This window comes from Luedemannella helvata, assembly GCF_039528415.1.
GTDB lineage: Bacteria > Actinomycetota > Actinomycetes > Mycobacteriales > Micromonosporaceae > Luedemannella > Luedemannella helvata.
In genome coordinates this window covers 169,855-227,078 of record NZ_BAAALS010000004.1, presented here as the reverse complement: position 1 = coordinate 227,078, position 57,224 = coordinate 169,855, and the positions used below count along the sequence as shown (strand labels likewise).

Annotated in this window: 53 protein-coding genes (2 of these 53 only partly in view); 25 read left to right on the top strand and 28 right to left on the bottom strand. The window is 72.3% G+C overall.

What is annotated here, in order from left to right; translation table 11 throughout:
- Positions 1-1,118: the 3' portion of a beta-galactosidase gene (locus tag ABD191_RS05995; protein WP_344077709.1), read on the top strand. The gene continues 913 nt to the left of window position 1, outside the view; only the last 1,118 of its 2,031 coding nucleotides appear in the window; its start codon lies off the left edge, out of view; it ends in the stop codon at positions 1,116-1,118.
- A 53-nt stretch (positions 1,119-1,171) separates the two neighbouring features.
- On the opposite strand, the gene ABD191_RS05990 is transcribed toward ABD191_RS05995, so the two are convergent.
- The 3 genes from ABD191_RS05990 to ABD191_RS05980 form a co-directional block, all read right to left on the bottom strand.
- Positions 1,172-2,776, bottom strand: coding sequence for a glycoside hydrolase family 53 protein (locus ABD191_RS05990; protein ID WP_344077707.1), 1,605 nt, complete (start codon positions 2,774-2,776; stop codon positions 1,172-1,174).
- Between the two features lie 181 nt (positions 2,777-2,957).
- Positions 2,958-3,566, bottom strand: a complete 609-nt coding sequence (locus ABD191_RS05985) for a TetR/AcrR family transcriptional regulator (protein WP_344077705.1) — start codon at positions 3,564-3,566, stop codon at positions 2,958-2,960.
- A 137-nt stretch (positions 3,567-3,703) separates the two neighbouring features.
- A complete protein-coding gene (locus ABD191_RS05980) occupies positions 3,704-4,624 on the bottom strand; it encodes a proteasome assembly chaperone family protein (protein WP_344077703.1) in 921 nt (306 codons plus the stop codon).
- 117 nt (positions 4,625-4,741) lie between these two features.
- Between ABD191_RS05980 and ABD191_RS05975 the strand changes: the two genes are divergently transcribed.
- From ABD191_RS05975 to ABD191_RS05960, 4 genes are all read left to right on the top strand, one after another.
- The gene (locus ABD191_RS05975; protein WP_344077701.1) at positions 4,742-6,232 is read left to right on the top strand and encodes an MFS transporter; all 1,491 of its coding nucleotides are present in this window, start codon (positions 4,742-4,744) and stop codon (positions 6,230-6,232) included.
- A gap of 75 nt (positions 6,233-6,307) precedes the next feature.
- Positions 6,308-6,676 (top strand): FKBP-type peptidyl-prolyl cis-trans isomerase, encoded by a 369-nt coding sequence (locus ABD191_RS05970; protein WP_344077699.1) that lies wholly within the window; start codon positions 6,308-6,310, stop codon positions 6,674-6,676.
- 308 nt (positions 6,677-6,984) lie between these two features.
- On the top strand, positions 6,985-8,319 hold the full coding sequence (locus ABD191_RS05965) for a TrkH family potassium uptake protein (RefSeq protein ID WP_344077863.1): 1,335 nt from the start codon (positions 6,985-6,987) through the stop codon (positions 8,317-8,319).
- A gap of 1 nt (position 8,320) precedes the next feature.
- Positions 8,321-8,977: a potassium channel family protein gene (locus ABD191_RS05960; RefSeq protein WP_425560659.1), complete on the top strand. Its 657-nt coding sequence runs from the start codon at positions 8,321-8,323 to the stop codon at positions 8,975-8,977.
- A gap of 59 nt (positions 8,978-9,036) precedes the next feature.
- On the opposite strand, the gene ABD191_RS05955 is transcribed toward ABD191_RS05960, so the two are convergent.
- A complete protein-coding gene (locus ABD191_RS05955; RefSeq protein ID WP_344077695.1) occupies positions 9,037-9,486 on the bottom strand; it encodes a hypothetical protein in 450 nt (149 codons plus the stop codon).
- A 179-nt stretch (positions 9,487-9,665) separates the two neighbouring features.
- Entirely contained in the window at positions 9,666-10,631 is a 966-nt protein-coding gene (locus ABD191_RS05950) for a serine/threonine-protein kinase (RefSeq protein WP_344077693.1), read from the bottom strand.
- A gap of 102 nt (positions 10,632-10,733) precedes the next feature.
- On the opposite strand from ABD191_RS05950, the gene ABD191_RS05945 reads away from it, so the two are divergent.
- The 4 genes from ABD191_RS05945 (at position 10,734) to ABD191_RS05930 (ending at position 15,476) form a co-directional block, all read left to right on the top strand.
- Positions 10,734-11,714, top strand: coding sequence for a pirin family protein (locus ABD191_RS05945; protein WP_344077691.1), 981 nt, complete (start codon positions 10,734-10,736; stop codon positions 11,712-11,714).
- Between the two features lie 5 nt (positions 11,715-11,719).
- Positions 11,720-13,834: a RecQ family ATP-dependent DNA helicase gene (locus ABD191_RS05940; protein WP_344077689.1), complete on the top strand. Its 2,115-nt coding sequence runs from the start codon at positions 11,720-11,722 to the stop codon at positions 13,832-13,834.
- A 220-nt stretch (positions 13,835-14,054) separates the two neighbouring features.
- Entirely contained in the window at positions 14,055-14,258 is a 204-nt protein-coding gene (locus tag ABD191_RS05935) for a hypothetical protein (RefSeq protein ID WP_344077688.1), read from the top strand.
- A 147-nt stretch (positions 14,259-14,405) separates the two neighbouring features.
- The gene (locus ABD191_RS05930) at positions 14,406-15,476 is read left to right on the top strand and encodes a hypothetical protein (protein WP_344077686.1); all 1,071 of its coding nucleotides are present in this window, start codon (positions 14,406-14,408) and stop codon (positions 15,474-15,476) included.
- Here ABD191_RS05930 and ABD191_RS05925 read toward each other — a convergent pair.
- From ABD191_RS05925 to uraD, 11 genes are all read right to left on the bottom strand, one after another.
- Positions 15,473-16,135 carry a class I SAM-dependent methyltransferase gene (locus ABD191_RS05925; protein WP_344077684.1) on the bottom strand — a complete coding sequence of 221 codons (663 nt, stop codon included), beginning with the start codon at positions 16,133-16,135 and terminating at the stop codon, positions 15,473-15,475. The genes ABD191_RS05930 and ABD191_RS05925 overlap by 4 nt on opposite strands.
- Positions 16,136-16,255: 120 nt before the next feature.
- On the bottom strand, positions 16,256-17,254 hold the full coding sequence (gene yjfF, locus ABD191_RS05920) for a galactofuranose ABC transporter, permease protein YjfF (RefSeq protein ID WP_344077682.1): 999 nt from the start codon (positions 17,252-17,254) through the stop codon (positions 16,256-16,258).
- Complete coding sequence (locus tag ABD191_RS05915) at positions 17,251-18,312, bottom strand: ABC transporter permease (protein WP_344077679.1); 1,062 nt, start codon at positions 18,310-18,312, stop codon at positions 17,251-17,253. The genes yjfF and ABD191_RS05915 overlap by 4 nt, the downstream gene beginning before the upstream one ends.
- Positions 18,312-19,862 carry a sugar ABC transporter ATP-binding protein gene (locus tag ABD191_RS05910; RefSeq protein WP_344077862.1) on the bottom strand — a complete coding sequence of 517 codons (1,551 nt, stop codon included), beginning with the start codon at positions 19,860-19,862 and terminating at the stop codon, positions 18,312-18,314. Before ABD191_RS05910 ends, ABD191_RS05915 begins: the two co-directional genes overlap by 1 nt.
- A gap of 105 nt (positions 19,863-19,967) precedes the next feature.
- A complete protein-coding gene (locus tag ABD191_RS05905; RefSeq protein ID WP_425560658.1) occupies positions 19,968-20,951 on the bottom strand; it encodes an ABC transporter substrate-binding protein in 984 nt (327 codons plus the stop codon).
- Between the two features lie 200 nt (positions 20,952-21,151).
- Entirely contained in the window at positions 21,152-22,210 is a 1,059-nt protein-coding gene (locus tag ABD191_RS05900) for a LacI family DNA-binding transcriptional regulator (protein WP_344077675.1), read from the bottom strand.
- A gap of 588 nt (positions 22,211-22,798) precedes the next feature.
- Positions 22,799-23,872: a LacI family DNA-binding transcriptional regulator gene (locus ABD191_RS05895; protein ID WP_344077673.1), complete on the bottom strand. Its 1,074-nt coding sequence runs from the start codon at positions 23,870-23,872 to the stop codon at positions 22,799-22,801.
- 143 nt (positions 23,873-24,015) lie between these two features.
- Positions 24,016-25,374 carry an 8-oxoguanine deaminase gene (locus ABD191_RS05890; protein ID WP_344077671.1) on the bottom strand — a complete coding sequence of 453 codons (1,359 nt, stop codon included), beginning with the start codon at positions 25,372-25,374 and terminating at the stop codon, positions 24,016-24,018.
- A 5-nt stretch (positions 25,375-25,379) separates the two neighbouring features.
- Entirely contained in the window at positions 25,380-26,237 is an 858-nt protein-coding gene (gene pucL / locus ABD191_RS05885) for a factor-independent urate hydroxylase (protein ID WP_344077669.1), read from the bottom strand.
- A gap of 3 nt (positions 26,238-26,240) precedes the next feature.
- On the bottom strand, positions 26,241-26,561 hold the full coding sequence (gene uraH, locus ABD191_RS05880) for a hydroxyisourate hydrolase (protein WP_344077667.1): 321 nt from the start codon (positions 26,559-26,561) through the stop codon (positions 26,241-26,243).
- Positions 26,558-27,055 (bottom strand): 2-oxo-4-hydroxy-4-carboxy-5-ureidoimidazoline decarboxylase, encoded by a 498-nt coding sequence (uraD, locus tag ABD191_RS05875; RefSeq protein ID WP_344077665.1) that lies wholly within the window; start codon positions 27,053-27,055, stop codon positions 26,558-26,560. The genes uraH and uraD overlap by 4 nt, the downstream gene beginning before the upstream one ends.
- A gap of 192 nt (positions 27,056-27,247) precedes the next feature.
- Here uraD and serA point away from each other — a divergent pair, with 192 nt between their 5' ends.
- Both serA and ABD191_RS05865 read left to right on the top strand, forming a co-directional pair.
- Positions 27,248-28,444 (top strand): phosphoglycerate dehydrogenase, encoded by a 1,197-nt coding sequence (gene serA / locus ABD191_RS05870; RefSeq protein ID WP_344077663.1) that lies wholly within the window; start codon positions 27,248-27,250, stop codon positions 28,442-28,444.
- Positions 28,441-29,802, top strand: coding sequence for an FAD-binding oxidoreductase (locus tag ABD191_RS05865; RefSeq protein ID WP_344077661.1), 1,362 nt, complete (start codon positions 28,441-28,443; stop codon positions 29,800-29,802). The genes serA and ABD191_RS05865 overlap by 4 nt, the downstream gene beginning before the upstream one ends.
- On the opposite strand, the gene ABD191_RS05860 is transcribed toward ABD191_RS05865, so the two are convergent.
- The 5 genes from ABD191_RS05860 to ABD191_RS05840 form a co-directional block, all read right to left on the bottom strand.
- On the bottom strand, positions 29,771-30,268 hold the full coding sequence (locus ABD191_RS05860; RefSeq protein ID WP_344077659.1) for a hypothetical protein: 498 nt from the start codon (positions 30,266-30,268) through the stop codon (positions 29,771-29,773). The genes ABD191_RS05865 and ABD191_RS05860 overlap by 32 nt on opposite strands.
- 63 nt (positions 30,269-30,331) lie before the next feature.
- Entirely contained in the window at positions 30,332-31,570 is a 1,239-nt protein-coding gene (locus ABD191_RS05855; RefSeq protein WP_344077657.1) for a low temperature requirement protein A, read from the bottom strand.
- Positions 31,571-31,582: 12 nt separating this feature from the next.
- Positions 31,583-32,506: an aminoglycoside phosphotransferase family protein gene (locus ABD191_RS05850; RefSeq protein ID WP_344077654.1), complete on the bottom strand. Its 924-nt coding sequence runs from the start codon at positions 32,504-32,506 to the stop codon at positions 31,583-31,585.
- On the bottom strand, positions 32,494-32,988 hold the full coding sequence (locus ABD191_RS05845) for a DUF3291 domain-containing protein (protein WP_344077652.1): 495 nt from the start codon (positions 32,986-32,988) through the stop codon (positions 32,494-32,496). Before ABD191_RS05845 ends, ABD191_RS05850 begins: the two co-directional genes overlap by 13 nt.
- A gap of 9 nt (positions 32,989-32,997) precedes the next feature.
- The gene (locus tag ABD191_RS05840) at positions 32,998-33,390 is read right to left on the bottom strand and encodes a VOC family protein (protein ID WP_344077650.1); all 393 of its coding nucleotides are present in this window, start codon (positions 33,388-33,390) and stop codon (positions 32,998-33,000) included.
- A gap of 41 nt (positions 33,391-33,431) precedes the next feature.
- Here ABD191_RS05840 and ABD191_RS05835 point away from each other — a divergent pair, with 41 nt between their 5' ends.
- Positions 33,432-34,094 carry a DUF2238 domain-containing protein gene (locus ABD191_RS05835; RefSeq protein WP_344077648.1) on the top strand — a complete coding sequence of 221 codons (663 nt, stop codon included), beginning with the start codon at positions 33,432-33,434 and terminating at the stop codon, positions 34,092-34,094.
- On the opposite strand, the gene ABD191_RS05830 is transcribed toward ABD191_RS05835, so the two are convergent.
- A complete protein-coding gene (locus ABD191_RS05830) occupies positions 34,055-35,701 on the bottom strand; it encodes an alpha-amylase family protein (RefSeq protein ID WP_344077646.1) in 1,647 nt (548 codons plus the stop codon). The genes ABD191_RS05835 and ABD191_RS05830 overlap by 40 nt on opposite strands.
- 176 nt (positions 35,702-35,877) lie before the next feature.
- Here ABD191_RS05830 and ABD191_RS05825 point away from each other — a divergent pair, with 176 nt between their 5' ends.
- Both ABD191_RS05825 and ABD191_RS05820 read left to right on the top strand, forming a co-directional pair.
- Positions 35,878-36,663: a DNA glycosylase AlkZ-like family protein gene (locus tag ABD191_RS05825; protein ID WP_344077644.1), complete on the top strand. Its 786-nt coding sequence runs from the start codon at positions 35,878-35,880 to the stop codon at positions 36,661-36,663.
- A gap of 78 nt (positions 36,664-36,741) precedes the next feature.
- The gene (locus ABD191_RS05820; RefSeq protein ID WP_425560661.1) at positions 36,742-39,057 is read left to right on the top strand and encodes a M28 family peptidase; all 2,316 of its coding nucleotides are present in this window, start codon (positions 36,742-36,744) and stop codon (positions 39,055-39,057) included.
- Here ABD191_RS05820 and ABD191_RS05815 read toward each other — a convergent pair.
- Positions 39,054-39,191: a hypothetical protein gene (locus tag ABD191_RS05815; RefSeq protein ID WP_344077640.1), complete on the bottom strand. Its 138-nt coding sequence runs from the start codon at positions 39,189-39,191 to the stop codon at positions 39,054-39,056. The two genes, ABD191_RS05820 and ABD191_RS05815, sit on opposite strands and share 4 nt — an antisense overlap.
- A 237-nt stretch (positions 39,192-39,428) precedes the next feature.
- Here ABD191_RS05815 and ABD191_RS05810 point away from each other — a divergent pair, with 237 nt between their 5' ends.
- Complete coding sequence (locus ABD191_RS05810; RefSeq protein WP_344077638.1) at positions 39,429-40,583, top strand: lytic polysaccharide monooxygenase; 1,155 nt, start codon at positions 39,429-39,431, stop codon at positions 40,581-40,583.
- Between the two features lie 103 nt (positions 40,584-40,686).
- On the opposite strand, the gene ABD191_RS05805 is transcribed toward ABD191_RS05810, so the two are convergent.
- The gene (locus ABD191_RS05805; protein ID WP_344077636.1) at positions 40,687-41,121 is read right to left on the bottom strand and encodes a MarR family winged helix-turn-helix transcriptional regulator; all 435 of its coding nucleotides are present in this window, start codon (positions 41,119-41,121) and stop codon (positions 40,687-40,689) included.
- 102 nt (positions 41,122-41,223) lie between these two features.
- On the opposite strand from ABD191_RS05805, the gene ABD191_RS05800 reads away from it, so the two are divergent.
- The 3 genes from ABD191_RS05800 to ABD191_RS05790 all read left to right on the top strand — a co-directional run bounded on the left by ABD191_RS05800 (position 41,224) and on the right by ABD191_RS05790 (position 45,038).
- The gene (locus tag ABD191_RS05800) at positions 41,224-42,372 is read left to right on the top strand and encodes a PP2C family protein-serine/threonine phosphatase (RefSeq protein WP_344077633.1); all 1,149 of its coding nucleotides are present in this window, start codon (positions 41,224-41,226) and stop codon (positions 42,370-42,372) included.
- 43 nt (positions 42,373-42,415) lie between these two features.
- Positions 42,416-42,757 carry an STAS domain-containing protein gene (locus tag ABD191_RS05795; protein ID WP_344077631.1) on the top strand — a complete coding sequence of 114 codons (342 nt, stop codon included), beginning with the start codon at positions 42,416-42,418 and terminating at the stop codon, positions 42,755-42,757.
- Positions 42,758-42,878: 121 nt separating this feature from the next.
- Entirely contained in the window at positions 42,879-45,038 is a 2,160-nt protein-coding gene (locus tag ABD191_RS05790) for a DUF4153 domain-containing protein (protein WP_344077629.1), read from the top strand.
- Between the two features lie 7 nt (positions 45,039-45,045).
- On the opposite strand, the gene ABD191_RS05785 is transcribed toward ABD191_RS05790, so the two are convergent.
- From ABD191_RS05785 to ABD191_RS05770, 4 genes are all read right to left on the bottom strand, one after another.
- Positions 45,046-45,873: an SAM-dependent methyltransferase gene (locus tag ABD191_RS05785; RefSeq protein WP_344077626.1), complete on the bottom strand. Its 828-nt coding sequence runs from the start codon at positions 45,871-45,873 to the stop codon at positions 45,046-45,048.
- 90 nt (positions 45,874-45,963) lie between these two features.
- A complete protein-coding gene (locus ABD191_RS05780; RefSeq protein ID WP_344077624.1) occupies positions 45,964-47,052 on the bottom strand; it encodes a cellulose binding domain-containing protein in 1,089 nt (362 codons plus the stop codon).
- 235 nt (positions 47,053-47,287) lie between these two features.
- On the bottom strand, positions 47,288-47,962 hold the full coding sequence (locus ABD191_RS05775) for a response regulator (protein WP_344077622.1): 675 nt from the start codon (positions 47,960-47,962) through the stop codon (positions 47,288-47,290).
- Positions 47,959-49,125 carry a sensor histidine kinase gene (locus ABD191_RS05770; RefSeq protein ID WP_344077620.1) on the bottom strand — a complete coding sequence of 389 codons (1,167 nt, stop codon included), beginning with the start codon at positions 49,123-49,125 and terminating at the stop codon, positions 47,959-47,961. Before ABD191_RS05770 ends, ABD191_RS05775 begins: the two co-directional genes overlap by 4 nt.
- Positions 49,126-49,286: 161 nt before the next feature.
- Between ABD191_RS05770 and ABD191_RS05765 the strand changes: the two genes are divergently transcribed.
- The 7 genes in view from ABD191_RS05765 to ABD191_RS05735 are tightly spaced (at most 43 nt apart) and all read left to right on the top strand, a layout consistent with a single transcriptional unit that may run on beyond the window.
- On the top strand, positions 49,287-50,573 hold the full coding sequence (locus ABD191_RS05765) for a hypothetical protein (RefSeq protein ID WP_344077618.1): 1,287 nt from the start codon (positions 49,287-49,289) through the stop codon (positions 50,571-50,573).
- Positions 50,574-50,616: 43 nt separating this feature from the next.
- Entirely contained in the window at positions 50,617-51,582 is a 966-nt protein-coding gene (locus tag ABD191_RS05760; RefSeq protein WP_344077617.1) for an aliphatic sulfonate ABC transporter substrate-binding protein, read from the top strand.
- Positions 51,579-52,466 carry an ABC transporter permease gene (locus tag ABD191_RS05755; RefSeq protein WP_344077615.1) on the top strand — a complete coding sequence of 296 codons (888 nt, stop codon included), beginning with the start codon at positions 51,579-51,581 and terminating at the stop codon, positions 52,464-52,466. The genes ABD191_RS05760 and ABD191_RS05755 overlap by 4 nt, the downstream gene beginning before the upstream one ends.
- Positions 52,439-53,164, top strand: coding sequence for an ABC transporter ATP-binding protein (locus tag ABD191_RS05750; protein WP_344077613.1), 726 nt, complete (start codon positions 52,439-52,441; stop codon positions 53,162-53,164). Before ABD191_RS05755 ends, ABD191_RS05750 begins: the two co-directional genes overlap by 28 nt.
- Before the next feature lie 12 nt (positions 53,165-53,176).
- Complete coding sequence (locus ABD191_RS05745; protein WP_344077611.1) at positions 53,177-54,328, top strand: LLM class flavin-dependent oxidoreductase; 1,152 nt, start codon at positions 53,177-53,179, stop codon at positions 54,326-54,328.
- Positions 54,329-54,371: 43 nt separating this feature from the next.
- A complete protein-coding gene (gene ligD / locus ABD191_RS05740) occupies positions 54,372-55,652 on the top strand; it encodes a non-homologous end-joining DNA ligase (protein WP_344077608.1) in 1,281 nt (426 codons plus the stop codon).
- Positions 55,642-57,224, top strand: partial view of a glycoside hydrolase family 65 protein gene (locus ABD191_RS05735; RefSeq protein ID WP_344077605.1) — the 5' portion only. The gene runs 787 nt beyond the window's last position; only the first 1,583 of its 2,370 coding nucleotides appear in the window; it begins with the start codon at positions 55,642-55,644; its stop codon lies beyond the right edge, outside the window. Before ligD ends, ABD191_RS05735 begins: the two co-directional genes overlap by 11 nt.

The following is a 57,224-nucleotide window of genomic DNA, read 5'->3' as shown; positions in this document are numbered from 1 at the left end:
CCGACCTCACCCGCTCGGTCGCGGCCGGGCGGCCCTGGCTACTCATGGAGCACTCCACGAGCGCGGTCAACTGGCAGGCGCGCAACATCGCCAAGCGGCCCGGGGAGATGCGGCGCAACAGCCTCGCGCACGTGGCGCGGGGCGCCGACGCGGTGCTGTTCTTCCAGTGGCGGGCGGGCCGGCGCGGCGCCGAGAAGTTCCACTCGGCGATGCTGCCGCACGGCGGCACCGGCACCCGCATCTGGCGCGAGGTCGTCGACCTGGGGCTCGACCTGAGCGCCCTGCGCCCGCTGCGCGGCACCCGGGTCAGCGCCGACGTCGCGATCGTGTGGGACTGGGCGGCCTGGTGGGCGCTCGAGCTGGAATGGCGGCCGTCGGTCGACCTGACGTACCGGGAGCGGATCGAGGCCTACTACGGGCAGCTGTGGCGCGACCACCTCACCGTCGACTTCGTGCACCCCGAGGGTGACCTGGGCGCGTACCCACTGGTCGTGGTTCCGAGTCTGTACCTGACGACGCCGGCTGCCGCCGCGAACCTGCGCGCGTACGTGGACGGTGGCGGCAGTGTCGTCGTGTCGTACTTCTCGGGCATCGTGGACGCCGACGACGCCGTCTACCCGGGCGCGTACCCGGGCGCGCTGCGCGACCTGCTCGGGCTGGAGGTCGAGGAGTTCCTGCCGCTGCGCGAGGGTGAGCGGGTGCGCCTGTCCGACGGTACGGTCGGCGACGTGTGGGCCGAGGACGTCCGGCTCGCGGGCGCCACGGCCGTGGCCACGTATGTCGACGGCCCGGCGGCCGGCGGCCCGGCGATCACCCACCACCGCTTCGGCGCCGGCCACGCCTGGTACGTGTCGACCCGCGCCCACGGCGAGGACCTACGCGGAGTGCTGCGCAACGCGTACGCCGGGGTGGGCCTCATGCCCCCTGCCGGCATTCCGGACGACGTGGAGGTGGTGCGCCGGACCGGGCCGGACGCGTCGTACACGGTGATCATCAACCACCGCGCGGACGCCGCGACGGTCGCCGTCACCGGCATGGAGCTGCTCACGGGCGAACCCTGCCCGGGCAGCGTCACCGTACCGGCCGGCGGGGTGCGGGTGGTCGCCTCGTCCCGCTAGCGGACCCGATGGCGGGGCCGGCGCGTGACGCGCCGGCCCCGCCGCGGTCCGGATCAGGCCGTGCCGAGCACGGCCACCGCGGGCAGGGCCCGACAGTTGTAGTCGAACAGCGCCTGGTTCTCCCACGCGTTGCCGGAGTTGGGGTTGGTCGGGTCCCAGCCGTTGCCGGCCACCGCCGTCCACGCCGGCTCCCAGTAGAAGACGCCGAGGCCGCGCCCGTTGGGCACGTTGCGGACCACGTTGAACACCGCCCTGATCTCGTCGACCTGCCCCTGCGGGGTGGCCGGGAAGCCGCCCGCCGAGGCCAGCGAGGAGTTGAAGATGTTCGTGTGCGAGTCCTTCTGGGCGGTGGTGAACCCGTAGGCCGTCTCGACGACCACGACATCCTTGTTGTACCGGGTCGCCATGTCGTTGAGGTTGGCCTGCAGGCTCGACAGCGACCCGTGCCAGTACGGGTAGTACGACGCGCCGATGACGTCGAACTGCACGCCGGCGCCGATGACCCCGTCGAACCACCAGCGGAACAGCGAGTTGTTGCCGCCCTCGGCGAGGTGCAGCATCACCCGCGTACCGGAGTCCACCGCCCTGACCGCGTTGATGCCCGACGTGAGCAGCTGGCCGAGGTTGTTGAAGTTCTGGTAGCTGCCGTCCGGGTGCAGCATGCCGGAGTTGAGCTCGTTGCCCACCTGCACCATGTCCGCCGTGGTGCCCTGGTTGCGCAGGGCGCTGAGCACGTCGTAGGTGTGGTTGTAGACCGCGTCACGCAGCTGGGAGAACGAGTAGTTCGCCCACGCCGCCGGCTTGACCTGCTTGCCCGGGTCGGCCCACGAGTCGGAGTAGTGGAAGTCGATGAGCAACTTCATGCCCGCCGCCTTGATCCGGCTCGCCATCGTCAGCACGCGGGCCTTGTTGTTGTACCCGTCGACCGGGTTCACCCAGACCTTGAGGCGGGCGTAGTTGGCGCCGCCGGAGCGCAGGATCGCGATGGCGTCACCGCGGGCGCCGTTCGCGTCGTAGTACACGGCGCCCTTGTCCTCGTTCTTCTTCAGGCCGGACAGGTCGACGCCGCGAATGGAGATCCCGCCGCCGCTGCCACCGGTGGAGCCGGTGCGCGCGAACGTCACCTCGTCCACGTTGATCCAGTTGTTGGCGTTGGCGCGCGAACGGATCACCACCGTGCAGTTGCCGGATGTCACGGTCACGCTCGTGGAGATCTGCGTCCAGGCGCTCGACGACGTCGGGATGTACGCGAACGCCTCCGCGCCGCCGCAGTTGCGCAGCGAGATGTAGGAGGCGTTCTGCCCGCCGCTGGAGCGTGTCCAGGCGGTCATCGTGTACGTGCCCGAGGCGAGCCCGGTCAGCGTCTGGAAGGTCTCCACGGTGTACGCGCTGGAGGCCCAGTGCGCGAGCTGGTAGCCGCCGCTGCGGCCGCCGGCCTCGGACTTGCTGGCGGAGGTGGTGCCGGACTCCGACCAGCCGCTCGGCGTCTGGGTGGCGCCGTTGCTGTCGAAGCCGGGATTGGTCAGGGTGCTGGCCGCCGTGGCGAACGGCGCCGCGACGAGGACGGCCGCGGCGGTGGCCAGCGTCGCGCCGAGCACGATGAGCCGGCGCGGGAGCGCGCGCCTGCGGGAAACGGGTGGTGGTGAGGTGTGGGACATGGAGCCCTCCGGTGGTCGGGCGGTTCAGGGAGCGCTCACAGCCATGGCACACCCGGTGCGCTGGGCCACCGTCCACAGTGGTGGTCGGCCGGGACGCCGCGCCGCATGGCATCGACGTTGGCCACTGTGTTGCGTCAAGAGACCATAACAGAGAGTCTGCTGTCAACCCCGCACCGTTCGGTCAGGCGTCGGCGGCGGCCGGCACGTTGCTGTCCCGCAGCATCGTGACGAACGAGTCCACCAGCCCGGTCAGGTCGACCTGCTCGGGGTCGAGCAGCCACTGCAGCTGCAACCCGTCCATGACGGCGACGAGCAGCGCCGCGGCCTGCTCGGGGCTGAGCCGGCCCGCGATGCGCTCCCCCAGCTCCTCGCGCAGGCCGTCCACATGGTGCCCGCGCGCGGTGCGGTAGCGCTGCACGAAGAAGTCCCGGGCCGGGTGGGCCTCCGTGACGCTCTCGGCCGACAGCACCGTGAACGACTGCACGACCCCCGGCCGGGTGGCGTTGAACTCCATGAGCTGCCGGATGCCGTCGAGGTGCGGCTCGTCGCTGCCCCCGTCGAAGCGCTGGTAGTCCTCCGCGTCGCGCAGCTTGAGGACCTCGACGAGCAGGGCCTGCTTGGTCGGGAAGTAGTGCAGCACGCCCTGCTGGGTCAGGCCGATCCGCTCCGCGACGAGGGCCAGGGAGGTGCCCCGGTAGCCCCGCTCGGCGAACGTCTCCAGCGCGACCCGCAGGATCTGGTCGCGCCGGTTGTGCGCCCGCCCGCCACGGCGGTTGTCGACGTCGCCCATGTGTGCCTCCCTCCAGCGGAGCCGCCAGCCTAGCGGCAATCGCGGCGGGCACACGGTCGCGAACTTACCGACCCATCGGTAGGCGGGCACGCCGGGCGGGTGAGCAGGCACGGCGCGGCGGGCCGCGCCGGAACACGTCAGGCCGGCGGCTGGTCGCCCGGGTTGGTGTGCTCGGCCAGGAACCGCTCCAGCTCCGCCCCGAGCTCCTCCGCGGTCGGCAGCGGCCCCGCCGCGGCGAGCAGGTTGCCGCCGTTGTCACGGCCGATCATGAACGAGTCGTACTGCTGCTCCAGCGCGCGCACCAGGCCGGTCGCCTCGTCGGACTCGGCCACCTGGGTGTCGACGGAGGCGCGGACCTCCTCGGCCAACTCGCGCAGCGCCTCCGTCGGCAGCAGCAGGCCGGTCGCCTTGGAGAGGGAGGCGAGCAACTGCTCGGCGGCGGCCGGGTAGTCGCTCTGGGCGAGGTAGTGCGGCACGTGGGCGGCGAACCCGATGGCGTCGCGGCCGCGCTGACCCAGCCGGTACTCGAGGAGGTGGCCGACGCTGGCCGGCACGCGGACCCGCTGCAGCCACGGCTCGTACCCCGTGATGAGCTCGCCCCGGGTGGCATGCGCGGTGACGCCGACCGGCCGGGTGTGCGGCACCCCCATGGGGATCGCGTTGAGGCCCACGGTGACCCGCACGCCGAGCCGCTCGATGAGGTCGATGGCCGACCGCACGAACCGCTCCCACGCGAAGTCCGGCTCCGGTCCGTCGAGCAACAGGAACGGCGTCTCCTGCGCGTCGCGCAGCAGGTGGACGACGAGCTTCGGCTCCTCATAGGACGCCCAGTGGTCCTCGACGAAGTCCATGACCGGGCGCCGGGACCGGTAGTCGTAGACCTGGTCGAGGTCGAACCGGGCGATCTCGCGCCCGTCCAACGTGTCGAGCAGGTGTTCGCGGACCAGCCGGCTGGCCGCCCCGGCGTCGACGAAGCCGGTCAGCGCCTGCAGCAGCACCGGCTGCCCCAGGTCGGGCAGGTCGGTGGCCAGTTCGTACAGCTCCCGCGGGTCGCCCAACCCTCATACTCCTCGTCTGCGCGTGATCGGTTCTCAGGTGAACCGTACCCCGCCCGGCGGGAGGCGACATTGTGCTGGTGGCGAACACGGCACCCGACAAAACGACATAATCCCGATGTGACCGATACATTAGTGAGAGCGCAGGGACGCGGCGGCACCACCGCCGTGCTCCTGGCGACGTGCGTCTCCGCGTTGGTGGTCAACGCCAACACCTCGGCCGTGAGCATCCTGCTCCCCGCCATCAGCCGCGACGTCGGCTCGTCCGTGACCCAGCTGCAGTGGGCCGTCACGGCGTACTCACTGGTGGGCGCGGCCGTGATCGTGACCTCGGGGACGATGGGCGACATCTTCGGCCGCCGCCGGATCTTCCTGTACGGCCTGCTGCTGTTCATCGTCTCGTGCGTCTGGATCGCCATGTCCGAATCCGGCTGGTCGGTGATCGCCGGCCGGGCCGTGCAGGGAGCGTCGGGCGCCACCATCCTGGCCTGCGGCATGAGCCTGATCTCCGTGGCCACGAGCGGCGACGCCCAGGTGAAGGCCGTGTCGCTGTGGGGCGGCGCGTCCGCCGTCGGCGCCTCGCTCGGCCCGCTGCTGGGCGGCGCGCTCGTCGACATCGTCGGCTGGCAGGGCCTGTTCTGGGTGGACGCGGCGATCGCCGTCCTCTGCGTGCCGGTGACCCTGCGGGGCGTCGCCGAGTCGAACGACCCGAAGCGCCCGCGCCACGTCGATGTCGCGGGCACGGTGCTCATCGCGGTGGTCCTGGTACCCGTGATCCTGGGCCTCACCGAGGGCAGCGGCTGGGGCTGGCTCTCGCTGGGCACGCTCGCCTGCTTCGCGCTGTCGGCCGCCGCCCTCGTGGCGTTCGTCGCCGTGGAGCGCCGCAGCGCGGCGCCGCTCCTCGACCTTGGGATGCTGCGCAACGGGCAGCTCGTGGGCGCGACGTTGGTCATCCTCATCGGCGCGGCCGCGATCAACGGCCTCATGTACGTCCTGAGCATCTACCTGCAGGACCCGGCGACGCTGCATATGAGCCCACTCATGGCCGCAGTCGCGACCCTGCCCGCCATGGTCGGCATGCTGGTCATCTCGGTGTTGGTCAGCGCCATCGCGGCCCGCATCGGCACCCGGCAGACCATCGGCCTGGGCTTCGTCGTCAGTACGGTCGGCTTCGCCATCCTGGCCGCCACGCAGCAGGACTGGGGATACTCGATGTTCGTCCTGCCGCTGGTCGCCATCGCGGTGGGCCTGGGCCTCACGAACGGGCCGGCGTCGGCCATGGCGACGACCGTGGTGCCGACCGCGCAGGTGGGCGCCGCCTCCGGCATCTCCAACATGGCCCGTTACGTCGGTTCGGCCGTCGCCGTCGCGGCGTGCGCCGCCGTCTACGGCGGTGTCGCCGGGAGCGCCCAGGCCGCGGGCGCGGCGGCCGGCGATGCGGTCGCCAAGGGCATGGCACGCGCGTCGCTGCTGCTCACCATCATGTCTGCGGTCGGCATCGTGTTGTGCCTGCTGGCCCGCCGCCACCGGGTGGCGCGCCCCGACCTCGCGCGTGTCGCGCAGGCCGCGGCCGCCGTCGCGCAGACCGTGCCGACACGCGACCGAGGCTGATATCAGGTTCCGATATCGCGTGGCCGGGCGCGTTCGCCGCGCGCGGGTGGCGGGCCCGTGCCTAGGATCGGCAGCATGACTGAGAAGCCGACCGTACAGCTGCCCGATGAGGCGCCCGACGACCTGCAGATCAACGATCTGGTCGAGGGCACCGGTGAGCAGGCGACCGCAGGTCACCAGGTGACCGTCCACTACGTCGGCGTGGGCCTGTCCACCGGCCGTGAGTTCGACGCTTCCTACAACCGGGGCGACCCGTTCTCGTTCCGCCTCGGCGCGGGGCAGGTCATCGCCGGGTGGGACCAGGGCGTGGCGGGCATGCGCGTCGGCGGGCGCCGCCAGCTCACCATCCCGGCCCACCTGGGCTACGGCAACCGCGGGGCCGGCGGCGTGATCAAGCCCGGCGAGACGCTCGTGTTCGTCGTGGACCTGCTCGCCGTGAACTGACCCCACTCACGCGAACCGGCCCGCGGTGAACCACCGCGGGCCGGTCCCACGCGAGGTCGGTGTGCCGGTCGCCTCTCGGCGAGTGGCGCGACGCGGCTCCAGCCGAACGGTATTCCGCGAAGGCAATATGGTGAGGCCCGGGGACACAGGACACACCGACGCTGGGTACAACGACCGACCCCTGGCCCGAACTTCCCCACACTGATGTGTCGCCCGTCACGCCCGCCCCGGCGTGGTGACCGCCGACCCTCGACCCGGCACCCCAAGATGGAGTACCCATGAACGGCACTCCCGGCGGGCGGAGGATCATGCGTCGCACGGTGCGCAACCCCGTGCGCCTCGTCCCACCCGCCTTCCTGGCCGTCATCGCCCTTGGCTCTGGGGCGCTGGCCCTGCCCGCCGCGCGGGCCGGCGAGGGCTCGGCCCCGCTCGTGACCGCGGTATTCACGTCCGCCTCGTCCGTGTGCGTCACGGGCCTTGCCGTGAAGGACACGGCCACCTACTGGTCGCCGTTCGGCCAGGTCGTGATCATGGTGCTCACCCAGATCGGCGGCTTCGGCGTGATGGCCATGGCCACGCTGCTCACCATCGCCGTGGGCCGCCGGCTCGGCCTGCGCGGCCGGCTGCTCGCCCGCGCGGAGAACCAGTCCCTGGCGCTGGACAACCCCGGCCGCGTCCTGGCCCGCATCGGGCTCGTCATGCTCGTGTGCGAGTCCCTGATCCTCGTGTTCGTCACCGGCCGCCTGTGGCTGGGCTACGACTTCAGCTTCGGCCGCGCGCTCTGGTACGGGCTGTTCCACGCGGTCTCCGCGTTCAACAACGGCGGCTTCGCGCTCTGGTCCGACAGCCTCATGAGCTTCGTCGGGGACGCCTGGATCTGCCTGCCCATCACCTTCGGCGTCATCGCCGGCAGCCTGGGCTTTCCCGTGATGTTCGAGCTGTGGTGGACCCGGCGTTCCCCGGGCCGGTGGTCGACCCACACGCGGCTGACCGTGTTCGGCACCGTGATCCTGCTGGTGGTCGGCTTCGTCACCGTGCTCGTCGGCGAGTGGGCCAACCCGGCCACCCTGGGCCCGCTCGGCGTCGCCGACAAGACGCTGGCCGCGTTCATGCAGGGCACCATGCCCCGCTCGGGCGGGCTCAACAGCGTCGACTACGCCGCCATGCACCCGGCGACGATCGCCGTGGTGATCGCGCTCATGTTCATCGGGGCCGGCAGCGCGGGCACGGGCGGCGGCATCAAGATCACAACCTTCTTCCTGCTCGCGTACGTGATCAGGGCCGAGGTGAAGGGCGAGCGGGACGTCGTGATCGGGCACCGGCGCGTGGCGGAATCCACCCAGCGGCAGGCCGTCAGCGTGGCGCTCGGCGGCGTCGCGCTGTGCGCGCTCGGCACGCTCGCCCTGCTCACCACGTCGCCCTGGCTCACCCTGGAACGCGGACTGTTCGAGGCGGTGTCGGCGTTCGGCACCGTCGGGCTCTCGCTCGGCGTCACCGGCAACCTGGGCGACAGCGCCCAGGTTGTCCTTATCATTCTGATGTTCGTAGGCCGGGTGGGGACGATCACGGTCGCCTCGGCGCTCGCCCTGACCGACCGGCCCAGCCTGTACCGCTATCCGGAAGCGAGGCCGATCGTTGGGTGAGTTGGAGAGATCCGACGCCGTCGTCGTCATCGGGTTGGGCCGCTTCGGCGGTGCGGTGGCCGATTCCCTCATGCGCCTCGGGCACCCCGTGCTCGGGATCGACGCCGACGAGCGGCTCGTCCAGTCGTACGCGGACCGGCTCACCCACGTGGTCGCCGCCGACGCCACGGACACCGAGGCCCTGCGCCAGCTCGGCGTGGCGGACTTCGGCCGCGCGGTCGTGGGCATCGGCACGGACCTGGAGGCGAGCGTGCTCTGCGTGCTCTCGCTCACCGAACTGAACGTCCGCGACATCTGGGCCAAGGCGACCAGCGGCCGGCACGGGGCCATCCTGTCGCGCATGGGCGCCCAGCACGTGATCTACCCCGAGTCGAGCATGGGCGGCCGGGTGGCACACCTGATCACCAGCAAAATGATCGACTTCATCGAGTTCGAGGACGGGTTCGCGATCGCGAAGGTGCGCGCGCCCGCCGCGGCGGTCGGCCGGTCGTTGGCCGACGCGGCGCTGCGTACCCACTACGGCATCACGGTCGTCGGCACGAAGATGCGCGGAGAGGACTTCACGTACGCCCGACCGGAGACGGTCGTCGCGCCGGGCGCGCTGCTCATCGTGGCCGGACCGACCGACAAGGTGGAGCGCTTCGCGTCGAGTTCGTGAGCATGGACAGCGGGAAGGGCGGGCCGCGTGGGCCCGCCCTTCCGTTCGCTCAGTGAGGCTCAGCGGCCGCCGCCGTGCCCACCGCCGCCGTGCCCACCGCCACCGTGCCCACCGCCACCGTGGTCCCCACCGCCACCGTGGTCCCCGCCGCCGCCGTGATCGTTGTCGCCCCAGCGGTCACCGAAGCAATGCCGCCAGGCTCCGCGGTCCCAACCACCCCAGCGGCGCCAGTTGTCGCCGCGCCAGCGGTCCCAGCGGTCGTGGCCCCAGCCACGACGGTCCCAGCGGTCGAAGTGGCGGTCGCACCACCGGTCGTGGCCCCACCGGTTGTGGCCGTACCGCCAGTGGTCGCTCCACCAGGGCTGGGCCAGGGGCGCTACCGCCTCGACCGCCCGCGCCGGACCCTGCGTGGCGTCCGACGGTGCGGCCGCCGCCGGAGCGCTGAGCAGACCGGCGCCGAAGATCGCGGCGCCCGCCATGGCGGCGACCCTCATCGTTGCCTTGCTCATACCGAACTCCTCTCCGATTAGCGAAATATGCCCGAAATATTCCGTATCCGAGGGCAGCGTAGCTCCGCTCGCCGTCCGGTGCAGGCAATCGCCCGCGATTCGTCAAAGGTCAGAATTCTTCGTCTCGCGCGACGATGACGCCCGTGCGCAGGACGAGAAGGACGCCGCCGGCCGGCGGTTCAGGAGGCGAACCGGGCCAGGATGGTGCGATCGTCGTCGAACGGCTCGTCGCCCGGCGCGGGGCGCGGGGGTTCGGCGGGCCGGCGCGGCTCCACATAGGTGTGCGCCAGGAAGTCCGCCCGGGCCTGCTCGATGCTGCGCCCGTCCGCGGTGGCCACCGACAGCAGGCGACGCGCCACCGCGTCCAGCGACGGGCGGTCCTGCGGCTCGTACGACAGCATCGCCCCGATGAGGAAGACCACCTCGTCCGGCACCGCGGACAGGTCGATCGGGTCGTACGGGTCGGTGATGCGGTTGAGCAGCGCCAGCCCCCGCTCGGTCGGGTACGGGTGATGGCAGCTGAACGCGAAGACCAGGGTCGCGCCGAGCGCGTAGATGTCCGTGGCGGTGGACACCTCGCCGTCGCTGAAGCCCTGCTCGGGTGCCATGTAGGCGATCGTGCCGACGAGCAGGCCGGACTCGTCGAGGTGGTTCTCGCCGTCCGTGAGCATGGCGAGGCCGAAGTCGATCATCTTGGGTCCGTCGGGGCCGAGCAGGATGTTGCGCGGCTTGAGGTCGCGGTGCACCAGGCCGGCCTCGTGGATGCGGGCCAGGCCGTCGGCGAGGCAGGCGCCCAGCATGGCGGCGTCCCGCACGCCCATCGGCCCGCGCAGCTCCATGTGCTCCATGAGGTTGAGGCCCGGCACGTACTCGACCGCGAGCCACGGCCGGTCCTCGTCGAGGCCGGCGCCCTCGAACCGGGTGACCCGCGTGCCGTACACCATCCGCATGTGGTTCACCTCGGTCGCGAACCGGGCGCGCACGTCCTGCCCGTTCACCAGCTCCGGGCGGATGACCTTGACCGCGACCCGGTCGCCCAGCGGGGAGATGCCCAGGTAGACCAGGCCCATGCCGCCGGAGCCCAGTCGCGCGACCAGCCGGTACGGCCCGACGTAGGTCGGGTCGGTCGGTCTCAGTGGCGTCATCGCTGTCGGCTCCCGGACGGTTATGGGGTGTGACCATCTTTAACCAGCCGCCGCGCCCCCCGCCACTCGGCGCGGGATCGACTTGATGACATCCTGGATCCCATGAGCAACACCGAGCGGGAGCCGACCGAGCTGGCCTGCGGGACCACCACGGATGTCGCGCCGACCCCGGTGACCGAGCTGCTCCCCGGCCGCGACGTGCCGCTGGGTCGCTACACGGTGGTGCGCCGCCTGTTGCCGCAACGCGCGCGGCGCATGGTCGGCGCGTGGTGCTTCCTCGACCACTACGGTCCCGAGGACGTCTCGTCCCGGCCCGGCATGCGCGTGCCCCCGCACCCGCACACCGGGCTGCAGACGGTCAGCTGGCTGCTCGACGGCGAGATCCTGCACCGCGACAGCCTCGGCTCGGTCCAGCTCATCCGCCCCGGACAGCTCAACCTGATGACGTCCGGCGCGGGCATCTCCCACTCCGAGGAGTCCCCTGCCGAGCACCCGCCGGTGCTGCACGGGCTGCAACTGTGGGTGGCGCTGCCCGCGCACGCGCGCGACGTGCCGGCCGCGTTCGACCACCACGCCGAGCTGCCGGCGCTGCGCGACGGCGCGCTGACCGCGACCGTGGTCGTCGGGGAGTTCGGCGGGCTGCGCTCGCCCGCCCGCGCGTACACCCCGCTCGTGGGGGTCGACCTCACGCTGGCGGCCGGCGGGTCCGCGACGCTCACCCTCGACCCCACCTTCGAGTACGCGGTGGTCGCCATGTCCGGTACCCCGGACGTGGCCGGCACGCCCGTGGGCGGGGGTGAGCTGCTCTACCTGGGCTGCGGACGGTCCCTGCTCGACGTGTCCGCCGCCGGCGGCGCCCGGTTCTTCCTGCTCGGCGGCGAGCCGTTCGCCGAGCCCCTGGTCATGTGGTGGAACTTCGTGGGGCGCACCCACGAGGACATCGTGGCGGCCCGCGAGGCGTGGGACGACGGGACGGCGTCGGGCCGGTTCGGCACGGTCCACGGGTATGACGGTGCCCCGCTGCCGGCCCCGCCGCTGCCGACCACCCGCCTGGTGGCTCGTGACCGCGAGGGGCGGTCCTGACCCAGATGGGTGGTAGGACTGAGCGCGTGACAGACGCACGCGAGCGGGCCACCGCCGTCCTGGAGAAGCTGGCCGGAGCGGGCGCGCGGCTGCGCGACGACCAGTGGCGCGCCATCGCCGCGCTGCTCGACGGCGAACGGGTGCTCTGCGTGCAGCGCACCGGGTGGGGCAAGTCGGCGGTCTACTTCGTGGCCACGGCCCTGCTGCGCGAGCGCGGCCACGGGCCCACGGTCATCGTGTCGCCCCTGCTGGCCCTCATGCGCAACCAGGTGGAGGCCGCCGGCCGGGCGGGCATCCACGCGCGCACCATCAACTCGGCCAACCTCGACGAGTGGGACGAGATCACCGAGGCGGTCACGGCCGGCACGGTGGACGTGCTGCTCATCAGCCCGGAGCGGCTCAACAACCCCGACTTCCGCGACGCCGTGCTGCCCTCGCTCACCGCGACCACGGGCCTGCTCGTCGTCGACGAGGCGCACTGCGTCTCCGACTGGGGTCACGACTTCCGCCCCGACTACCGCCGGCTGCGCACGATGCTGGCCGACCTGCCGGCCGGCGTACCCGTCCTGGCCACGACCGCTACCGCGAACGCCCGGGTGACCGCCGACGTGGCCGAGCAGCTCGGCGACGCCCTCGTGCTGCGCGGCGGCCTCGACCGGGACTCGCTGCGCCTGTCGGTCGTCGGCGTGCCCGGCCCGGCGCACCGCCTGGCCTGGCTGGCCGACCACCTCGACGAGCTGCCCGGCTCCGGCATCGTGTACACGCTGACCGTGGCCGCGGCCCACGAGACGGCCGCGTTCCTCACCGCCCGGGGGCACGTGGTCGCCGCGTACACCGGGCAGTCCGAGGACGCCGAGCGCCGCGCCGCCGAACAGGACCTGCTCGACAACAAGATCAAGGCACTGGTCGCGACGTCCGCGCTCGGCATGGGCTTCGACAAGCCCGACCTGGGCTTCGTCCTCCACCTCGGCGCCCCGCCCTCCCCGATCGCGTACTACCAGCAGGTCGGCCGCGCCGGTCGCGGGGTGGCCAGCGCCGAGGTCGTCCTGCTGCCCGGCCCGGAGGACGAGGCGATCTGGCGCTACTTCGCGTCCCTGGCCTTCCCGCCGGAGGAACAGGTGCGTGCGGTGCTCGCCCAACTGTCCGATCGTCCACTGTCGACTCCCGCGTTGGAGGCCCGGGTCGAGCTGCGCCGGGCCCGGCTGGAGCTCATGCTCAAGGTGCTCGACGTGGACGGGGCGGTACGTCGGGTGCGCGGCGGCTGGGTCGCCACCGGTACCCCCTGGGTCTACGACGCGCGGCGGCTGGCGCGGGTCGCGGCCGCGCGCACCGACGAGCAGGACGCGATGCGCGCGTACGCGCGCCTGGACGCCTGCCGGATGGAGTTCCTGCGCCGCTGCCTGGACGACGACGGCGCCGCCCCGTGCGGGCGCTGCGACCGGTGCGCTCCCCCACGCTTCGCCGCCGACGTGTCACCGGCGGCGCTGTCGGCGGCCGAGTCGTTCCTCGGCCGGGCGGGCGTCACCATCGAGCCGCGCCGCATGTGGCCGACCGGCCTCGCGGCCGTCGGGGTCCCGCTGTCGGGCCGCATCCCCGCCGACGAGCAGACCCTGCCGGGCCGCGCGGTCGGCCGCCTGACCGATCTCGGCTGGGGCGCCCGGCTGCGCGACCTGCTGGCAGACGACGCCCTCGACGGCCCGGCGCCGGACGCGCTGCGTGCCGCCGTCGTGGAGGTGCTCGCCGGGTGGGCCCGGGGCGACAGTCCGTGGCCGCAACGGCCCGCCGGCGTCGTCGCGTTGGCGTCGCGGCGCCGGCCCGCCCTCATCCACAGCGTCGCCGGGCACGTCGCGGCCGTGGGCCGCCTGCCACTGCTCGGCGTGCTGGAGTCGACGGCACCGCCCGCGCCCGGCGGCGTCAACAGCGCCCAGCGGGTCCGGGCGCTGCACGACGCGTTCGCCCCGGACCCGGCGCTCACGGCCGCGGTCGCCGCCCTCGACGGGCCGGTACTACTCGTCGACGACCTGGTCGACTCCGGCTGGACCATGGCGCTCGCGGGCCGCGCGCTGCGCCGCGCCGGCGCGCCAGCGGTGCTCCCCTTCGCGCTCGCCATAACCACCTAGGTGGTCGCTGACCTCGCCAAGGGCACTCGCGTACCGGACTGTTGGCCGGATTCCGTACGCGAGGCCAATCTCCGCGACAGGTCAACCCACGGCACGTCGCGCCGCAACCCGTTGGGGCGCCACGTGATCCGGGTCCGGCGCGCAGGATTGGCGTGGTGTGGCAACGGGTATCAGCAAGTGTCCCCCCACCCCCGGGAGGACCTTCATCCAGGAGGCCAACGTGCGCGTCGGATCGGTGATCCTGGTGTTGTGGCTCATTATCGGGGTAATCGCCGCTGCTCAGCGCGGCTACTTCAAGGGCGATGACACCAACTGTGCCAAGACCAGCAACACCATAGTCACGATCGTCGCTGGTCCGCTGAACTACGTCGGGGTGAACCCGAAGGTCGACTGCAACCCGGAGGTTCCGCAGCCGTCCCAGTAGGCCCAGAGATGCATACGCATGACGGCGCCGCCGGCTCAGATGGCCGGCGGCGCCGTCTGTTCGGCATACGGTAATGACCTGATCGCGTCCGTGGATCATCCGGTCAGCGGGTCGGGCGCGCGCATCCACGTCACTACGCTGCTGCGCATGACGACGGAGGCGGCACTCCGTGGGTACCTGCTTGAGGAGGCGCTGGCCTGGCTGCTGCGACGCGGCGGGTACGAGCTGCTCCTCGACGAGAGCGACGACCCGGTCGACCTGCGGTGGTCCGGCCAGGGCCTGACGGTGCGCGGCCGGGGCGCCGACCACCCGGCCGACATGCTGGGTGAGTTGGCGTTCGTGGCGCCGCTGTCGTTGCCGGTGCGCCTGTTCGTGGAGGCGCGCTTCCGCTCCGCTGTCACCGGGCTCCCGGAGGTCCGTAACGCCCACGGCGTGGTCGCGGACGTCAACGACAGCGTCGGCTCCGCCTCGGGTACGGGTCGCGCGCACCGGCGCCACCGGTACGCGTACGCCCTGTTCTCCACGTCCGGATTCTCGTCGGGGGCGCAGCACTACGCGCTGGCGCACGAGATCTCGCTCGTCGACCTGTCCGGCCCGGCGTTCGAATGGTTACGCGCCCCCGTGCAGCGGGCCGCCGCGGCGGTAGTGGAACTCGCCTCGCACGTCAAGCAGGAGTTCCCTTCGGCGCACCCGCTGCCGCAGGCCGTGCTGCGCCATCACGTGCGGCTGGCGCTGGAGATGACCGACCGGCAGCCACCGGCCACGGGTGGCGACGCGGTGTGGGACCCGGTCGGCGAGTACGTCACGGAGATCGCGTGGCGGATGCGCCAGCGGCTGGCCCGGGGCGGCGACGACGAGCTGCTGCTCGGCTTCCCGCCGGCCCCGTTCCCGCTCGCGCTGACGGCGCGCCGGCCCGGCGGCACGGACGCGTTCGTCGCGTACGCCCGACGCAACCCGACCCATCCGGTGTGGCTGCTGCACAAGGGCGGCCGCCGGGCGGTGTCCTGGGAGGTCGTCCCGGCGGACGGCTCGGAGGCGTACCGGCTGTGCTTCAACCTGCCCGGCCACCTGGACTCCTGGCTGGCCGGCAGCGACCAGGGCCGCGCCGGCGACGACGACCCGCTGTCCAGCATGCTGATCCACCGCGTCTCGAAGCAGGGCACGGAGGTGTTCCGCCTGCAGTACTCCCCGCGCCAACGCGACCGTACGCGCCCCTAGGCGCGGGCGCGCACGGCGAGCGTCATCGGGGTCGGACCGCCGCCCTCGGCGAAGCGTTCCAGGTCTAGGCCCGCGTCGAGGAAGGCGTGCAGCAGCGCCGGCAGCGGCCAGTGCGCGGCGCCCACCTTGTCGCGGATTCCCTGGTCGGTGTAGGAGTCCTTCGTCCAGTGCACGTCGAGGTAGCCGGGCCGGATGATGAGCGCCGCGCGGTCGGTGGCGTCGGCGAACCCGCCGCAGAAGCACGGGTGCACCCCGACGTGCACGAACACGCCGCCGGGCCGCAGCACGCGGGCGACCTCGCGCAGCACGGCCGGATAGGCCGGCATGTCGGTGTGCACCATGACGGCGATGACCGCGTCGACGGACGCGTCGCGCACCGGCAGCCGGGCCGCATCCGCGCGCGCGGCCGTGAGACGGCCGGCGGAGCGCCGCAGCATGCCGGCCGACAGGTCGACGCCGACGGGGGTCCAGCCCAGCGCCCGCACCCGGTCGGCGTGCGCGCCCGTGCCGCAGCCGACCTCCAGGCAGACCCCGTCGCCGGGGCCGAGCAGCGCGTCGAGCGCCGCACCCACCCCGATCGGGTCCGCGTCGCCCTGCGCCGCGAGGAACGCGTCCTCGTACCAGTCCGCGATCTCGTCGTACGCCGCCCCGGTCGTCATGTCCCCATTGAGCCACGCGGGAACCCGCGTCGCGCGCCCGTTCGCCGCGAGCGTAGGACGACCACGCCCGGACCGGCGTCGCCGGTCCGGGCGGTGGCCTCAAAGAAGTCCGGTGGGCGGTCAGGTCTTGCGGCCGAGCCGGATCACCCGCTGCAGCATGATGAACGCGAACAGGAGCACGCCGATGAAGATCTTCGTCCACCAGGAGCTGAGGTTGCCCTGGAACGTGATGAGGGTCTGGATGATGCCGAGCACGCAGACGCCCACCATGGTGCCGAGCACGTAGCCGGAGCCGCCGGTGAGCAGCGTGCCGCCGATGACCACGGCCGCGATCGCGTCGAGTTCCAGACCGATCGCGCCGCGCCCGTAGCCGGACAGGGTGTAGAACGTCAGCAGCATGCCGCCCAGGGCCGAGCAGAAGCCGCTGATCGTGTATACGGCGATCTTCGTACGGCTGACCGGCAGGCCCATCAGCAGCGCCGACTGCTCGCTGCCGCCGACGGCGTACACGTTGCGGCCGAACTTGGTGTAGCTGAGGATCCACACCGCGATGGCGAGGACGACCAGCGCCACGACGGCGCTCACCGACAGCCGGTAGTTGCCCATCCGGAACTTGTAGTCCGCGATGGCGACCCACGTCTTGTCGTTGATCGGGATCGAGTCCGTACTGATGATGTAGCACAGCCCTCGGGCGAGGAACATGCCGGCCAGGGTCACGATGAACGGCTGGATGTCGAAGTAGTGAATCATGCAGCCCATGAGGAAGCCCAGGACCGACCCGATCGCCAGGACCACGGCCATCACCAGGTACGGCGACCAGCCCTTCTCCGTCAGCAGCGACGAGGACACCATCGTGGACAGGGCCACCACCGACCCGACCGACAGGTCGATGCCACCGGTCAGGATGACGAACGTCATGCCGACGGCGACCACGAGCAGGAACCCGTTGTCGATGAAGATGTTCAGGAACACCTGCGTGTCCGAGAACCCCCTGTACTGCAGCACGCCGACGCCGTACATGAGCCCGAACAGGGCCAGCGTCACCAGGACCGGCAACTGCTTGGTGGGCACCCAGTCCCGCCACGTGCGCCGGGATGCCGTCAACTCGGCGGTGCTCATGCCGGTACCTCGACCTTCGGCTCTTCGGAAGCGGGGGTGGCCGGCGGCGCGACTGGCCGTCTGCGGCCCCGGAAGACCTTCGCCCGGAACGCGGGCGACTGCAGCAGGCACACGATCGTCACGACGAGGGCCTTGAACAGCAGCGTGACCTCCGGCGGGATGCCGGTCGTGTAGATCGTGGTGGTCAACGTCTGGATGATCAGGGCGCCGAGCACCGTACCGGCGATGGAGAACCGGCCGCCGAGCAGCGACGTGCCGCCGATGACCACGGCCAGGATGGCGTCCAGCTCGATCCACAGGCCGGCGTCGTTGCCGTTGGCGCTGGAGACGTCCGAGCTGACCATCAGGCCGGCGATGCCCGCGCAGAAGGCGCAGAAGACGTACACCATGATCGTGATGCGGCGGGAGCGGATGCCGGCCAGCCGGCTGGCCTCCGCGTTACCGCCGACCGACTCGATGAGCATGCCCAGCGCCGTACGCCGGGTGAGCAGGACGGCGAGGAACACCACGAACAGAGCCACCAGGATCGCGAACGGCACCGTGAACAGGTAGCCCGCCCCGATCAGGTCGTACGGGTCGCTGTTGATCGTGATGATCTGACCGCCGGTGATCAGCTGGGCCAGGCCCCGGCCGGCCACCATGAGGATCAGCGTCGCGACGATCGGTTGGATGCCGATGCCGGCCACGAGCACGCCGTTCCACAGGCCGAGCAGCAACGCGAGCCCCAGGCCCAGCGCCACCGCCGTGAGTACGCCGCTGACCGCGTTCTGGTCCGGCTGCTTGCTGATGTAGTAGCACGCCAGACCCGCGACAATGGCCACCACCGAGCCGACCGACAGGTCGATGCCGCCGGTGGCGATGACGACCGTCATGCCGGTCGCCACCAGGATCAGCGGCGCGCCGTTGCGCAGGATGTCGATGAGGCTGCCGTACAGGTGGCCGTCGCGTACCTCGAGCTTGAAGAAGTCGGGAGTGAAGAACACGTTGCTCACCAGGAGCACGACCAGGGCGAGTACCGGCCAGAAGAACCGGTGCCTGATCACTGTCGTCACGCTCATTAGGCTGCCACCTCGTCGGTGTCTGAGGGACCGGCCACCAGATGGTCGGCGGGGCGGCCCGCGCCGCTGGCGATCGCGTTCATGATGCGGTCGGCGTCGACCGTGTCGTCGTTGACGAGTTCGGTGACGACGCGCCGGTCGCGCAGGACGGCGATCTTGTGACTGAGCCGCAGCACCTCCTCCAGCTCGGCGGAGATGAACAGCACCGCCATGCCGCCGTCGGAGAGCTCCACGACCAGCTTCTGGATCTCGGCCTTGGCGCCCACGTCGATGCCGCGGGTGGGCTCGTCCAGGATCAGCAGTCGCGGCTCGGTGATGAGCCACCGCGCGAGCAGCACCTTCTGCTGGTTGCCGCCGCTGAGGTTGCGCACCTGCGCCTCGGGGTTGGCCGGGCGGATCTGCAACGTCCTGATATACCGGTCGACCAGCTCGTCCTGGCGCTTGCGCGACAGCGGGCGGGTCCAGCCCCGCGCGGCCTGCAGCGCCAGGATGATGTTCTCGCGCACGGTCAGTTCGCCCACGAGGCCCTCGGTGCGGCGGTTCTCGGAGCAGAAGGCGATCGCCTTGGACATCGCGGTCATCGGACCGCGGATCGCGACGGGGGCGCCGTCGACGAGGAACTGGCCCTGGTCGGCGCGGTCCGCGCCGAAGAACAGCCGGGCGGTCTCGGTCCGACCCGAGCCCAGCAGGCCGGCCAGCCCGACGACCTCGCCCGGGTGCAGGCTCAGGTCGAACGGGGCGACGGCACCCGTGCGGGCCACCCCCTGGGCCTGGATGAACGGCTGCCCGGTCTCCACCGCCGAGATGGGTCGCTTGGGTTGCTCCTCAAGCTTCTCCAGGTCGGCCAGCTCCTTGCCGATCATGAGTGAGATCAGCTCCAGCTGCGGCAGTTCGGCCGTCGGGTACTCGCCCACGAGCCGGCCGTTGCGCAGTACGGTGATCCGGTCGCTGATCTCATAGACCTGGTCGAGGAAGTGGGTCACGAACAGCAGCGCGACGCCCTCGCTCTTCAACTGGCGCATCACCCGGAACAGCTGGGCGACCTCGTCCGCGTCGAGGCTGGAGGTCGGCTCGTCGAGGATGAGCACCTTCGCGTCGATGTCGATGGCCCGGGCGATGGCGACCAACTGCTGCACGGCCAGCGAGTACGTCGACAGCTGCCGAGTCACGTCGATGTTCAGTTCCAGGCGCTTGAGCAGCTCGGCGGCGCGCCTGTTCATCACCGACCACTGGATGCGGCCCAGCCTGCGCGGCTGGCGGCCGAGGAAGATGTTCTCCGCCACCGACAGGTTGGAGCAGAGGTTGACCTCCTGGTACACCGTGCTGACGCCGGCTTGCTGCGCCTGCGACGGAGCGTGGAAGTTGACCGGCCGGTCCTGGAGGACGACCGTACCGGCGTCGATGCCGTAGACCCCGGTCAGCACCTTGATGAGGGTCGACTTTCCGGCGCCGTTCTCGCCCATCAGGGCGTGCACCTCACCCGGGAAGAGCCGGAAGTCCACATTGTCCAGCGCCCTGACCCCCGGGAACTCCTTGCTGATGCCGGTCATGGTCAGGATCGCCGGCGGCTGGGCAGTCACTGTCGCGCCTCTCTGACGGAACAATCGGGGCCGTACCGGCCGGTCGCCCGACCGGCACGGCCCCGCCTGGATGGATCAGTACTGCCGGTTCGGCAGGGCGGCCTTGGCCTGCTCCTGCGTGAACGTGGTCTCCTCGGTGACGATGCGCGGCTCGACGGCCTCGCCGGCGTGCACCTTCTTGACCAGGTCCATCAGCTGAGGCCCGAGCAGCGGCGAGCACTCCGCAATGAAGTTGAACTTGCCGTCGGCAAGCGCCTGCATGCCGTCCTTCACCGCGTCGATGGTGATGATGATGATGTCCTTGCCGGGAACCTTGCCGGCCGCCTCGATGGCCTCGAGCGCGCCCAGGCCCATGTCGTCGTTGTGCGCGAACAGCACGTCGATGTCCTTGTGGGCCTTCAGGAAGGCCTCCATGACCTGCTTGCCGCCGGCCCGCGTGAAGTCACCGGTCTGCGACGCGATGACCTTCAGGTTCGGGGCGGCCGCGATCGCGTCGGCGAAGCCCTTCTTGCGGTCGTTGGCCGGCGCCGAGCCCGTGGTGCCCTGCAGCTCGACGATGTTGACCGGGTCCGTCTTGCCCTTGTACTGCTCGACGAGCCACTCGCCGGAGAGCTTGCCCTCCTTGACGAAGTCCGAGCCGAGGAACGTCTTGTACAGCGACGTGTCCTGCGAGTCGACCGCGCGGTCGGTCAGGATGACCGGGATGTTGGCGTCCTTGGCCTCCTTGAGCACGGTGTCCCAGCCCGACTCGACCACCGGCGAGAAGGCGATGACGTCGACCTTCTGCTGGATGAACGAGCGGATGGCCTTGATCTGGTTCTCCTGCTTCTGCTGCGCGTCGGAGAACTGCAGCTTGATGCCGGCCGCCTCGGCGGACTTCTTGATCGAATCGGTGTTGGCGGTACGCCAGCCACTCTCGGCACCGACCTGGGAGAAGCCCAGGACGATCTGGCCGTCGTCCGCGCCGCCGCCGCCGCTGCCGCCTTCGCCGTCGCCGCAGGCGGCCAAGCCGGTCGCCAGCAGGCCGATGGCCAAGATCGACGCTACCTTTCTGTACACTCTGCCCACTCTCCTCATGCCGATGGGTTCTGCTGCTGTGTCGGGTGCAGGGGGTTGTACTGGTGATACGTGGTGGTGCGGGTCAAGCCCGCGCCGGTTCACCGGGCCGTCCGACCGTCTCCGTGCCGGGAGGCGGTCGGACCGCCGGCGACATCTGTGATCGCCCTTGTGAGGGCGACTATGTGAGCGTTCTCATTGCGCTAGGCGACCGCACGGGCCGAGCTGTCGCGCACCTTCAGCTGGGGGGTCAGGTGGATCTGCCGGTGCGGTCTCGCCCCGGTGGTGATCTGCTCCATGAGCAGCGCCAACGAGCGGCGGCCCACCTCGGCGAAGTCCTGTTGGACGGTGGTCAGTGGCGGGATCAGGTACGGGCCCTCGGGCACGTCGTCGAAGCCGACGACGCTCACGTCCGCGGGCACCCGACGGCCCACCTCGTGCAGCGCGCGCAGCGCGCCGAGGGCCATCTGGTCGTTGGCGCAGAAGACGGCGGTGACCGAGGGGTCAGTCGCCAGCCGCTGCGCGGCGAGGTAGCCGGAGCGCGCGCTCCAGTCCCCCACCAGTACGGGCGGCGCCGGTGCGGCGTACGCCGTGAGGGCCTCCCGCCAGCCGGTGGTCCGCTCGCGGGCCTCGGGCCAACCGGGCGGCCCCGAGATGTGGTACACCGTCCGGTGCCCGAGGCTGAGCAGGTGCCGGGTGGCCAACGCGGCGCCCACCACGTTGTCCACGCCGACCATGGGCACGTCCGCGCCGCCGCCGACGCCGACCCCGACCAGCGCGATGCCGGGCGGTACGGCCGACAGCGCCACGACCGCGGAGTCCTTGGGGACGATCGCGACGATGCCCTCGACCGACTGCAGGCGCAGCTGGCCGATCGCGTCGAGCACGGCGCGGCGGCTGAGCGTGCGGATGCTCGCGATGCTGACGAAATAGCCGGCGTCGCGGGCCGCCTGCTCGATGCCGTAGACCATGGACGCCGGACCGAACAGGGTGGTGTCGAAGGTGACCAGGCCCAGGGTCTTTGAACGCCGGGTGACCAGTGCGCGAGCGGCCGAGTTCGGCTGGTAGTCGAGCTGACGCATCGCGTCGAGAACGCGGGCCCGGGTCTCCGGGCTCACCTTCGCCTGGTCGTTGAGCACGCGCGAGACCGTCTGGTGTGACACCCCCGCGAGCTTCGCGACGTCCATCATGGTCGCCATCCGCTCCGGAACCGCCGGGCTGACCGGCGCCTCGACCGGCTCATGGCGCACATCGTCGCTCATCGCCGAGTCCCTCGGCGAGGAGCGTTCAGTGCGTGCGTCATGGCCGGATCCATCCCGTTAACTCGTGTTGCCGGAACGTTGCAGGGCATAGTGTTAACGCTCACATCCCGTCGCGTCAAGGGTGGAACTTGCCCGCCTGAAAGCCGCCTCGAAAGTCCCGGCTCCGGCGCCCAACCGGGGCCGCGCGCCTTGCGAAATCGCCGCGATCAACCGCCGTGACTTGGGAAAACGTGAACCTGCGCCGCCCGGAGCGGGGCACCATTCATAGCCATCCGTCGATCACATCAACACATCATGATACCTAAATGTCCATATTTGCCGGATCGAGGGCTTGGGAAACAAATCGGTAACGCGAAGGGCCCGGCACGTACGGGCTACGTGCCGGCCCGCCTCACGACGGCGAGGCCATCGCTGCCGGTCCTGCCTGCCCGTACGCGGGCGGCGACCCGCGCACGGGCACGTCCGGGTCCGCGACGACCGTCCACGCGGACACCACCGTGGGCGCGCGGAAAGCGGTAGTCCCGGCGCGGGTGGGTGGCCGATCCGCTCGCGGCGGGCGCGGGTGGATGGCTCCTCTCGGCGAGGCGGTCAGTCGGGCGGCGCGACCGTGCTCGCCCGCACGACGAGCTCCGGCGTGATGAGGGTGGGCGTGACCGCGCCGGCCGGCGCGGCGCCGGAGTCGCGCGCCTCGACCTGGGCCAGCAGCACGTCCAGGCTGCGCCGGCCGAGCCCCACGAAGTCCTGGCGGACGGTGGTGAGCGGAGGCAGGTAGAACTCGGCTTCGGGTACGTCGTCGAAGCCCACGACGCTCACGTCGTGGGGCACGCGCCGGCCGGTCTCGTGCAGCGCCCGCGCGAAGCCGAGCGCCATCTGGTCGTTGGCGCAGAACGCCGCCGTCATGTCGGGGTCGCGCGCCAGGAGACGGCCCAGCTCGTACCCCGACCGGGCCGACCAGTCCCCCGCCAGCACCGGGCCGACGGGAAGGCCGGCGTCGGTCAGCACGTCACGCCAGCCCGCCACGCGGTCCTGCGCCTCCGGCCAGTCGACCGGCCCGGACAGGTGGCGGATCTCCTTGTGCCCCAGAGCGACCAGGTGCCGCGTGGCGAGCAGGGCGCCGGTGTGGTTGTCCGTGGCGACACTCGGCACGATGCCGCCGCCGGGCCGGGTGGCGGCCGCCGCGCCGAGACCCACGACGACGATCGGCAGGCCCGCCGGCAGTTCGGCGAGCGCCTCGCCCGCCGCCGGCATGTGCGCGGTCGCGACGATGCCCTCCACGCTCTGCTCCCGCAGCCGGTCCACCGCGTCGAGCACGGCGCGGCGGTCCAGCGAGCGGACGCTGGCGATGGTCAGGAAGTAGCCGGCCTCGCGCGCCGCCTGCTCCACCTGGTAGACCATCGAGGCCGGGCCGAACAGCGTGGACTCGAAGCTGATCAGGCCCAGGGTGCGCGACCGGCGGGTGACGAGCGTCCGGGCCGCCGAGTTGCGCCGATAGTCGAGCTGGCGCATCGCCTCGAGCACGCGCTCGCGGGTCTCGGGGCGCACATTCGCCTGGTTGTTGAGCACCCGCGAGACAGTCTGATGCGACACGCCCGCCAGCCGGGCGACATCCATCATCACGGAGTCGCGCCGCCCCCCGGCGTCCCTGCGTAGCGTCGGGCTCACCCGGCCATCACCCACCTTCCGACACGTCCGCCACACATTGTGACGGAGCGTCCGCGAGGGTGTGCCGGTGGCACGGGTGGTACGCATCGAAACGATTGTTAGTGCTCACAACTAACTGGGCCAATACATTGACCGCAGTGACGTCACTGTCGGTCACGCAGCCGGCCCGCCGCCCGGGCCAGGTCCCGGCCCAGCGCCCGCTCGTCCGCGGTGACCAGCCCGCCCTCGCGCACCACGGCGTCACCGCCCACCAGCAGCAGCGCCAACGGCGGCAGCACCCCGAACACCAGCGCCGTGACCGGGTCGGCGATCCCCGCGTGGCCCAGGCCGCCCAGCCGCCAGACCGCGACGTCGGCGAGCTTGCCGACCTCCAGCGAGCCCAGCTCCGCCGCCCGGCCCAGGCAGCGGGCCCCGCCGACCGTGGCCAGCGACAGTGCCGCCCGGGCGTCCAGCGCGGCCGGGCCACCGCGCAGGCGGGCGGCGTACAGGGCCTGGCGCAGCTCGTCGCCGAGCCGACCGGCCTCCTGGGACGCGGGCCCGTCCACGCCCAGCCCGACCGGGGCGCCGGCATCCAGCAGGTCGCGCACGGGCGCGGTACCGGCGCCCAGGCGCGCGTTGGAGCTCGGGCAGTGCGCCACGCCCGTGCCGGTCTCCCCCAGCCTCGCCACGGCCGCCCGATCGAGGTGCACGCCGTGGGCCAGCCAGACGTCATCGCCCAGCCAGCCCAGCCGCTCGGCGTACTCGACCGGGTGGCAGCCGTGGTGCTCGCGGCAGAACTCCTCCTCGTCGACCGTCTCCGCGAGGTGGGTGTGCAGGCGCACGCCGGCGTGCCGGGCGAGCGCCGCGGACTCGCGCATGAGCGCCGTCGTGACCGAGAACGGCGAGCAGGGCGCCACCGCGACCTTGATCATCGCCTCGGCCGCCGGGTCGTGGAAGCGCTCGATCGCGTCGGCCGTGCCGGCGAGCGCGCCGTCCGTGGTCTCGACCAGGCTGTCCGGCGGCAGGCCGCCCGCGGAGACGCCGAGGTCCATCGAGCCCCGGCAGACGTGCAGGCGTACGCCCACCGACCGGGCGGCGTCGACCTGGGCCTCGACGAGGTCGCCAGCCCCGCGCGGGAACACGTAGTGATGGTCGCTGCTCATCGTGCAGCCGGACAGGGCCAGCCAGCCGAGGCCGGCCGCCGTGGTGGCCCGGGTCAGGTCCGCGTCGATGCCTTCCCAGACGGGATAGAGCGTGGTCAGCCAGCCGAACAGGTTCGACTCCGTGGCGTATCCGCGCGTGGCCCACTGGTACAGGTGGTGATGGGTGTTGATGAGGCCCGGCGTGACGAGGCAGCCGGACGCGTCCACCCGCTCGACCTCGCGCCCGTCCCCGGCGACGGGCGCCGGGCCCGCCCCCACGGCCACGATCCGGCCGCCGTCGACGACGACGTGGCCGTCGGCGTACTCCGTCCCGGCGCCGTCCACGGTCGCCACCGCGCCGCCCTCGATCACGGTGATCATCCGCTTCACCACCAGGCCAGTCCGGCCGCCGGCGCGTCGTCGCGCAGCACGGTCCCCTCGATCAGACCGTACGGGCGGTCGGCCGCGTAGAAGACCTCGTTGGGGTTGTCCAGGCCGAACGGGGTCAGGTCCACCGCGAAGTGATGCCGGTTGGGCATGCTCATGCGCACCTCCACGACATCGGGCCGCTCGGTGAGCACCCGCTCCCCCATCGCGTAGAGGGTCTGCTGCAGCGAGCGGCTGTAGGTCTCGACGAATCCGCTGACCAGCGCCGAACGCACCGCCGCGTAGGAGGCGTCCCAGTCGCCGTCGGCCGAGGCGTGGCGCCACCGCGCGGTCACGGCCGTGGCGAGGATCCGGTCGGTCGCGGGCGCCAGCGTCGTGTACCCGTCCTGGCGGTAGCCGACGAACTCCGAGCCGGTGGAGTTGAGCAGCACCAGGTCGGTCACGCCGCTGACGACCGTGGCCCCGGACCGGTCGCAGGTGACCGTGGCCGTGCGGACCTCGGCGCCGTCGCGCTGGAACGAGTGCGGGCCCAGCCGGGTCCAGGAGTAGCTCTCCAGCCGGACGCGGACGGCGTGGATGGGCTCCTGGCTGGCCACGAAGTGCCGGGCCAGCAGCAGGCCGAACGCCTCGACGGAGGTGACCCCGTGCCGGCGCGCGAACGCGTACACGGTGTTCTTCTGCGTGTCCGTGGGCAGCACGTGCCCGTTGTCGCCGGACAGGTGCGCGTCGACGAGGTCCCCGGCGAGCGAGACGCTGACGTTGAGGTCGGTCAGGGTATGCGTGCCGCCGTCGCGGGTGACGCGGACCAGCCGCGTCTCCGCCTTGCCGTACTGGTTCGCGCCCAGCACGATGCCCATCGATCAGCTCCCTCGGTAGGTGGTGTAGCCGTACGGGCTGAGCAGCAGGGGCACGTGCAGGCGCGCGGCCGGGTCGGTGACCTCGAAGACGATCACGATCTCCGGGAAGAAGGCGTCCGGGCCGAGATGGGCGGCGGCGTCGAAGATCAACCGATGCCGGCCGGGCGACGGGGCGTCCCCGGCCAGCCGCAGCCGCCCGTCGGCGTCGGTGACCCCCGTGCCCGCCGGTTCCCAGCCGGTCCCGGCGAGCCGCTCCAGCCGCACGCCCACCCCCGGCGCCGGCACCCCCCGGGTGGTGTCCAGAACATGCGTGGAAATGCTCATCCGACCAGCCTCTCCAGCCGGAGCCGGACGATCCTGGCAAGCTCCGCGCGGACCACCCGGCGCTCCGTCTGCTCATCATTGCCCAGCCGGGCCCGCGCCGCCGCGAGCATCTCCGCCGGCGTCCTGCCGGAGGCGAAGATCAGAAACACGTGCCCGAACCGCTCCTCGTAGGCCACGTTCGCCTCGTGCAGCGCGGCCGCCTCCGGCGCCTCGGCCGCGTCCCCCTGCTCACGGCGCGACCAGGCCGCCTCCCGCGACCCGCCGGCCGCCCGCTCGCCGATGCGCGGATGGGCGGCCAGGGCCTGCGCGACCTGATCCCACGAGAGGTCCGCCAGCGCCTCCAGGCCGAGGGCGGTCAGGCTCCCCACACTCGGGTACGGGCGCCCGAGCGCGACCCGCGCGGCCCACTCCGGCACGGCGCAGCACGCCAGCAGCTCCTCCTCAGCCTGCTCGCGCACCAGGTCGTTGAACCTGGCCAGGGCCGGATCAAGCATGATCACCTCCGGACATGACGCGGCGATCGTACGACCATGATGTTTCTGTTCTGGTCGTATTCTGTCCACCATCCGCCGTCCCGTGGCGTGGACGCCCGGCCGCTGCCCGGACCGCTGAAAACGGGCTGTGAGCTAGGCTCGCAGTGATCGGCGCCGGGATGGGCGCCGCTAATTGCGAATGGGTTCGAGCACATGCGCGCGCTGCTGTTGGAGGGCATCCACCCGGACGCCGTCTCCCGACTCAAGGCCGACTCGTACGACGTGGAGGTGCTCGGCCGGGCCCTCGACGAGCAGGAGCTGATCGACCGCATCGCGGGCGTGTCCCTGCTCGGTGTCCGGTCCAAGTCGCAGGTGACCGCCAAGGTGCTCGACGCGGCCACCGACCTCGTGGCCGTCGGCGCGTTCTGCATCGGCACCGACCAGATCGACCTGCCCCACGCCAGCGCCAACGGCGTCGCCGTGTTCAACGCCCCCTTCTCCAACACCCGCAGCGTGGTCGAGCTGGCTCTCGCGGAGATCATCGCGCTGACGCGGCGGCTCACGGAGAAGAACGCCGGCATGCACAACGGCGTGTGGGACAAGGCCGCCGAGGGCAGCCACGAGGTGCGCGGCCGCAGCCTCGGCATCGTCGGCTACGGCAACATCGGCACCCAGCTGTCGGTGCTCGCCGAGAACCTCGGCATGTCGGTGTACTTCTTCGACACGGCCGACCGCCTGGCGCTCGGCAACGCGCGCCGCTGCGCCTCCCTCGACGAGCTGCTGGCGGTCTCCGACGTGGTCACCCTGCACGTGGACGGCCGGCCCAGCAACAGCAGCTTCTTCGGCGCCGAGCAGTTCGCCCGGATGAAGCCCGGCAGCATCTTCCTCAACCTGTCGCGCGGCTTCGTCATCGACCACGCGGCGCTGCGGGCCAGCCTGGAGTCCGGGCACCTGGCCGGCGCGGCGGTCGACGTGTTCCCGGCCGAGCCCAAGGGCCGCGGCGACGAGTTCGTCTCCGAGCTGCGCGGCCTGCCCAACGTCATCCTCACCCCGCACATCGGCGGCTCAACCGAGGAGGCCCAGGCCGACATCGGCTCGTTCGTGGCCAACAAGCTCGCCCAGTACGCCAGCGACGGCACGAGCACCCTGTCGGTGAACCTGCCGGCCGTGGCCCTGCCGCAGCCGCCCGACACGCACCGGCTCGTCCACCTGCACCGCAACACGCCCGGCGTGCTCGCGCAGGTCAACGGCATCCTGGCCGAGCACGGCGTGAACGTCGAGGGCCAGCTGCTGGCCACGAAGGGCGAGCTGGGATACGTGCTCACGGACATCGGGGTCAACTACTCCGACGAGGTGCTCGCCCAGCTGCGCGCGATGAGCCAGACCGTGCGCCTGCGGGTACTTTCGTGAGCGCTCTCGAGGACGCCCTGCGCGGCGTCGTGGGCGACGCGCATGTGCTCACCGACGACGACCTGAAGGCGTCGTACGAGACGGACTGGACCCGGAGGTTCCACGGCACCGCCCGGTGCGTCGTGCGCCCGGCCGACACGGCCCAGGTCGCCGCGGTCCTGCGGGCCTGCGCCGGGGCGGGCGTGGCGGTCACCGTGCAGGGCGGCAACACCGGACTGGTCGGCGGCGGCGTCCCGGCCGGCGGCGAGGTGCTGCTGAGCCTCAGCCGGCTGACCGCGCTGGAGCCGGTCGACACGCTGGCCGCGCAGGTCACGGTCGGCGCCGGGGTCACCCTGGAGGCACTGCAGAACCACGCCCGCGCGGCCGGGCTCGACTTCGGCGTCGACCTGGCCGCCCGTTCGCAGGCGAGCGTCGGCGGCCTCGTGGCCACGAACGCCGGCGGCATCCGGGTGGTCCGCTACGGCAGCACGCGCGCCCAGGTCGTGGGCGTCGAGGCGGTGCTCGCCGACGGTACGGTCCTCAGCCGGCTCGATCCGCCGGCCAAGGACAACACCGGGTACGACCTGACCCAGCTGCTCTGCGGCAGCGAGGGCACCCTCGCCGTGATCACTCGGGTGCGGGTGCGGCTCGTGCCGCCGGCCGGCGAGGCCGCCGTCGCGCTCGTCGGGGTCGACGGCACCGAGGGGGCGCTGCGGCTGCTCGCCGACGCGCGGGCGAAGCTGACCACCCTGGCCGCCGCTGAGCTGTGCTACGCCGAGGGCGTGTCGCTGGTGCGCTCGGTGGGCCGCCTGCCCGCCCCGTTGTCGGAGGACTTCCCGGCGTACGTGGTGATCGAGTGCACGGGGCGCACCGACCCGACGGACGAGCTGGTCGAGATGCTCGGCGAGTGCGAAGCCGTGGGTGACGCCGCCGTGGCCTCGGACGCCGCCGGCCGGGCGAAGCTGTGGGCCTACCGCGAGACGCACACGGAGGCGATCAGCGCCACGGGGGTGCCCGTGAAGCTCGACATCTGCGTGCCGCTGGACCGGCTGACCGCCCTGGTCGACGAGCTGCCCGGCGTGATCGCCGCCGTGGCGCCGGACGCGCGCACGATCCTGTTCGGCCACCTCAACGAGGGCAACCTGCACGTCAACGTCCTCGGCGCCGAGGCCGTGGGCGAGAAGGTCACCGACGAGGTGCTGCGCCTGGTCGCCGCGCACCGGGGCAGCATCAGCTCCGAGCACGGCGTCGGCCGGGCCAAGACCCCGTGGCTCGACCTGTCGCGCTCCACCGAGGAGATCGAGGCGATGCGCCGGGTCAAGGCCGCCTTCGACCCCGAGGGCCGGCTCAACCCGGGAGTGCTGCTGCCGGCACGGTGACGGCCAGCCGCGTCAGCTCGCGGATCGCCCGGTTGGCGAGGATCAGCGGGATGATGCCGAAGAGGCCGAACGAGATGTCGATGAGCTGCCACCACCACGGGATGCCCCGGATCGGACCGGCGATCAGGGCCAGCGGGACGATCGCCACGCAGGCGATCATCCCGAAGTGGACCACCCAGACGTTGCGTACGGGGTCGCGCAGCGGGCCCCAGAACGCCACGGCGATGACCAGGTGCGCGAAGGCAAGCCAGTCCGTGCCGTAGGCGAGGAACGGCGGCGCGTCGACCAGCGCGGCGTGCACCTGGTCGATCCAGACGACGAGCGGGGCGGGCGCCCCGTCGACGGCGTGCAGCGCGCGGGCGAGCACGCCGGCCTCCCACGCGAGCGGGAACGCCGTCACTCCACTGACGACAAGACCGACGACGAAGACGATGAGCCAGAACCGGACGCGAGCGTGAGCGGACACGTGCGCAGGCTATGCGGCGGACCGCCGCGTGGCCCAGGCGCACATGTGATCTGCACACGATCTCTACCGGTCGGCGAAGAACCGCAGCGGATGCTCGCGCAGGTGCCGCATGACGACCGGACCGCGGACGGTGACGAGCGCCGCGACCGCCACGGCCCAGACCGCCACGAGCACCACGACGGTCGGCGCGCTGACCACCCGGTGCAGCAGCGCCAGGCACACCGTGGCGACGACGACGAGGGTGCGCAGCAGCCGCGCGTACCAGCGGCGCTCGACGCCCAGCGTGAACCCGCGCGTGCCGACCATGTAAGCGGCCAGGCCCGCGCTGACGAACCAGGTCGCGGCGGTGGGCGGGGCGTCGTGCAGGGACAGGTTCACCCCGGCCGCGATGAGTAGCAACCCGAAGGCGGGCGGCACGTGGCCGCCGGCGTAGATGCCGTACGCCATGGCCGGGTTGCCGCCGGAGGCGCGCAGGACGAACTCGTTGATGCCGGCCGACGAGTCGAAGTAGATCCACCACAGGGCACCGGCGAGGACGAGGCCGGCCAGGAACCCCACCCGCAGGCCCGCCTCGTGGCCGTGGGCGTCGACGGCCGCCGAGGCCACCGAGATCACGATCTCGCCCAATAAGATGATCATAAAGAGGTTGAACCGCTCGGCCAGGTGCGGGGCGTTGACCGCGAGTCCCGGCTCCGCGGGCGGCGCCAGGAGCTCCCGCCGGTCGGGGCGGCGCCGGCGGCCCGTCCGATCGCCGGACCGCCGGCGCTGGCGCGCCTGCGCCAGCAGCAGGAAGCCCGCCTCCTGGGCGAGCGCGACACCCCACAGGACGTAGTTCACCGGCGCCGGCACCACGGCGGACACCGCGAAGATGGCCGCCGAAACGGCGTAGCCGAGACCGGCGGCCCGGCCCGCCCCGTGCCCCTGCCCGGAGGTCGCCGGGAACGCCACCGCGAGCACCACGCGCGCCCCTGCGAGCGCCAACGCCAGGCCACCGAGGTGGACGTCGCTGACGACGTGGGCCTGCGTTGCCGCGATCGCGCACGGGATCGTGCCGGCGAGCATGAACAGCCGCTGCGCCGCGCTGTCCTCGCCGTACCGGTTGTAGAGGATCACGTAGCCGATCCACGTCCACCACAGCGTCACGAACAGCCCCAGCGCCGCCACCACGCCGCGGCCGTCCGGGTGTTCCACCATGACGTGCGCGACCTGGCTGACGGCGAACACGAAGACCAGATCGAAGTACAGCTCGATCCAGGAGACGCGCCTGCCGGCCTCCCCCGGCGCCGCCACGGTGTCCGTCATGTCCAGATTTGATCACACGGACAGGTGACCGGCGAGCAATCGCGCCACGGCGAACGCCTGCCCGCCCGGCGCGCCGCCGTCCTCGACCGTCCACACCTCCGACAGGACCGCCTTGACGAAGCCCCACGCCACCACCCGGTCCGCGCTCAACCCCAGGCCGTGGGCGAGGGCCTCGACCCTGGGGAGTACGAGCGGCAGCAGGCGGGCGTCCGGGCGGGTGGGATCGGGGTTGTAGAGCAGGGCGCCCGCCTCGTACCCGGGGTCGCCGACGAGGCCGTGCGGGTCGATGGCGAGCCACCGCTCGCGGGTGGCCCGCAGCACGTTGTCGTGGTGCAGGTCGCCGTGCAGCAGCACGCCGGCCGGCGCGGTGGCGAGCAGCCCGGCGAACACCTCGGCCGCCTTGCCGACGAGACCGCGGGGCAGCGGCCCGTCGTCCGGAAAGGACCGCAGGTATCCGTCGAACGCGCGGCCCAGCCGCGCCAGGCCCGGCAGCCCGTGGCCGGGCGGCGGCGGACGGTGCAGCCGGCGGGCGACGTCGGCGACCGCGGCCGTGGCCTCGTCGTCGGCCGCCGGCACGAGGGCGCGCAGCGGCGTGCCGGGGTCGGCCCGCTCCAGCAGCAGCGCGCCCCGCGCCGGGTCGTGCGCGAGGAGGGCGACCGCCCCGCACCCGCCGTACGCGGTCAGCGCGGCGGCCTCCGTCGCCAGCTGCGGCGAGCCGGGCACGCCCAGCTTGAGCACGACCGGCGCGCCGTCGGCGCGGGTGGCCGGGGCGACCCAGTGGTAGGTGAGGTCGTACGGGTCGGCGAGAGTCAGCCGCCAGTCGGCCGCGACCGCCGCGACGACGCCCGGCAGATCGGCCAGCCACCGCCGGCCCGCATCGCCCCACGCGCCGGCGACGTTGCGGGCGAGGACGGCCGGGACGGTCAGGCGGTGCACGGCTCCACGTCCGGCGTCTGCGCCTGCGACGCCGGGCCGGTCGGCGGCGGGAAGGTGGCCCGCAGCGTGAACGCCGCCGGCGTGGGCCCGTCCGCCCGCAACGCGCGCAGCTTGCGCTCGCCCTCCGCGACGTCGGGCAGGTGGCCGGCCGGCACCCACCACAGCACGGTCGTCGCGTCCGCGAGCCTGGCGAACCACTCGCGGCGGCGCGCCAGCACCGCGCGGTGCTCGGCACTGTACACATAGGACGTGAGCGCCCCGACGGAGGTCCAGACGGACATGTTCACGATGAGCCAGTCGTCGTCGAAGACGCACACGGCGCCGGCCGGCTCGTCCAGGCGCCAGACGTAGCCGGGCGAGGCCTCCGCCGCCGCGTTGACCGCGTCGAGGTTGGCGACGAAGTCGGCGAGCAGCGGATCGTCGAGCGGCGCCAGCAGTCGCGCGATGTTGATCTGTGCGAGGTGGTACGACACGTCGGACACCTGCCGACCCTAACCCGCGTCCTCCGGGTCGGTCGCGAGGAATTCCAACCGGTTGCCGACCGGGTCGGCCACGTAGCAACGACGGTAGCCGGGAAAGTTGGCGTCCCACTCGACCGCCACGCCCGCCCCGGTCAGCCGCTGCACCAACGCGTCGAGGTCGGCGACGAGGATGCCCGGGTGCGCCTTGCGGGCCGGACGGAAGTCGGTCTCCACCCCGAGGTGCAGTTCCAGCGAGCCGCCGCGCACCCACAGGCCACCCCGCGCCGCCAGTACCGGCGGCTTGGGCACCTCCACCAGTTCGAGTACTCCCACGTAGAAGGCGCGGCAGGCGTCCTCGGCGCCCGCCGGGATGGCGAGCTGGACGTGGTGCAACGCGTACACCGGTGACGTGCTCCCGATCATGGACTCAATGATCGCACGCGGGGACGGCTACCGTGGTCGGCATGGCGAGCGGGGAGCGGGCGGCGCTGGGCGCCTTCGCGGCGGTGCTGGCGGCCACGTGGTGGCGCCCGCCGCACCCGGCCGAACAGGCGTTGCACCACAGCCTCACCGTGCTGGCGCTGGTCGCGCTGTGGTGGGCACGTCGGCGCCTGCGGCTGCCGCCCGGCTCGCTCGTTCTCGCCCTCGTCTTTCTCGCGCTGCACTCGGTGGCCGCCCGCTGGCTGTACTCGGAGGTCCCCTACGACGAGTGGACCCGGACCCTGTTCGGCTGGTCGCTCAACGAGAGCCTGGGCTGGCGCCGCAACAACTTCGACCGGCTGGTGCACGTGGCCTACGGGGCGTGCCTGGCGCCCGTGCTGATCCGCTGGTTGGTCGACGCGCGCGGTTGGCCCCCGGTGCGCGCGGCGGTGGCGGCCGTCGAGCTCGTCCTGTCCACCAGCGCCCTGTACGAGCTGCTCGAATGGGGCGTGGCCATGACCCTGTCGCCCGCCACCGCCGAGGCGTACAACGGGCAACAGGGCGACGCCTGGGATCCGCACAAGGACATGCTGTGCGCGCTCGCCGGCGCGATCCTCGCCGCCTGCGCGGTCCTGGCCGGGCGAGCCGCCCGGCCCGTCCACGACGGTCAGCCGGCCGGGTTGCGGCAGACGCGGATCCACCGGTAGCCGAAGCCGCCCAACTCCAGGTTGGACAGGTCCAGCTTCTCCTCGTAGGGCTGGTCACCGAACACCTGGTTGGGGTTGTCGGCCTCGCCCTCCAGGCGGCTCATGTCCACCCGCACCGGCTCCTCGTCGAGGTTGTGCAGGAAGAGCATCGTGCCCGTGGGACCGTCCGCGCGGTGGGCCAGCACGGCCGGCGGCAGGGACGCGTCGTCGATGGCCGCGCACTGGCCGGCGCCCACCTCCGGGCTCTCCCGCAGGGTGCGGATCATCCGTTCGAACCAGCTCAGCAGCGAGGACGGGTCGTGACGCTGGGCGGTCACGTTCACCGTCGGGTACCCGTACGGGCCCTTGGCGATCGCGGGCCGCACCGGCTCCGCGGCGCTGAACCCCCCGTTGGCGGCGTCCGACCACTGCATCGGGGTGCGGATCGCGTTGCGGCCGGGCAGCGACAGGTCGTCGCCCATGCCGATCTCCTCGCCGTAGCGCAGCACCGGAGTTCCGCGCATGCTGAACTGCAGCGAGTACGCGAGCTCCAACCGGTGGCGGTCGCCGCCCAGCATGGGGGCGAGGCGACGGCGGATGCCCCGGTCGTAGAGGTGCATGTCCGGGTCCGGTCCGAACTCGGCGAAGACCTCCTGGCGCTGCTCGGCGGTGAGCCGGGACAGGTCGATCTCGTCGTGGTTGCGCAGGAACGTCGCCCACTGCCCGCCCTCGGGCAGCGTCGGCGACTCGCCCAGGGCCAGGATGAGCGGCTCGGCCCGGCGGCGGGCCAGGGCCAGCACCATCGAGTCGTTGAGCAGGAAGTCGAACAGCATGTTGATCCGGTTGCCGGAGCCGCCGGAGTCGCCGAAGTACTGCACGATCTCGTCGACGGCCACGTTGGCCTCGGCGAGCAGCACCGCGTCCCCGCGCCGCCAGGAGGCGTGCGCGCGCAGTTCGGTGAGGAACTCGAAGTCCTTGGCCGGGTTCGCGTTGCCCGGTTCGGTCTCCTCGATGATGAACGGCGCCGCGTCCATCCGGAAGCCGGCCACGCCCAGCTGCAGCCAGAACGCCATGATGCGCTTGATCTCGGCGCGCACGGCCGGGTTGGTGACGTTCAGGTCGGGCTGGAACTTGTAGAACCGGTGGTAGTACCAGGCCTTGGCCTTGCGGTGGTAGGTCCAGGTCTCGTCCTGTTCGCCCGGGAACACCATCCCCTGCCGGCGGTCTGCGGGCTCGCTGTCGGCCCAGATGAACCAGTCGCGATAGGGGGAGTCGGGCGAGGAGATCGCGTCCTGGAACCACGGGTGCTCGTCCGAGGTGTGGTTCACGACCAGGTCGATGATGACTTTGATGCCCCGGTTGCTGGCCTCGTGCAGCAGCTCGGCGAAGTCACCCAGCGTCCCCAGGCGCGGGTCCACGCCGTAGAAGTCGGCCACGTCGTACCCGCCGTCGCGGCGCGGCGACGGGTGGATCGGCGCCAGCCACAGGCAGGTGACGCCCAGGCGGTACAGGTAGTCCAGCCGGCCGATCAGACCCCGGAAGTCGCCGACGCCGTCCTCGTTCGAGTCCGCGTACGTCTCCACGTCGACGCTGTAGATGACCGCGTTGTCGTACCAGTGCTGGCCCACGCTGCTCCTCCATTCGCTGATCGTTGTGTCATGCCCCGGGCGGCACGGTCGGCAAACGTGTCGGTGGCTCGCTTTAGGCTGATGTTCATGGGGGACGTGACCCGTGCGCGGGTGCTCGGTTTCCGGTCCGCGCGCAACAGCTCGACCGTGAGAGGACCGGCATCGCCGACGCGGCCGTGCTCGACCTCGGGGCGCAGGACACCGGGCCCGACGGCGGCCTGTGGGCGCTGGCGGTGCGCGGCGTGGACGTGACCGCGCTGCCCGACGACGCGCTCGCCGACCTCTGGACCGTTCGCGGCGCGCCGCATCTCTACCGCCGCGCTGACCTGGCGCAGGTGGCGGCCGCCGTGGCGCCGTTCTCCGACGCCGACGCGGGCAAGCGCGTCTACGACGCCAGCAAGCCGCTCAGGGCGGCCGGCATCGGCAACCTCGAGGCACTCGACGCGGTCGCCGCCGCCATGCGGAAGATCGTGGCCAGGCCCACGGTCAAGGGCGAGATCTCCGCCCGGCTCACGGCCGCGATGCCCGAGCCGTACCTGCGCCGGTGCCGCCCGTGCGACGCGGTCCATCTGTACGAGATGCCGTTCCGGCTGGCCGCCGTGCGGGCGGGCCTCGAACTGGAGCACGGCACCTCGCCGCCGGTGCTGCGCCGCATCCCCGGGTTCAGGGCCGCCGCGCGGGTCGACAAGCGGTTCGACGTCATCCGGGCGTACCTGCGGCTGCTCGGGCCGGCCACCCCGCAGCACGTCGCGGGCTACCTCGACGCGCCCGTCGGCGACGTCAAGCAGCGCTGGCCGGACGGCGGCATCGGCGGCGTCTGGCGCCCCCGGGCGTCGGGCGGCAAGCTGACCCTCGCCGTCGACCTGTGGGCGAAGGTGCCCCGCCAGGCGGTCACCGATCAGGCCGAACGCCTGGCCGCCTTCCGCAACATGCGCCTGGCGGACGTGACGTTCAGTTCGTAGCGCTTGTCAGACCGTCATCGGCGACGACGTGCGAGTTCAGCCGGTTTGATGATCCGTACGCGGGCCGGCCGGGGCAGGATGTGCCACGTGGACCGCACCCCTGTCGCCCGCACCGTCGCGGGCCTCGTCACCCTCGCCGCCCTCATCGCGCTCGTCGCGCTCAGCCTCTGGACGGTCGCGCCGCCACCGCCCGCCGGCACGGCCGCGCCGGCCGACGCGTTCAGCGCCGCCCGGGCGTTCGCCCACGTGCAGCGGATGAGCCAGCGGGTCCACGTCGCCGGCAGCCCGGCCGCCGACGAGGTGCGCCGGTACGCCGAGGCCACCATGCGCGGGTACGGGCTGCGGGTGTCCGTGCAGGACACGGTCGGCGCGAGCGACGAGCTCGGCCACGGGTACGCGATGGCCCGGGTACGCAACGTGGTCGCCGTGCTGCCCGGCACCGATCCGACCGGCACGGTGTTCGCGGTCGCGCACTACGACTCGGTGCAGGTGTCCCATGGCGCCAACGACGACGGTGCCGGGGTGTCCACGCTCCTGGAGGCCGCGCGGGCGCTGACCACCGGACCGGCGCCGCGCAACGACATCGTCTTCGTGCTCACCGACGCCGAAGAGGCCTGCCTGTGCGGCGCCGAGGCGTTCGTGAGCCAGCATCCGCTGGCCGCCAGGGGTGGCGTGGCGCTCAACTTCGAGGCGCGCGGGTCCGGCGGCCCGGCGATCATGTTCGAGACCGGCGCGGGCAACGCCGGCGTGGTCGGCGTGTACGGCGCCAGCGTGCCGTACCCGGTCGCGACGAGCTTCGCGGTCGAGGTGTACCGGATCCTGCCGAACGACACCGACTTCACGCCGTTCCGCGAGGCCGGCCGCTTCACCGGCCTGAACACCGCCTACATCGACGGGTCGGCCGTCTACCACTCGCCCGAGGACCGGCCGGAGTACATGAGCCGGGCCAGCCTGCAGCACCATGGCGACAACGGGCTCGCGCTCCTGCGCGCCTTCGGCGGCGCCGACCTCGCGCCGCTGGCGCGCCCGTCCGCGTACGACTCGACCTACTTCCCCGTGCTCGGGCAGCTCGTGCGCTACCCGGGCACGCTCGTGTGGCCGGTCGCGGTCCTCGCGCTGCTCGCGGTGGCCGGGCTGACCGCGCTGGCCCGCCGGCGCGGGGTGGCGACCGTGGGACGCACGCTGGCCGGGCTGGGGCTGGCCGTGCTGCCGCTGGTCGCGGCGGCGGTCCTGGCCCAGGCGCTGTGGGCGCTTCTCGTGGCGGTCCGGCCGGGGTACCGGGAGATGCTCGACCCGTGGCGCCCCGGGTGGTACCGCCTGGCCGTGGTCGCGCTGGTCGCGGCGGCGATCCTCACCTGGTACGGGCTGCTGCGCCGGCGGATCGGGGCGTGGCCGCTCGCGATCGGCGGCCTGGGCCTGCTGGCCGTGCTCGGCCTGGTCCTCGCGGCGGCGACACCCGGCGGGTCGTACCTGGCGGCCGTGCCGGCGCTGGCCGGGGCCATCGCCGGGGCGGTGTCGCTGAGCGTGCGCCCGGCCTGGGCGGTCGAGCTGGCGCGCGGGCTCGGCGCCGGCGTCGCCGTGGTCGTGCTCGCCCCGACCGTCCTGCTGTTCTTCCCCGCGCTGGGGCTGGCCACGGGCGCGGCGGCGGCCCTGTTCGCCGCCCTGCTGGGGCTGGCGTTGCTGCCGGCGCTGGAGGCGCTCTACCCGGCCGCGGCCGGGCCACGGCGACGCCTGTGGGGCGCCGCACCGGCGTTCGCCAGCGGCGTACTGGCCGTGGTTTTCGTGGTGACCGGGCTGGCGGTGGACCGCTTCGACCCGGCCCACCCCGCCCCCGAGCAGCTCATGTACGCGCTGGACACGGACACGGGGCAGGCCCGCTGGGTGAGCGGCGACTCGGAGCCGGGCGCCTGGACCGGGTCGTACGTGAGCGGGCGCGAGGACCTGGCGGCGCAGTTCCCGCCGCTGGGCGGGGACCGGCTGCTGACCGGACCTGCCCCGGCGGCCGCCCTGCCGGCCCCGGCGGTCACGACCGTGTCGGACATGACGACGGCCGGCCGGCGGACCCTCACGCTGACGATCACGCCCCAACGGGCGGTGCGCCTGGTCTACCTGGGGGTGGAGGACGCCACCGTGGTGTCGGCGAGCGTGGCGGGACGCGACGTCGCGGCGGGCGCGCTCGGCACGGACTTCGGGGTGCTGTTCCATGCCCCGCCCGCGGAGGGCCTGCGGGTCACGCTCGTCCTCGACGCGCCCGGGCCGGTGCGCCTGCGGGTCATGGACGGCAGCGACGGGCTGGACGGGCTGCCCGGCTTCACCCCTCGGCCGCCCGACGTGGGCGTGGCCGGGTCGCACGACAGCGAGCTCGTGCTGGTCGCGAAGGCCTACACGCTTTAGGACTTGTCGCCGCTGCCCTGGCCGCAGATCAGCCAGCACAGCACGATGAGCAGGATCACCAGCACGACGATGACCAGCACCTTGTGCCGGGCGAGAAAGCTTTCCTGGCGCGGCGGTCGCTCGGGAGTCGTCATTGGAGAGATTTTACCGATAACGCACGATTTGATGGTGGCGTTAGCTGGAAGATTCATCGCTCGCGAGCCGGTCGCCTGGGCGGACGCCCCGCGCTTTAGTTGCTCTATTGACGTAAATGAATCCTGCGTGTGACTCTGCGCGCAGAGCCGTGGAGGAGCCACGCGGCTGGCACATGGGCAGGGAGGTCCCTGCCTCGCCATGTCCACCGCACACCTCGACCTTCCCCAGGAGGCTCGATGTCCCTCACCCCCCGTCCCTCACGACTGGCGCGACGCGTCCTGGCCGTCGCCGCGGCCGCGCTGCTGCTGGTCACGTTCTCCCCCGCGAGTCCGGCGTCGGCCCACGGTTCGATCGTGGACCCGGCGTCGCGCAACTACGGCTGTTGGGCCCGCTGGGGCGCCGACTTCCAGAACCCGAACATGGCCACCCTCGACCCGATGTGCTACCAGGCCTGGCAGTACAACACGACGGCCATGTGGAACTGGAACGGCCTCTACCGCGAGGGCGTCGCGGGCAACCACCAGGGCGCCATCCCGGACGGCCAGCTGTGCAGCGCCGGGCACACCGGCGACGGTCGGTACAACTCGATGGACGCCGTCGGCGACTGGAAGGCCGCCCCGGTGTCCAACAGCTTCTCCGTGAAACTGTGGGACCAGGCGATGCACGGCGCGGACTACATCCGCGTCTACGTCACCAGACAGGGCTTCAATCCACTGACACAGGCCCTGGGCTGGGGCAACCTCGAGTTGCTCAGCACGATCGGCAACACGCCGGCCGCCCAGTGGACCCCGGAGTCCGCCGGCGGCGTGTCCATCCGCGTCCCGGTGAACGCGTCCGGCCGCACCGGGCGGCACATCGTCTACACGATCTGGCAGGCCAGCCACTCCGACCAGTCGTACTACTTCTGCAGCGACGTGCAGTTCGGTGGCACCACGCCGACCAGCGCGGCGCCGACGACACGCGCTCCGGTCACCAGCGCGGCACCGACCACGCGGGCTCCGGTCACCACCGCGGCGCCGACCACCCGCGCGCCGGTCACCACCGCGACTCCCACCACCCGCGCGCCCGTCACCACGCCGGGCGGCTCGGCGGGCTGCACCGCCGGGTACACGGTCGCCTCGCAGTGGGGCGGCGGGTTCGTCGGCAGCGTCACCGTCACCGCCGGCAGCGCCGCCATCAGCGGCTGGCGGGTGACGTGGACGTACGCCAACGGGCAGACGGTCACGAACGCCTGGAGCGCGAACATCACGTCGAGCGGATCGAGTGTCACCGCGACGAACGTGGCCTACAACGGCCAACTGGCGGCTGGCGGCAGTACCCAGTTCGGGTTCAACGCCACCTGGAACGGCACCAACGCCGCACCGACCCTGACCTGCACGGCCACCGCCTAGATCACACGCACCGTGACGCCCGCGCCGGCTGCCGGCCGGCGCGGGCGTCGGCGTCGGCGGCCCGAGCCATATAGTTGCGCCGACGCAACTTTCTCCGAGCCAGTCAGGCGGGCAGCTTCATGATCTCCCGACGGGCGGCCGCGCGGCTGAACTCCCGCAGCCCGCGCAGCAGGGCGCCGCGCGCGGCCGGGGCCATGCCCACGAGCACCGCCTCGATGCGCAGCCGGCGCTCGTCGCGCAACTGCTGGAGCAGATCACGCCCGGCGGACGTCAGCCGCAGCGTCACCTCCCGCCGGTCCAGCGGGCTGGGGTCACGATCGAGCATGCCGGCGGCCACCAACCGGTCGCACAGCCGGCTCGCCGATGAGAGGATGACGCCGAGGCCACTCGCGAGCGCCCGCATGTTCAGGCCCTCGTCCTGGGACACCACGATCAGCGCCTGCAGCTGGGAGGCGGACAGATGGGTCTGCGCCTGCTCCCGGGCCGCCTCGAAGATCGCCATGAGCGCCCGCGCCTCGCCGTCCACGGCGTGTGCCATGTCCGTCACGGTCCCGTCTGCTGTGCTGGTGGACGCCATGCTCAACGACGGTACCCGCACCGCGGTCACCGGGACCATGGGTACATAGGACGAGGATGAGCCATGCTTGACATCGAGCGGCTGCAGGCCGCGTTGGCCTCCGCACCGGCCGCCGGGCTGGTGGAGGCGCTGGCCGGCGAGCTGGTCGCCCAGGGCGCCGCGACCGGGGTGCGGCTGCTGCTGGTGGACTACCGGCTGACCACCCTGCTGCCGCTGGACGGGCCGGGGACCGACCGGCCCGCCGCCACCGACCGGCAGTCGGACGGCGCGGCGTGGCGGTGCTTCGACGGGCAGGCGGCCGTCAGCGACCGCGACACCGTGTGGGTACCGGTGACGGCCAGGGGCGAGCGCTTCGGGGTGCTGAGCCTGACGCCGACCGCCGGGTGGGACGAACGGCTGCTCGACCTCGGCCGCCTGCTCGCCCACGAACTCGCCGCGGCCCGGCCGACCACGGACCGGTATGTCATCGGCTCCCGCTCCCGGCGGCTCACCCTCGCCGCCGAGATGCAGTGGGAGATGCTGCCCGGCCGGGCGTGTTCGGGACCGCAGTTCGCGCTCGCCGGTCAGCTGGAGCCGGCGTACGCGGTGAAGGGCGACACGTTCGACTGGGCCGCCGGCACGGACCGGCTCACCCTGTCGGTGCTGGACGGCATGGGCGAGGGCGTCGACGCGGCCAGCCTGTCGCTGCTGGCCACGAGCGCGCTGCGCAACGCCCGGCGCGCCGGCCTGGGCATCGCCGACCAGGCCATGATGGCCGACAGCGCCCTGTACGCCCAGTACGGCGGGGCACGCCACGTCTCGCTGCTGCTGGCGGAGATCGACCTGCGTACCGGCCAGCTTTCCATGGTGGACACCGGTTCGCCCCTGTTGCTCCTGTCGCGCGGCGACGACCTGATCATCCTGGAGCCCGACCGGCTCGAACCGATCGGCATGTTCGACGGCAGCCGCTACGCGGCCCAGGCGTACCAGCTGCATCCCGGTGACCGGCTGGTGATCGTCAGCGACGGTGTGCACCTCGCCGAGCTGGCCGGACGCCGCTACGGCGACGCCGACCTGCGCCGGCTCGTGCGGCGCTCGCGCCCGATGGCCCCGCTCGACGTCGTCCGGACGCTGGTCGGCGACCTGCGGGTGTTCGTCTCCGGCGAGCTGGACGACGACGCGGCCGCGGTATGCCTCGACTGGTTCGGCACGGCTGGCCCCGACGTGCAATAGTTGCCCTCGAACAAGCATTATTGGGAGGCGCGAGGGGGCGGACGTGACGAGCGACGAAACCCGCACGCGCCTGCCGTCCTTCACCATCACGGTCACCGGCCCACCCCACCACGCCCTCGTCGCCCTCACCGGCGAGGTCGACATGCTGACCGTCCCCGAGCTGGGCATGACGCTGCACAAGCTCCTCGCCGACGAGCGGCTGCACCGCCTCGACCTCGACCTGTCCGAGCTGACCTTCCTCGACGCCAGCGGGATCTCCACGATCGTCGGCGCACACCAGGCGGCTGTCCGGACCGGTTGTCGCCTGCGGCTGCTGCGCCCCCGGCCACACATCCGGCACGTACTGCACCTCACGGGCGTCACCGGGCTCTGCGAGGTCACCTGACCTCGTGGGCAACGTTCGGCCCGCTGTGCCGCGTCAGGCCGTGAACCGCGTTGGGTGGGGCGGCGAACGACCGTCACAACCCGCTATATTGCCGGCTCCACCATCACGATGGGAGCCCGCTGTGTCCGAGGATCCGCGACCCGCCGGCGAGCCGTCCTCAGAGGACGAACCAGCACCCCCGGCACGCAGGACACCCGCGAAGAAGGCGTCCGCCCGGAAGGCCCCCGCCAGCAAGGCCAGCTCGTCCGCGCCGGACGGCGACCCGGCTGAGGAAGCGCAAGCCACGCCCGCGAAGAAGCGCAGCCCCGCGAAGAAGGCCGTCCCCACCAAGGCCACACCGGCAAAGGCCACACCCGCCACGTCGGCGACGGCCGCCGCGAAGGCCGCGAAGACGGCCGCGAAGAAAGCGTCGCCGGCCGACCCCTCGACCGACACACCCACCGCGGACACGCCGGTCGCGGACCTGGCTGTCGCCGGCACGGCAACCACGGATCCGGTTATCGGGGACACGACGCCCACTGACCCGGCTGTCGCCGGCACGGGAGCCACGAACAGGGCCTTCGCGGACGCGGCGGCACGCGATGAGACCACCGGGGCGCCCAGCGGCGCCACGCCCGCGGTAGCGCCATCGTCCCCGACCCCGACCCCGGACCCGGCGACACTGCCTGCCGGCACGGCGCCCACGCCACTGCCGCCCGGCGTCTTCTACGGTCCGCTGGGGCCGCAGCCCCACCCCAGGCCGGTGACGTTCTTCGACCGGCGGTGGCCGGCGCCCGGGGTGACCGCTGGGCGGACCGTACCGCTGGCCGTGCTCGCCGGTGCGCTCGCGTTCGCCGTGTTCGTCCCGCTCAACCGGGTGGGCATCGGATGGCTCCTCGGCGGTCTGGGCGCGGCGGTCGCGGCCGGCACGGTGGCCCGTCTCAGCGACGCTCAGCTCTCGACGACCGACCGGGTCTTCCGGGCGGTGTGGGGCGCGTCGGCGCTGGCGCTGCTCGGCGTCCTGGCGTTCCGCAACGCGTGGTGGCTGGTGACGTTCAGCGTGCTGGGCGCCCTGGGCTGCGCGGCGCTCGCGGTGGTTGGCGGCCGCTCCATTCGCGCCGTGTTGTTCGGCCCGCTCGCCGTCGCGGTGGCCACCCTGCGCGGCCTGCCATGGCTGGGCGCGCACCTGAACGCGGACAAGCCCGATGCCCCGGCTACCGTCGATCCGTCCAGCGATGACGGTTCCGTCGAGCGGCCCCGGTTGGCGGGGCGCCTCGTCTGGTCGATCGCGATGACGGTCGTGCTGCTGCTCATCTTCGGCGGCCTGTTCGCCTCCGCGGACGCCGCCTTCGCGGACGTGCTGACCAGCATCATTCCCGACATCGACGCCGGCACGGTGTGGAGGTGGGTCTTCCTGTTCCTGGCGGGTGCGGCCGCGACCCTGGCGGCCGTGTACCTGGTGAGCCGGCCCGTCAACCTGGCCGGCATGCACACGGCGGCGAAGCCGCGCCTGGGCCGCGTCGAGTGGGTCCTGCCGATCAGCGCGATGGTGGTGCTCTTCCTCGGCTTCGTGATCGTGCAGATCACCGTACTGTTCGGCGGCCGCGAGCACGTGCTGGGCGACAACGGACCGACCTACGCGCAGTACGCGCGCAGCGGCTTCTGGCAGCTCATGTGGGCGACCGTGCTGACGCTGCTCGTCATCGCGGCGGTCATCCGGTGGGCGGCGGCCGACAAGCCGGCCGACCGGCTCGCGCTGCGGGTCCTGCTCGGCGCGCTGTCGGTGCTGAGCCTCGTGGTCGTCGCGTCGGCCCTGTCGCGGATGTACACCTACCAGCAGGCGTACAGCTTCACCGGGGAGCGCGTCTTCGTGATGGGCTTCGAGCTGCTGCTCGGCGCCGTCTTCCTGATGATCATCGTGGCCGGCGTCCTGTGGAACGGCTCCTGGATCCCGCGGGCCGGCGTGGGCGCCATGGTCGCGCTGCTGCTCGGCCTCGCGATCATGAATCCCGAGGGGTACGTCGCGAAGCGCAACGTGGAGCGGTTCGCCGAGACGGGGAAGATCGACCTGTACTACCTGGCCGCCCTCTCCTCGGACGCGACCGCACAGCTTGCCAAGCTGCCCCATGAGCAGCGCCGGTGCGCCCTGTCAAAGATCGACAACAAGCTACGCGAGCCCGACCCCTGGTACGCCTGGAACCTGGGCCGGCAGCAGGCCCGACAGGTGCTGCGTGACCTGGGTAAAGGCGCCTCGGGCAACTGCCGAGACGCCTACCGCTGGGACTACGCCGTCCGCGACTGAAAGACGGTCAGTTCTTGCGGGAGAGCCCGCCCACGAACGTGTAGTACGTGTCTGACTGGGCGACCGGCTCCTCACCCGGATCCGGTCGCCACTCGGCCAGCGGGACGAGCCCGGGCTCGAGCAGCTCGGTGTCGCCGAAGTAGGCCAGGATCTCCTCCTGCTTGCGCCACCGGCCGGTACCCATGGTCTCGTTGAAGATCTTCTCGACCTGGAGCGCCTTCGCGGAGGCCTCGGGGTGCGCGGGGCCGGGGTCGCGGAAGTGCGAGATCGCGAGGTGGCTGCCGGCGACGAGCGGCGCGCGCAGCGCGGCCGCGACACCGAGCGGGTCCTCGTCGTCGCGCAGGTGGTGCAGGATCGCGAAGAGCAGGATGCCCACCGGCTGCGAGAAGTCGATGCGGGAGACCACCTCGGGGTGGTTGAGGATGCTCGCGGGATCCTTCGCGTCGGCTTGGATGACCGTGGCCGTGGTGGCGTTGTCGAGCAGGGCGCGCCCGTGCGCGAGCACCATCGGGTCGTTGTCGACGTAGATCACCCGCGCGTCCGGCGCGTACTTGTTCGCGACCTCGTGCACGTTGCCCTGGGTGGGCAGGCCGGAGCCGATGTCGATGAACTGCCGCACGCCGGCCTCGACCACGAGATAGCGCACCACCCGTCGCAGGAACGCGCGGTTGGCCCGCCCGGCCGCCGGTCCGTCCGGAGTGATCTTCAGGGCCATCTTGGCGACCTCGCGGTCGATGGCGAAGTTGTCCTTGCCACCCAGGAACCAGTCGTACACGCGGGCGACACTGGGCCGGGTCGCGTCGACGCCCGGCGGTACCGGCTGCTCATTCGTCACAGACCGTAGCCTAGTTGAACGGGCGACGCTCCGTCCACACTGGCCGGTGGATGGCACGGGGGACGCACCATCCACCGGCGCGGGTGTCGGTCAGCCGTTGGCGCAGACCGTGCCGTTGACCTTGAACTGCGTGGGCGTCACCGGCGTGCCCGTACCCAGGAAACCGATCGTCACCGAGCCGCCCGGCGGGATCAACCGGTTCCAACTCAACGCCGCCAGACTCAGACTCGTACCCGACTGCGTCACCGTCGCGTTCCAAACCTGACTGATACCACCGGAAAGACTGAACTCCAACGTCCACGGATCGATCGGCACACTGCCCGTATTACGAATCCGGATATCCGCCTGATACCCACCAGGCCACGCGTTGACCACCGTGAACTGCACCGCACACGCAACACCCGGCGGCGCACTCGACGGCGGACCCGACGAACACGGCACCATCGGCGCACACGACGACGGCGTACCGATCGATGTCGTCGGCGACGACGGCGACGTGTTACCCGCCGCATCCTTCGCCGTTACCCAGAAACTGTGCTGAATCCCCGACGTACCGATATTGAACTGACGACTCGTCGCCGGAGCCGCCACCGTCACCAACTCGATGACATCCGTCCACATGTGATGCACCTGATACGACACCACACCCACATTGTCCGTCGACGCCGCCCAACTCACCGTCGCCACACCATCAACCACCGACACCACCGGCTTACCCGGAGCCGACGGCGCCTGCGTATCCGGCCCCGTCGTGACCACGCCGGTGGTCGGTGGGCCGCTGGTGCACAACATGGGCGGCGGGCACGACGGCCGGGTGCCGAAGGTGGCGACCTCCGACCCGGCGGACCGGTTGCCGGCCCTGTCGACGGCCATCACCCAGATCTGCTCGTACGAGTACCACGTGGCGGTGGACCAACCGGCCTGCCGGACGGAGAAGGTGTAGATGACATCGCCGATGATCCGGCGCACGACGTACGACGCCACGCCCACGTTGTCGGTGGACGGCGCCCACCTCACCGTGAGCAGTCCGGCGCAGATGGCGATCTCGGGCTTGCCGGGCACGGTCGGCGGCTGCGTGTCCGTGGCGCCGCTGACCGGCGGCTGCGGGGCCACGTAGGTCTCGACCGGGTACGGCGTGCAGGCCGCCGTGCTGCTCGGCGCGACCGGCGCGGCGGTCACGGCGGCCTCGGCGGCGCCGGCCGTGCCGGCGCCCAGGAACAGGGTGCCCGTCAGGACCGCCGCCAGGGCGGCGGCCAGCGCGACGAGCGAGTACCGGCGGCGCCGCAGGGCGGCGGGCGGGCGGTCGGCGGACGGTGTAGGGGGACGGATCATCGGCTCCTCCGGATGGGGACGGCATCGTCGGTATCGATGGATGCCGTTCATTGTTCGGCAGAAGCGTTGATGAACGCCAATGTCAATTTCCGGACGGCGGCCCGCCCGCGCGCACGAGTCCCGATTCGTACGCGTAAACAACGGCCTGCACCCGATCGCGCAGGTTGAGCTTCATCAGTATCCGCGCCACGTGCGTCTTCACGGTGGCGTCGCCCAGGACGAGCGTCGCGGCGATCTCGGCGTTCGACAGCCCGCGCGCCAGCAGACGCAGCACCTCGGTCTCACGCGGGGTCAGCGAGGCCAGTTCGTCGTTGGCGGGCGGGCCCGGGCTGCCGGCGAACGCCGCGATGACCCGGGTGGTGACCGCCGGGTCGAGCAGGGCCTCGCCGGCCGCCACGACCCGGATCCCGGTGATGAGGTGCTCCGGCGAGGAGACCTTGAGCAGGAAGCCGCTCGCCCCCGCCCGCAGGGCGTTGTAGAGGTTCTCGTCCGTGTCGAACGTCGTGAGCATGATGACGCGCGGCGCGCCCGGGGTGGCGAGCAGCTCCCGGGTGGCCGACAGGCCGTCCTTGCGCGGCATCGCGATGTCCATGAGCACCACGTCCGGCCGGGTGCGGCGGGCGAGCGCGACCGCCTCGACGCCGTCGCTGGCCTCCCCCACCACCCGCATGTCCGGCTCGGTCTCCACGACCATCCGCAGGCCGGCCCGCACCATGCGCTGGTCGTCGGCGATCACCACGGAGATCCGGTCGCTCATACGGTCACTCCCGTCGGGCGCACGGCCGCCGGCAGCCGGGCGTGCACGGCGAAGCCACCCTCCGGACGGGGGCCGGCCGACAGCGCGCCGCCGAAGAGCGCGACCCGCTCGCGCATGCCGATGAGGCCGTGCCCGCCGTGGCCGGCGGCCGGGATGGGCCGGCGTCCGGCCGCCGGCGCGTTGCTGACGATCAGGTGCAGCCCGTCGGTCCGGTAGGCCACCTCGACGTCGACCCGCGTCGGCCCGGCGTGCTTGAGCACGTTGGTCAGGGCCTCCTGCACGATGCGGTAGGCCGACATGTCCACGGCCGGCAACAGGTCGACCGCCTCCCCCTCGCGGCGGACGGTCACCGCGAGGCCGGCCTCGCGCACCTGGGCGACCAGCTCATCGAGCCGGTCGAGTCCCACCGGGGCGACCGTACCCTCGGCGGCGTCGCCGCGCAGCAGCCCGAGGGTGCGCCGCAGTTCCGTGACCGCCTCCCGGCCGGCGACCTCCACGCTCTCCAGCAGCTCCCGCTCCACCTCCTGGGTGGCGTCGAGGCGGCGACGCACCGCGCCCGCGTGGATCACCATGACGGTCACGCTGTGCGCCACCATGTCGTGCAGCTCGCGGGCGATGCGGACCCGTTCCTCCATGACGGCCTCGCGGACGCGCTGCTCGCGTACGGCGGCCCGGGCGGCGGCGGCCTCGGCCAGCCGGCGCGACTGCACCGCCACGGCCACCCCCAGCCCGTACGGGGCGAAGGTGAAGAAGAAGGCGCCCATCGGGTCGGTGCGGTCGGCGTCCCAGTAGGTCAACGCGATGAGCAGGACGAGCCCGACCCCGATGCCCCCGCGCAGCCGGGCGCGTCCGTTGTCCCCCACCGGCGGCAGGTGCGCGCCCGCCGTGTACGCGGCGATCATCATGGCGACCAGCTGCCACAGCCGGTAGGAGACCTCCCCGTCGGCGTAGACGAACTCGTGCGCGGCCCAGGCGCTGGCGAGCAGCGCCAGCAGGGGGACCACCCGGCGCACGGCCACCAGCAGGGCGAAGACCGCCAGCAGGTAGGGCCACCAGCCGCCCGGCATCCGCACCAGATACTCCTCGATCAGCGCGAAGCTGACAAAGGCCGCCGCCAGGGCGAGATCGAGGGGGCGCACGCGCCGCAGGGTCGTCCGGAGCACCAAGCCACAGTACGGGCAGGTCACGGGCCGGTCGTCCGCCCACCGGGGGAGGCGCCCTCCCCCTGCGTGCGGACCCACGTTCGCCCGCGACGCGGACGACCGGCGGCCGCCGGGTTCGTAGCGTCCCGAGGCGAACCGATCCGACCTTCAAGGAGGACCTCATGCGGCGATACGCAGCCGCGGCCTGCCTCGTCCTGGCGCCGGTCGCCCTGGCGATCTCCACCGGCGTCGACCCGGCGCTCGGCACCGACCAGCTGTACGGCGTCTACCGCGCCCACCCCGACGCGATCCAGTGGCACTCCATCCTGCTGCACTGGGCGTGGGTACTGTTCGTGCCCGGCCTGCTCGGCCTGCTCAGCCCGATCCGCCGCCGGGGCGGCGCGCTCGCCCGCGTCGCCTGGTACTCGGCGATCTTCGGCCTGGTGACGTTCTCGGCCCTGATGTCGTTCGACTTCGTCCTGCTCGCGTTGGAGCAGAACGTCTCCAACGAGGAGGCCGCCCGCGTGGAGGAGACGTTCTCGGCCATGCCGTGGGCGACCTGGGGCTGGCAGGTGCCCGGCCTCGCCGGCTGGCTCCTCGCGCTGGTCCTCACCCCGATCGCAGCCGCCCGCGGTCGGGTCATCTCGTGGTGGGTCGCCGCCGCGGCGCTGGCCGGTACGGCCCTGTACCTGCTCTTCGCCATCTCGCCGGTGCCGCTGTGCCTGACCGGCCCGGTCGTGCTCATCGGGGCGTACGGGGCGGCCGCGTGGCAACTGCTGCGCGCCCGCCCGGACGCCACCGAGCCGGACCGCTTCGGCGCCTTCCGCCACCGGGTCGGCGTCATCTGCCTGTACGCCGCGCCGCTCGCCTTCGCGGTCGGCATGGCCACCGTCCCCGGCTGGTCGGCCGACCCGGCCGCGTCGCTGGAGCACCCGGGGCTCACTCAGGCCAGCGGGTTCTTCCTGCATCTGGCGTGGGTGCTGTTCATCCCGGCGGTGCTCACGGTGGCCCGCGCGGGCGGCCGGTTCAGCCAGATCGTCGGCGGCATCACGGCCGTCGGCCTGATGAACTTCAGCGGCCTGATGGTCGGCGACTACACCGACCTGGCCGCCCGTCAGGTCCTCGGCGACGCGACCGCCGAGAAGGTGAACGAGACCCTCGGCGGCTACCCGCTGTTCTCGCTGGCGTGGGCGGTGCCCGGCATGGTGCTGAGCATCGTCGGCCTGATCGTCCTGGCGGTCGCGGCCACGGTCGACAAGCTCGTGCGCTGGTGGGTGCCGGTCGTCGTGTTCGTGGGCTTCGCGCTCTTCTTCACGCTCGGCGTCGGACCGCTCGGGGTCCTCGGGCCGCTGGTCCTGCTCGTCGGCTTCGGCCTGCTCGCCCGCCGCCTGCCCGTACCCGGTCGGCCCACAGTGGACGGGCCGGCGGCAGCGACGGCCACCGATGCAGATAGTCTAGTAATCCGATAGGCAATATGGGTATGATCCCGGTGCCCATCCCGGAGGAGTACCCATGCGTTCGACATACACCCGCAGACTGTTCGCCGCCGTAGCCGGCCTGATCCTGGTCACCGCGACCGGGGCCCTGGCCGGCTGCGGCAGCGACGAGCCGGCATCGGCCGACGGGCCGGCGCCGTTGCGCGTCGGCTACCAGCGCTTCGGCGGTCTGAGCCTGGTCAAGGCCCGCAATGCCGCGCCGGGCGTGACCTGGTCGCTGTTCGAGAGCGGGCCGGCGCTGACCGAGGCGCTCAAGGCCGGTGCGATCGACATCGGACAGACCGGCGAGGCCCCGCCGATCTTCGCCGCCGCCGGCGGTACCGATTTCAAGATCGTCGGCACCTCGGAGCCCATCCCCCAGGGCGAGGCCGTCCTTGTCCACGAAAGCGACGGGTACCAGAGCTTCGCCGACCTCAAGGGCAAGAAGGTGGCCCTCAACAAGGGCTCCAACGTCAACTGGCTGCTGCTCAAGCTGCTGGAGAAGCACCACCTGACGTACACCGACGTCCAGGTCACCTACCTCAAGCCGGCCGAGGCCCGCCCGGCGTTCGACAACAAGCAGGTCGACGCCTGGATCATCTGGGACCCGTACTTCGCGTTGGCCGAGCAGCCCGGCGTGAAGGTGCTCGCCGACGCGACCGGCCTGGCCAGCAACCGCGAGTACCTGCTCGTCGCGCCGGGCGCGCTGGAGAGCAAGGGCGAGCAGCTCACGTCGTTCCTCACCGCGTACCGGCAGACGACCGACTGGGGCATCGCCAACCCGGCCGAGCGGGCGAAGATCCTCGCGCCGGAACTGAAGATCGACGAGCCCACCACGACCCGGGCCCTGGCCCGCAGCGCCAAGGCGCTCGCGCCGGTCAGCCCCGCGATCGGCGACGAACTCCAGGCGATCGCGGACGCCTTCACCGGCCTGGAACTCATCCCCGGCACGGTCGACATCAAGGGTCGCGTCGACGAGCGGTTCTCGGACCTGTTCCGATGACGACGTCGACGTCCACCGAGCGGCCCGGCGCGGCGGCGGTCACCGCGACCGCCGCCGTGCCGGGCCACCCCGGCGCGCCGGGCGGCGCCCGTTCCGGCGCCGCCGCCGCCCGACGGTTGCGCGGCACCGGCGGGCGGTGGCGCCGCGCCGTCACCCCGCTGGCGATCCTCGCCGGGTGGGAGGCCGCGAGCCGGGCCGGCGTCCTCCCGCCGACCAAGCTCACGGCCCCCAGCCAGGTCCTGGAGACCGGGTGGCGGCTGGCCGCCGACGGCAGTCTCGGCCAGCACGTCCTCGAGTCGCTGACCCGGGCCGGCATCGGCCTGGGCATCGGCGCGGCCCTGGGCCTCGCCCTGGGTGCGCTGGCCGGGCTGAGCAGGCTCGGCGACGACCTGATCGACCCGCCCCTGCAGATGGCCCGGATGCTGCCGCACCTCGCGCTCGTACCGCTGCTCATCATCTGGATCGGCATCGGCGAGTCCGTGAAGGTCACGCTGGTGGCGCTGGGTGCCTTCTTCCCGATCTACCTGAACACCTATGCCGGCATCCGCGACATCGACCAGCGGCTGGTGGAGGCCGCCCGCTCATGCGGGCTGTCGGCGCTGGACCGGCTGCGCCACGTCGTACTGCCCGGCTCGCTACCGTCGATCTTCATTGGCCTGCGGCTGGCCTTCGGCGCCGGCTGGCTGAGCCTCGTCGTCGGCGAGCAGGTCAACGCCGAGCGTGGCATCGGCTTCATGATCATGGAAGCGCGCGACTTCAGCCAGACCGACATCGTCGTGCTGGGCCTGGTCATCTACGCCCTGCTCGGCCTCGCTTCCGACCTCATCCTGCGGTCCGTGGAACGGAGGGCGCTGGCATGGCGACGCGGCTTGACAGCGACCTGATCACCGGCCGGGGCATCCGGCGCGCCTTCGGCGACACGGTCGTGCTGGCCGGCGTGGACATCGCCATCCGGCCCGGCGAGGTCGTCGCGCTGCTGGGCGGCAGCGGCTCGGGCAAGAGCACGCTGCTGCGCGTCCTCGCCGGCCTCGACGACGACGCCGCGGGCGAGGTCACCGGGCGGGGCCGCACGGCCGTGGTGTTCCAGGAGCACCGCCTCCTGCCGTGGAAGCGCGTCGCGGCCAACGTCGCGCTGGGCGTACCCGGAACTGATGTGTCGGCGCGGGTCGCGCGGGCGCTGGCCGAGGTGGGGCTGGCCGAGCGTGGCGCGGCCTGGCCGGCCGAGCTGTCCGGCGGGCAGGCGCAGCGCGTCGCCGTGGCGCGGGCGCTCGTCCGCGAGCCGGACCTGCTGCTGCTCGACGAGCCCTTCGGGGCGCTGGACGCGCTCACCCGGCTGAAGATGCAGGCCCTGTTCAACCGGCTGCGCGCCGAGCACCGCTTCGCCGCCCTGCTGGTCACGCACGACGTCGACGAGGCGCTGCTGCTGGCCGACCGGGTGCTCATCCTCGAGGACGGCCTGATCGCGCAGGAGTCGCCCGTCGCGCTGCCCCATCCCCGCGCACCCGACGACCCGGGCTTCGGCGGCCTGCGCCGCGCCCTGCTGGCCCGCCTCGGCGTGCCGGCCAGCCCCGACCAACACTGAAAGGCGCCGGCGATGTCGCTGACCTTCCACTGGTTCCTGCCCACCAACGGCGACAGCCGCCACGTCGTCGGCGGCGGCCACGGCGTGCCGACCGGCGCGGCCGGCGGCGCCCGGCCGGCATCGCTGGCCTACCTCGGCCAGATCGCGCGCAGCGCCGAACAGCTCGGCTTCGTCGGCGCGCTCACCCCGACGGGCGCGTGGTGCGAGGACGCCTGGCTGACCACGGCGATGCTCACCGAGGTGACCGAGCGGCTGAAGTTCCTGGTCGCGTTCCGGCCGGGGCTGCTGTCCCTCACGCTGGCCGCGCAGATGGCCGCGACGTTCCAGCGGCACTCGCGGGGGCGGCTGCTGCTCAACGTCGTCACCGGCGGCGAGTCGCACGAGCAGCGGGCCTACGGCGACTTCCTCGGCAAGGACGACCGCTACGCCCGCGCGGACGAGTTCCTCCAGGTCGTCCGCGCGCTGTGGCGGGGGGAGACCGTCGACCTGCTGGGCAGGCACGTGTCCGTGGAGCGGGCGAGCCTGGTCCGGGTGCCCGACCCGGTGCCGCCGATCTACTTCGGTGGGTCGTCGGGGGCGGCCGGACCGGTCGCCGCCCGGCACTCGGACGTGTACCTGACGTGGGGCGAGCCGCCGGAGGCCGTGGCCAAGAAGATCAGCTGGATCGCCGGGCTGGCCGAGATCCACGACCGGACACTGCGGTACGGCATCCGGCTGCACGTCATCACCCGCGACACGGCCGAGGAGGCCTGGGCGCAGGCGCGCCGGCTGCTCGACGGCATCAGCGAGGCAGACATCGCCGCCGTGCAGGCGGGCCTTGCCCGCAGCGAGTCCGAGGGCCAGCGCCGGATGGTCGAGCTGCACGGCGGCCGCCGCGACGACCTGGAGATCGCGCCGAACCTGTGGGCCGGCGTCGGGCTGGTGCGCGGCGGCGCGGGCACGGCACTCGTGGGCAGCCACACCGAGGTCGCCGACCGGATCGCCGAGTACCACGCCCTCGGCCTGACCGAGTTCATCCTCTCCGGGTACCCGCACCTGGAGGAGGCGTACTGGTTCGGTGAGGGGGTGCTGCCGATCCTGCGCGCGCGGGGCCTGTGGCGCCACCCGGTCGCGGACGAGGAGGTCGCGGCACCGTCCAGCGTGCCCTTTGCCGGGGTTCGCTGAGTCGTTGACAGACGTCGCCGCTGATCCGACGTAGGGTGCGGCCATGGCCAAGGACGCGCCGCTCGTGCTGGAGCTCGACGGGTTCGACGTCACCGTGACCCACCCCGGCAAGGTCCTCTTTCCGGACCTGGGCCTGACCAAGCGCGACCTCGTCGAGTACTTCCTCGCGGTCGCGCCGGGCGTGCTGGCCGGCGTGGACGGCCGGCCCATGGCGCTGCGCCGGTTCGTCAAGGGCACCAACGACAAGCCGTTCTACCAGAAGCGGGCCCCGGAGCCCCGGCCGGAGTGGATCGAGACGGTCGACTTCCGGTACCCGTCCGGGGGCGTGGCCAGCGAGATCGTCGTACGGGACGTGGCCGCACTCATCTGGGTGGTCAACCTCAACTGCGTCGACCTGCACCCGCACGCCGTACGCGCGAACGACCTGGCCCACCCCGACGAGCTGCGCATCGACCTCGACCCGGTGCCCGGCGTGCCGTGGGCCATGGTCCGCGACGTGGCCCTGATGGTCCGCGAGGTCCTCGACGACCACGGCCTGGTCGGCTTCCCGAAGACCTCCGGCTCGCGCGGCATGCACATCTACGTGCGCCTGGCCGGCACCTGGACGTTCACCCAGGTACGTACGGCCGGGTTGGCGCTGGCCCGCGAGGTCGCCCGGCGGGCGCCCGACATCGCCACGGCCGAGTGGTGGAAAGAGGACCGCCACGGGGTCTTCATCGACTACAACCAGAACGCCAAGGACCGCACGACCGCCTCGGCGTACTCCCTGCGCCCCACCCCGGACGCCCGGGTCAGCGCCCCGCTGACCTGGGAGGAGGTGCCGACGTGCGATCCGGGCGACTACACCGTCCACACGGTCCCGGGGCGGTTCGCGGCGATCGGTGACCCGGCCGCGGAGCTCGACGCCTCCCCCGGTCCCCTCGACTCCCTGCTCGCGTTGGCCAAGGCGCAGAAGGCGGCCGGGATGAAGGAGCCCGCGCCGACCCGTACGAAGGCGCCGTCGCGGACCGGACCGCCCCCGGCCGCGGGCGACGCGATCAGGCCGACCGGGCGACGGCAGTCGAGGATGCCACTGGTCGAGATCGCGCGCGCGGCCGACGTCGACACCGCGATGGCCGGGCTGGACCGCTGGAAGGCCCGCCACCCGGAGGTCGTGAAGCTGCTGCGGCCCGCGGACGTGCTCGTGGACTCGATGCGCGGGCGCAGCAGCACCTGGACCCGCATCCGGGTCAACCTGCAGCACGTGCCCGAGCCGTTGCGGCCGGCGCAGGAGCCCCTCGAATCGGACTACGACCCGTGGGAGGGCGTGCGACGTGATCAGTGACCTGGAGTTCCCGGTGGAGCCGTGGCACGTGCGGGAGACCACGCTCAACCTCGACCTGCTCGCCCAGTCGGAGTCGGTCTTCGCGCTGGCCAACGGTCATGTCGGGCTGCGCGGCAACCTCGACGAGGGCGAGCCGCACGGGCTGCCCGGCACGTACCTCAACTCCTTCTACGAGCTACGGCCGCTGCCGCACGCGGAGGCCGGGTACGGGTTCCCCGAGTCCGGACAGACGATCGTCAACGTCACCAACGGCAAGCCCATCCGGCTGCTCGTCGACGACGAGCCGCTCGACGTGCGCTACGGCGAGCTGCTGTCCCACGAGCGGGTGCTGGACCTGCGCGCCGGCACCCTGGAACGCACGATGGAGTGGTCCTCGCCCGCCGGGCGGACCGTGCGCGTGCGCAGCACCCGGCTCGTGTCGTTCACGCAACGGGCGATCGCCGCGATCTGCTACGAGGTGGAGGCCGTCGACAACCAGTCGCTGCGCCTGATCGTCCAGTCGGAGCTGGTCGCCAACGAGCAACTGCCGCCCACCCGCAAGGACCCCCGGGTCGCCGCCGTCCTGGACGCGCCGCTGGCCGCCGAGGAGCACCTCACCCAGAACGGGCGCGGGGTGCTCATCCACCGGACGAAGGCCAGCGGGCTGCGCCTGGCCGCGGCCATGGAACACAAGGTCAGCGGCGCGGAGAAGATCGAGACCGAGACGGAGAGCCTGCCCGACTGGGCCCGGACCACGATCGCCTGCCAGCTGCGGCCGGGCGAACGCCTGCGGCTCGTGAAAATCATCTCGTACGGGTGGTCGGCGGTGCGGTCGCTGCCGGCCCTGCGCGATCAGGTGCTCGCGGCCGCGACCGCCGCCCGGTACGTGGGCTGGGACGGGCTGCTCGCGGAGCAGCGGACCTACCTGGACACGTTCTGGGACGCGGCCGACGTGGTCGTCGAGGGCGACGCCGAGGTGCAGCAGGCCGTGCGCTTCGGGCTGTTCCACGTGCTGCAGGCCGGCGCCCGGGCCGAGCGGCGGCCGATCTCCGCGAAGGGTCTCACCGGCCCCGGCTACGACGGGCACGCGTTCTGGGACAGCGAGATGTTCGTCCTGCCCATGCTCACGTACACGCAGCCGGACACGGTCGCGCACGCGCTGCGGTGGCGCCACGACACGCTGGACCTCGCCCGCGAGCGCGCCGGCCAGCTGCGCCTGGCCGGGGCCGCGTTCCCGTGGCGCACGATCCACGGCGAGGAGTGCTCCGGGTACTGGCCGGCCGGCACGGCGGCGTTCCACATCAGCGCCGGCATCGCCGAGGCCACCGTCCGGTACGTGAACGCGACCGAGGATCACGACTTCGCCCGCGCGGCCGGGGTCGAGCTGCTCGTCGAGACGGCCCGGCTGTGGCGCTCGCTCGGCCACCACGACCTGCACGGCCGCTTCCACATCGACGGCGTCACCGGCCCGGACGAGTACACGGCCGTGGTCCGCGACAACGTCTACACGAACCTGATGGCGCAGCGGAACCTGATCGAGGCCGCCGAGGCGGCGGTGCGGTACCCGGACGTGGCCCGCGAGCTGGGTGTCGA

Coding starts and splice junctions, on each gene's coding strand:
- ABD191_RS05750 (WP_344077613.1), top strand. CDS start 52,439: ATGGCGACGCGGCTTGACAGCGACCTGATCACCGGCCGGGGCATCCGG.
- serA (WP_344077663.1), top strand. CDS start 27,248: ATGCGCGCGCTGCTGTTGGAGGGCATCCACCCGGACGCCGTCTCCCGA.
- ABD191_RS05815 (WP_344077640.1), bottom strand. CDS start 39,191: ATGACGACTCCCGAGCGACCGCCGCGCCAGGAAAGCTTTCTCGCCCGG.
- uraD (WP_344077665.1), bottom strand. CDS start 27,055: ATGCTTGATCCGGCCCTGGCCAGGTTCAACGACCTGGTGCGCGAGCAG.
- ABD191_RS05950 (WP_344077693.1), bottom strand. CDS start 10,631: ATGACGCCACTGAGACCGACCGACCCGACCTACGTCGGGCCGTACCGG.
- ABD191_RS05970 (WP_344077699.1), top strand. CDS start 6,308: ATGACTGAGAAGCCGACCGTACAGCTGCCCGATGAGGCGCCCGACGAC.
- yjfF (WP_344077682.1), bottom strand. CDS start 17,254: ATGAGCACCGCCGAGTTGACGGCATCCCGGCGCACGTGGCGGGACTGG.
- ABD191_RS05900 (WP_344077675.1), bottom strand. CDS start 22,210: ATGAGCGACGATGTGCGCCATGAGCCGGTCGAGGCGCCGGTCAGCCCG.
- ABD191_RS05930 (WP_344077686.1), top strand. CDS start 14,406: ATGACGACGGAGGCGGCACTCCGTGGGTACCTGCTTGAGGAGGCGCTG.
- ABD191_RS05910 (WP_344077862.1), bottom strand. CDS start 19,862: ATGACCGGCATCAGCAAGGAGTTCCCGGGGGTCAGGGCGCTGGACAAT.
- ABD191_RS05855 (WP_344077657.1), bottom strand. CDS start 31,570: ATGACGGACACCGTGGCGGCGCCGGGGGAGGCCGGCAGGCGCGTCTCC.
- ligD (WP_344077608.1), top strand. CDS start 54,372: ATGGCCAAGGACGCGCCGCTCGTGCTGGAGCTCGACGGGTTCGACGTC.
- ABD191_RS05765 (WP_344077618.1), top strand. CDS start 49,287: ATGCGGCGATACGCAGCCGCGGCCTGCCTCGTCCTGGCGCCGGTCGCC.
- ABD191_RS05755 (WP_344077615.1), top strand. CDS start 51,579: ATGACGACGTCGACGTCCACCGAGCGGCCCGGCGCGGCGGCGGTCACC.
- ABD191_RS05800 (WP_344077633.1), top strand. CDS start 41,224: ATGCTTGACATCGAGCGGCTGCAGGCCGCGTTGGCCTCCGCACCGGCC.
- ABD191_RS05965 (WP_344077863.1), top strand. CDS start 6,985: ATGCGTCGCACGGTGCGCAACCCCGTGCGCCTCGTCCCACCCGCCTTC.
- ABD191_RS05985 (WP_344077705.1), bottom strand. CDS start 3,566: ATGGGCGACGTCGACAACCGCCGTGGCGGGCGGGCGCACAACCGGCGC.
- ABD191_RS05840 (WP_344077650.1), bottom strand. CDS start 33,390: ATGATCGGGAGCACGTCACCGGTGTACGCGTTGCACCACGTCCAGCTC.
- ABD191_RS05810 (WP_344077638.1), top strand. CDS start 39,429: ATGTCCCTCACCCCCCGTCCCTCACGACTGGCGCGACGCGTCCTGGCC.
- ABD191_RS05940 (WP_344077689.1), top strand. CDS start 11,720: ATGGGTGGTAGGACTGAGCGCGTGACAGACGCACGCGAGCGGGCCACC.
- ABD191_RS05890 (WP_344077671.1), bottom strand. CDS start 25,374: ATGATCACCGTGATCGAGGGCGGCGCGGTGGCGACCGTGGACGGCGCC.
- pucL (WP_344077669.1), bottom strand. CDS start 26,237: ATGGGCATCGTGCTGGGCGCGAACCAGTACGGCAAGGCGGAGACGCGG.
- ABD191_RS05775 (WP_344077622.1), bottom strand. CDS start 47,962: ATGAGCGACCGGATCTCCGTGGTGATCGCCGACGACCAGCGCATGGTG.
- ABD191_RS05760 (WP_344077617.1), top strand. CDS start 50,617: ATGCGTTCGACATACACCCGCAGACTGTTCGCCGCCGTAGCCGGCCTG.
- ABD191_RS05915 (WP_344077679.1), bottom strand. CDS start 18,312: ATGAGCGTGACGACAGTGATCAGGCACCGGTTCTTCTGGCCGGTACTC.
- ABD191_RS05990 (WP_344077707.1), bottom strand. CDS start 2,776: ATGTCCCACACCTCACCACCACCCGTTTCCCGCAGGCGCGCGCTCCCG.
- ABD191_RS05945 (WP_344077691.1), top strand. CDS start 10,734: ATGAGCAACACCGAGCGGGAGCCGACCGAGCTGGCCTGCGGGACCACC.
- ABD191_RS05955 (WP_344077695.1), bottom strand. CDS start 9,486: ATGAGCAAGGCAACGATGAGGGTCGCCGCCATGGCGGGCGCCGCGATC.
- ABD191_RS05820 (WP_425560661.1), top strand. CDS start 36,742: ATGTGCCACGTGGACCGCACCCCTGTCGCCCGCACCGTCGCGGGCCTC.
- ABD191_RS05805 (WP_344077636.1), bottom strand. CDS start 41,121: ATGGCACACGCCGTGGACGGCGAGGCGCGGGCGCTCATGGCGATCTTC.
- ABD191_RS05745 (WP_344077611.1), top strand. CDS start 53,177: ATGTCGCTGACCTTCCACTGGTTCCTGCCCACCAACGGCGACAGCCGC.
- ABD191_RS05925 (WP_344077684.1), bottom strand. CDS start 16,135: ATGACGACCGGGGCGGCGTACGACGAGATCGCGGACTGGTACGAGGAC.
- ABD191_RS05835 (WP_344077648.1), top strand. CDS start 33,432: ATGGCGAGCGGGGAGCGGGCGGCGCTGGGCGCCTTCGCGGCGGTGCTG.
- uraH (WP_344077667.1), bottom strand. CDS start 26,561: ATGAGCATTTCCACGCATGTTCTGGACACCACCCGGGGGGTGCCGGCG.